The sequence below is a fragment of the Mucilaginibacter sp. RCC_168 genome, assembly GCF_041355315.1.
Lineage (GTDB): Bacteria > Bacteroidota > Bacteroidia > Sphingobacteriales > Sphingobacteriaceae > Mucilaginibacter.
The window spans coordinates 1-57,671 of sequence record NZ_JBFUPN010000020.1 but is presented as its reverse complement, the minus strand read 5'-3'; the positions used below and the strand labels follow the sequence as shown (position 1 = coordinate 57,671).

At 42.3% G+C, this 57,671-nt stretch carries 55 protein-coding genes; 24 read left to right on the top strand and 31 right to left on the bottom strand.

The window, feature by feature from the left end; all coding sequences use genetic code 11:
* Nucleotides 1–169: 169 nt before the first annotated feature.
* From AB6735_RS19340 to ubiE, 24 genes are all read right to left on the bottom strand, one after another.
* Nucleotides 170–790: an alpha-ketoglutarate-dependent dioxygenase AlkB gene (locus AB6735_RS19340; protein ID WP_370997603.1), complete on the bottom strand. Its 621-nt coding sequence runs from the start codon at nt 788–790 to the stop codon at nt 170–172.
* Nucleotides 791–1,181: 391 nt separating this feature from the next.
* Nucleotides 1,182–2,489: an ammonium transporter gene (locus tag AB6735_RS19335; RefSeq protein ID WP_370997602.1), complete on the bottom strand. Its 1,308-nt coding sequence runs from the start codon at nt 2,487–2,489 to the stop codon at nt 1,182–1,184.
* A 104-nt stretch (nt 2,490–2,593) separates the two neighbouring features.
* Nucleotides 2,594–4,093: an NADH-quinone oxidoreductase subunit N gene (locus tag AB6735_RS19330; protein WP_370997600.1), complete on the bottom strand. Its 1,500-nt coding sequence runs from the start codon at nt 4,091–4,093 to the stop codon at nt 2,594–2,596.
* A gap of 14 nt (nt 4,094–4,107) precedes the next feature.
* The gene (locus AB6735_RS19325) at nt 4,108–5,712 is read right to left on the bottom strand and encodes a NuoM family protein (protein ID WP_370997599.1); all 1,605 of its coding nucleotides are present in this window, start codon (nt 5,710–5,712) and stop codon (nt 4,108–4,110) included.
* 149 nt (nt 5,713–5,861) lie between these two features.
* On the bottom strand, nt 5,862–7,916 hold the full coding sequence (gene nuoL / locus AB6735_RS19320) for an NADH-quinone oxidoreductase subunit L (RefSeq protein ID WP_370997597.1): 2,055 nt from the start codon (nt 7,914–7,916) through the stop codon (nt 5,862–5,864).
* Between the two features lie 188 nt (nt 7,917–8,104).
* A complete protein-coding gene (gene nuoK, locus AB6735_RS19315; protein WP_370997596.1) occupies nt 8,105–8,410 on the bottom strand; it encodes an NADH-quinone oxidoreductase subunit NuoK in 306 nt (101 codons plus the stop codon).
* Nucleotides 8,407–8,955 carry an NADH-quinone oxidoreductase subunit J gene (locus AB6735_RS19310; RefSeq protein ID WP_370997595.1) on the bottom strand — a complete coding sequence of 183 codons (549 nt, stop codon included), beginning with the start codon at nt 8,953–8,955 and terminating at the stop codon, nt 8,407–8,409. The genes nuoK and AB6735_RS19310 overlap by 4 nt, the downstream gene beginning before the upstream one ends.
* A complete protein-coding gene (locus AB6735_RS19305) occupies nt 8,952–9,539 on the bottom strand; it encodes a 4Fe-4S dicluster domain-containing protein (protein ID WP_370997593.1) in 588 nt (195 codons plus the stop codon). Before AB6735_RS19305 ends, AB6735_RS19310 begins: the two co-directional genes overlap by 4 nt.
* 224 nt (nt 9,540–9,763) lie before the next feature.
* Nucleotides 9,764–10,834 carry an NADH-quinone oxidoreductase subunit H gene (locus AB6735_RS19300; RefSeq protein ID WP_370997592.1) on the bottom strand — a complete coding sequence of 357 codons (1,071 nt, stop codon included), beginning with the start codon at nt 10,832–10,834 and terminating at the stop codon, nt 9,764–9,766.
* A 301-nt stretch (nt 10,835–11,135) separates the two neighbouring features.
* A complete protein-coding gene (murI, locus tag AB6735_RS19295; RefSeq protein WP_370997591.1) occupies nt 11,136–11,975 on the bottom strand; it encodes a glutamate racemase in 840 nt (279 codons plus the stop codon).
* 176 nt (nt 11,976–12,151) lie between these two features.
* On the bottom strand, nt 12,152–12,664 hold the full coding sequence (locus AB6735_RS19290) for an OmpH family outer membrane protein (RefSeq protein WP_370997589.1): 513 nt from the start codon (nt 12,662–12,664) through the stop codon (nt 12,152–12,154).
* Nucleotides 12,665–12,711: 47 nt separating this feature from the next.
* Entirely contained in the window at nt 12,712–13,242 is a 531-nt protein-coding gene (locus AB6735_RS19285; RefSeq protein ID WP_370997587.1) for an OmpH family outer membrane protein, read from the bottom strand.
* A gap of 15 nt (nt 13,243–13,257) precedes the next feature.
* On the bottom strand, nt 13,258–15,810 hold the full coding sequence (gene bamA / locus AB6735_RS19280) for an outer membrane protein assembly factor BamA (protein WP_370997585.1): 2,553 nt from the start codon (nt 15,808–15,810) through the stop codon (nt 13,258–13,260).
* A 63-nt stretch (nt 15,811–15,873) separates the two neighbouring features.
* Nucleotides 15,874–16,614 carry an isoprenyl transferase gene (locus tag AB6735_RS19275; protein WP_370997724.1) on the bottom strand — a complete coding sequence of 247 codons (741 nt, stop codon included), beginning with the start codon at nt 16,612–16,614 and terminating at the stop codon, nt 15,874–15,876.
* A 391-nt stretch (nt 16,615–17,005) separates the two neighbouring features.
* Complete coding sequence (locus AB6735_RS19270; protein WP_370997583.1) at nt 17,006–17,524, bottom strand: ExbD/TolR family protein; 519 nt, start codon at nt 17,522–17,524, stop codon at nt 17,006–17,008.
* 131 nt (nt 17,525–17,655) lie between these two features.
* Nucleotides 17,656–18,435: a DUF6089 family protein gene (locus AB6735_RS19265; RefSeq protein ID WP_370997582.1), complete on the bottom strand. Its 780-nt coding sequence runs from the start codon at nt 18,433–18,435 to the stop codon at nt 17,656–17,658.
* A 9-nt stretch (nt 18,436–18,444) separates the two neighbouring features.
* Nucleotides 18,445–19,326, bottom strand: coding sequence for an NAD kinase (locus tag AB6735_RS19260; RefSeq protein ID WP_370997581.1), 882 nt, complete (start codon nt 19,324–19,326; stop codon nt 18,445–18,447).
* A 36-nt stretch (nt 19,327–19,362) separates the two neighbouring features.
* Nucleotides 19,363–19,743 carry a four helix bundle protein gene (locus tag AB6735_RS19255; RefSeq protein ID WP_370997580.1) on the bottom strand — a complete coding sequence of 127 codons (381 nt, stop codon included), beginning with the start codon at nt 19,741–19,743 and terminating at the stop codon, nt 19,363–19,365.
* 60 nt (nt 19,744–19,803) lie between these two features.
* Nucleotides 19,804–20,466 (bottom strand): CBS domain-containing protein, encoded by a 663-nt coding sequence (locus AB6735_RS19250; RefSeq protein ID WP_370997579.1) that lies wholly within the window; start codon nt 20,464–20,466, stop codon nt 19,804–19,806.
* A 4-nt stretch (nt 20,467–20,470) separates the two neighbouring features.
* Nucleotides 20,471–21,232 (bottom strand): alpha/beta fold hydrolase, encoded by a 762-nt coding sequence (locus AB6735_RS19245; RefSeq protein ID WP_370997578.1) that lies wholly within the window; start codon nt 21,230–21,232, stop codon nt 20,471–20,473.
* A 224-nt stretch (nt 21,233–21,456) separates the two neighbouring features.
* Nucleotides 21,457–21,906 carry a GatB/YqeY domain-containing protein gene (locus AB6735_RS19240; protein WP_166089923.1) on the bottom strand — a complete coding sequence of 150 codons (450 nt, stop codon included), beginning with the start codon at nt 21,904–21,906 and terminating at the stop codon, nt 21,457–21,459.
* A 106-nt stretch (nt 21,907–22,012) separates the two neighbouring features.
* Entirely contained in the window at nt 22,013–22,771 is a 759-nt protein-coding gene (locus AB6735_RS19235; RefSeq protein WP_370997577.1) for an SDR family oxidoreductase, read from the bottom strand.
* Between the two features lie 275 nt (nt 22,772–23,046).
* Nucleotides 23,047–23,790: an outer membrane beta-barrel protein gene (locus tag AB6735_RS19230; protein ID WP_370997576.1), complete on the bottom strand. Its 744-nt coding sequence runs from the start codon at nt 23,788–23,790 to the stop codon at nt 23,047–23,049.
* A gap of 2 nt (nt 23,791–23,792) precedes the next feature.
* Nucleotides 23,793–24,524 carry a bifunctional demethylmenaquinone methyltransferase/2-methoxy-6-polyprenyl-1,4-benzoquinol methylase UbiE gene (gene ubiE, locus AB6735_RS19225; RefSeq protein ID WP_370997575.1) on the bottom strand — a complete coding sequence of 244 codons (732 nt, stop codon included), beginning with the start codon at nt 24,522–24,524 and terminating at the stop codon, nt 23,793–23,795.
* Nucleotides 24,525–24,840: 316 nt separating this feature from the next.
* Between ubiE and AB6735_RS19220 the strand changes: the two genes are divergently transcribed.
* Complete coding sequence (locus AB6735_RS19220; RefSeq protein ID WP_370997574.1) at nt 24,841–26,211, top strand: Gfo/Idh/MocA family protein; 1,371 nt, start codon at nt 24,841–24,843, stop codon at nt 26,209–26,211.
* Nucleotides 26,212–26,323: 112 nt separating this feature from the next.
* A complete protein-coding gene (locus AB6735_RS19215; protein ID WP_370997572.1) occupies nt 26,324–27,058 on the top strand; it encodes a DUF1080 domain-containing protein in 735 nt (244 codons plus the stop codon).
* Nucleotides 27,059–27,181: 123 nt separating this feature from the next.
* Here AB6735_RS19215 and AB6735_RS19210 read toward each other — a convergent pair whose 3' ends face one another.
* Nucleotides 27,182–27,673: a VOC family protein gene (locus AB6735_RS19210; RefSeq protein WP_370997571.1), complete on the bottom strand. Its 492-nt coding sequence runs from the start codon at nt 27,671–27,673 to the stop codon at nt 27,182–27,184.
* A gap of 205 nt (nt 27,674–27,878) precedes the next feature.
* Between AB6735_RS19210 and yihA the strand changes: the two genes are divergently transcribed.
* From yihA to AB6735_RS19175, 7 genes are all read left to right on the top strand, one after another.
* The gene (gene yihA, locus AB6735_RS19205) at nt 27,879–28,511 is read left to right on the top strand and encodes a ribosome biogenesis GTP-binding protein YihA/YsxC (RefSeq protein WP_370997570.1); all 633 of its coding nucleotides are present in this window, start codon (nt 27,879–27,881) and stop codon (nt 28,509–28,511) included.
* Nucleotides 28,512–28,608: 97 nt separating this feature from the next.
* The gene (locus tag AB6735_RS19200; protein WP_370997568.1) at nt 28,609–29,463 is read left to right on the top strand and encodes a UbiA-like polyprenyltransferase; all 855 of its coding nucleotides are present in this window, start codon (nt 28,609–28,611) and stop codon (nt 29,461–29,463) included.
* The gene (locus AB6735_RS19195; RefSeq protein WP_370997566.1) at nt 29,451–30,056 is read left to right on the top strand and encodes a Crp/Fnr family transcriptional regulator; all 606 of its coding nucleotides are present in this window, start codon (nt 29,451–29,453) and stop codon (nt 30,054–30,056) included. The genes AB6735_RS19200 and AB6735_RS19195 overlap by 13 nt, the downstream gene beginning before the upstream one ends.
* 179 nt (nt 30,057–30,235) lie before the next feature.
* Entirely contained in the window at nt 30,236–31,168 is a 933-nt protein-coding gene (locus AB6735_RS19190) for an NAD-dependent epimerase/dehydratase family protein (RefSeq protein WP_370997564.1), read from the top strand.
* Between the two features lie 180 nt (nt 31,169–31,348).
* Nucleotides 31,349–31,999 (top strand): hypothetical protein, encoded by a 651-nt coding sequence (locus AB6735_RS19185; protein ID WP_370997562.1) that lies wholly within the window; start codon nt 31,349–31,351, stop codon nt 31,997–31,999.
* 103 nt (nt 32,000–32,102) lie between these two features.
* A complete protein-coding gene (locus AB6735_RS19180) occupies nt 32,103–32,924 on the top strand; it encodes a universal stress protein (RefSeq protein WP_370997561.1) in 822 nt (273 codons plus the stop codon).
* Between the two features lie 162 nt (nt 32,925–33,086).
* Entirely contained in the window at nt 33,087–34,787 is a 1,701-nt protein-coding gene (locus AB6735_RS19175) for a M3 family oligoendopeptidase (protein WP_370997559.1), read from the top strand.
* A 96-nt stretch (nt 34,788–34,883) separates the two neighbouring features.
* Here AB6735_RS19175 and AB6735_RS19170 read toward each other — a convergent pair whose 3' ends face one another.
* Entirely contained in the window at nt 34,884–35,408 is a 525-nt protein-coding gene (locus AB6735_RS19170; protein WP_370997557.1) for a hypothetical protein, read from the bottom strand.
* A 487-nt stretch (nt 35,409–35,895) separates the two neighbouring features.
* Here AB6735_RS19170 and AB6735_RS19165 point away from each other — a divergent pair, with 487 nt between their 5' ends.
* Nucleotides 35,896–36,558 (top strand): hypothetical protein, encoded by a 663-nt coding sequence (locus AB6735_RS19165; RefSeq protein WP_370997556.1) that lies wholly within the window; start codon nt 35,896–35,898, stop codon nt 36,556–36,558.
* A gap of 52 nt (nt 36,559–36,610) precedes the next feature.
* On the opposite strand, the gene AB6735_RS19160 is transcribed toward AB6735_RS19165, so the two are convergent.
* The gene (locus AB6735_RS19160) at nt 36,611–37,276 is read right to left on the bottom strand and encodes a phosphatase PAP2 family protein (protein ID WP_370997554.1); all 666 of its coding nucleotides are present in this window, start codon (nt 37,274–37,276) and stop codon (nt 36,611–36,613) included.
* Nucleotides 37,277–37,356: 80 nt separating this feature from the next.
* Here AB6735_RS19160 and AB6735_RS19155 point away from each other — a divergent pair, with 80 nt between their 5' ends.
* Nucleotides 37,357–39,288 carry an amino acid permease gene (locus AB6735_RS19155; protein WP_370997552.1) on the top strand — a complete coding sequence of 644 codons (1,932 nt, stop codon included), beginning with the start codon at nt 37,357–37,359 and terminating at the stop codon, nt 39,286–39,288.
* A gap of 94 nt (nt 39,289–39,382) precedes the next feature.
* Complete coding sequence (locus AB6735_RS19150) at nt 39,383–39,805, top strand: DUF5655 domain-containing protein (protein WP_370997550.1); 423 nt, start codon at nt 39,383–39,385, stop codon at nt 39,803–39,805.
* A 101-nt stretch (nt 39,806–39,906) separates the two neighbouring features.
* On the opposite strand, the gene AB6735_RS19145 is transcribed toward AB6735_RS19150, so the two are convergent.
* On the bottom strand, nt 39,907–41,856 hold the full coding sequence (locus AB6735_RS19145; RefSeq protein WP_370997549.1) for a KUP/HAK/KT family potassium transporter: 1,950 nt from the start codon (nt 41,854–41,856) through the stop codon (nt 39,907–39,909).
* Between the two features lie 193 nt (nt 41,857–42,049).
* On the opposite strand from AB6735_RS19145, the gene AB6735_RS19140 reads away from it, so the two are divergent.
* From AB6735_RS19140 to AB6735_RS19085, 12 genes are all read left to right on the top strand, one after another.
* Nucleotides 42,050–42,571 carry a T9SS type A sorting domain-containing protein gene (locus AB6735_RS19140; RefSeq protein WP_370997547.1) on the top strand — a complete coding sequence of 174 codons (522 nt, stop codon included), beginning with the start codon at nt 42,050–42,052 and terminating at the stop codon, nt 42,569–42,571.
* A gap of 193 nt (nt 42,572–42,764) precedes the next feature.
* On the top strand, nt 42,765–43,376 hold the full coding sequence (locus AB6735_RS19135) for a fumarylacetoacetate hydrolase family protein (protein ID WP_370997545.1): 612 nt from the start codon (nt 42,765–42,767) through the stop codon (nt 43,374–43,376).
* Between the two features lie 3 nt (nt 43,377–43,379).
* Nucleotides 43,380–45,092, top strand: coding sequence for a M23 family metallopeptidase (locus AB6735_RS19130; protein ID WP_370997544.1), 1,713 nt, complete (start codon nt 43,380–43,382; stop codon nt 45,090–45,092).
* A 141-nt stretch (nt 45,093–45,233) separates the two neighbouring features.
* On the top strand, nt 45,234–45,695 hold the full coding sequence (bcp, locus tag AB6735_RS19125; protein ID WP_370997543.1) for a thioredoxin-dependent thiol peroxidase: 462 nt from the start codon (nt 45,234–45,236) through the stop codon (nt 45,693–45,695).
* A 47-nt stretch (nt 45,696–45,742) separates the two neighbouring features.
* Nucleotides 45,743–46,588, top strand: coding sequence for a transketolase (locus AB6735_RS19120; RefSeq protein WP_370997541.1), 846 nt, complete (start codon nt 45,743–45,745; stop codon nt 46,586–46,588).
* Nucleotides 46,589–46,690: 102 nt separating this feature from the next.
* Nucleotides 46,691–47,665, top strand: a complete 975-nt coding sequence (locus AB6735_RS19115; RefSeq protein WP_370997539.1) for a transketolase family protein — start codon at nt 46,691–46,693, stop codon at nt 47,663–47,665.
* 16 nt (nt 47,666–47,681) lie between these two features.
* A complete protein-coding gene (locus tag AB6735_RS19110; protein ID WP_370997538.1) occupies nt 47,682–48,236 on the top strand; it encodes an RNA polymerase sigma factor in 555 nt (184 codons plus the stop codon).
* Nucleotides 48,237–48,297: 61 nt separating this feature from the next.
* The gene (locus AB6735_RS19105; RefSeq protein WP_370997536.1) at nt 48,298–49,245 is read left to right on the top strand and encodes a hypothetical protein; all 948 of its coding nucleotides are present in this window, start codon (nt 48,298–48,300) and stop codon (nt 49,243–49,245) included.
* A gap of 12 nt (nt 49,246–49,257) precedes the next feature.
* On the top strand, nt 49,258–49,746 hold the full coding sequence (locus tag AB6735_RS19100; RefSeq protein WP_370997535.1) for a hypothetical protein: 489 nt from the start codon (nt 49,258–49,260) through the stop codon (nt 49,744–49,746).
* Between the two features lie 157 nt (nt 49,747–49,903).
* On the top strand, nt 49,904–51,097 hold the full coding sequence (locus AB6735_RS19095) for an aspartate aminotransferase family protein (RefSeq protein WP_370997533.1): 1,194 nt from the start codon (nt 49,904–49,906) through the stop codon (nt 51,095–51,097).
* Nucleotides 51,098–51,474: 377 nt separating this feature from the next.
* Nucleotides 51,475–53,754 carry a glycosyltransferase gene (locus AB6735_RS19090; RefSeq protein ID WP_370997531.1) on the top strand — a complete coding sequence of 760 codons (2,280 nt, stop codon included), beginning with the start codon at nt 51,475–51,477 and terminating at the stop codon, nt 53,752–53,754.
* Nucleotides 53,755–54,027: 273 nt separating this feature from the next.
* Nucleotides 54,028–55,035 carry a glycosyltransferase family 4 protein gene (locus AB6735_RS19085; RefSeq protein WP_370997530.1) on the top strand — a complete coding sequence of 336 codons (1,008 nt, stop codon included), beginning with the start codon at nt 54,028–54,030 and terminating at the stop codon, nt 55,033–55,035.
* Nucleotides 55,036–55,055: 20 nt separating this feature from the next.
* Here AB6735_RS19085 and AB6735_RS19080 read toward each other — a convergent pair whose 3' ends face one another.
* From AB6735_RS19080 to AB6735_RS19070, 3 genes are all read right to left on the bottom strand, one after another.
* A complete protein-coding gene (locus tag AB6735_RS19080; RefSeq protein WP_370997529.1) occupies nt 55,056–55,658 on the bottom strand; it encodes a TetR/AcrR family transcriptional regulator in 603 nt (200 codons plus the stop codon).
* A gap of 270 nt (nt 55,659–55,928) precedes the next feature.
* Nucleotides 55,929–57,428 (bottom strand): glycoside hydrolase family 130 protein, encoded by a 1,500-nt coding sequence (locus AB6735_RS19075; protein WP_370997527.1) that lies wholly within the window; start codon nt 57,426–57,428, stop codon nt 55,929–55,931.
* A gap of 16 nt (nt 57,429–57,444) precedes the next feature.
* A partial coding sequence (locus tag AB6735_RS19070; protein WP_370997525.1) for a hypothetical protein occupies nt 57,445–57,671 on the bottom strand: 227 nt, incomplete at its 5' end.

Sequence of the window (57,671 nt, the reverse complement as noted above, 5' to 3'; positions counted from 1 at the left end):
AAGTATTAAAATATTGATTGTCAAATAACTAAAATACAAAAAAACTATTTTTTTGTCTCTTTCCTTTAACAAAACAGCCCGGTTTTCTCTTTTTTTAGAAAAAACCGGGCTGGTATTCACATAAAGATACGAAAATTAACGCTTAAATTCAACAGCCTTAAAAGCCCCGTTAATATTTAATATCCCTGAAAGTAATATTGATACGAGGGCCCGCCTCGCTGGTAGTTTTAGGGACCTGGTGCAGCCAGTAGTGCTGCGTTTCGCCCTGCATAATTAGCAGGCTGCCGTTGCTGAGCCCCATGGATACTTTGGCGTTTTTTTGCTGTTTGTGCTTAAACTGAAAAGTGCGTGTAGCCCCAAACGATGCCGACGCGATAACCGGGTTGCCACTCAACTCTTTTTCATTATCGCTGTGCCAGCCCATGCTATCCTCGCCGTTACGGTAAAAGTTGAGCAGGGCTGAATTAAACTGCTTATTGCATTGCTGCTCAGCGGCTTCTTTGATCTGAAGCAATAAGGGCGTAAATGGCAGGGGCGTATTCACCACGCCGGAGTAGGTGTAGGTTTTGTCGCCATCGGCGTACCAGGAAGTAAGTCGCGGAAAATTAACCGATTTCCCGTAGATCTTCATCTTATCCTGTTTCCACAGAATGGAATGTTTCAACTCATCAAACACATCATAAACGCCATCCTCCTGGTAAAAATTGGGATATAAGAATACCTCCCCATCAAACGGCAAAAGGTTATGACGGGCCGGGCTAAATATATTCAATTGATTATCGACGATCATTTTTTTAGAATCTTTCTTAAATAGAATCAAGAACTAAGAGTCAAGAATCAAGACAAAGCTCCAGGAGTTCCACATCTGCAAATTTAGACAAGGAATATGGATCACGGTTTAATATCATACACTATACTTATTGTTTCCTCGGCGCTGTTCGAAGTCTTTGACTTCGAACGATTATGCCGGTAGTTTGCAACTACCGATATCGCTTCATGTAGTCTAAAGACTACGAACATAGTCGTCCGAAGTCAGAGACTTCGGACAGCGCGTTTGTTATTTTTTGTTCTTTGCTCCAAAATCCTTGTTCCTTGTTCCAAAAGTCCTTGCTCCAAAATAAAAAAATCCGGCTTTGCAGCCGGACCTCTCATATTTATGTAATTGGTTTGAAATTCAATAATTATAGCTTTTCGCCGTGCTGGCTGATATCCAGGCCTAAAACTTCGTCTTCGGCCGAAACCCTTAGTGGCGATATCATATCGGTAATTTTAAGCAACAGTAAAGAGCCAAAGAACGAGAATATGGAAACACAAACTAAAGCCACTAACTGCACTAAAAACAAATGCGTTTCTCCAAAAAACAGGCCGTTACCGGTTGTATTGCCCGCGTTTACGTGCTGATTGGCAAAAACACCGGTAAGCAGCATACCTACCATACCGCCTACACCGTGGCAGGGGAATACATCCAGCGTATCATCAATAGAAGTACGTGTGCGCCATTCCACCACCAAATTACTTACTACAGCCGATATAATACCAATGGCCAGTGAATGCGGCACGGTAACAAACCCGGCGGCTGGTGTAATGGCTACCAGGCCCACTACAGCACCAATACAGGTACCCATAGCTGAAGGTTTGCGTCCGCGCAGCATATCAAAAAATATCCAGGTAATACCGCCCGCGGCCGATGCTGTGGTACTGGTTGCTAAAGCGGTAACGGCTAAAGCGTTGGCGCCAAATGCCGAGCCTGCGTTAAACCCAAACCAGCCGAACCATAAAAGCCCCGTACCGATCATCACATAGGTAATACGTGCAGGTGAGTGGTTAGCCTCGTTACGGCGTTTTAAATAGATGGCCGAAGCCAATGCAGCCCATCCGGCCGACATATGCACCACGGTACCGCCGGCAAAGTCCAACACACCAAATTTGGCCAGTATGCCATCGGGGTGCCAGGTACAGTGTGCCAATGGCGAAAATATAAATATCGAGAACAAGCAAAGGAAAATGATGTAGGAGTTGAAACGGATCCGCTCGGCAAAAGCACCGGTAATCAACGCGGGTGTAATGATAGCGAATTTCAGCTGGTACATAGCAAACAACAGCAGCGGTATGGTTGGCGCGGCTTTCCAGGTGGCGTTACCCAGCATACCCTTCATCATAAAATAGGTGGAGGGGTTACCGATGATACCATAAATGCTATCGCCAAAGGCCAAACTAAAACCAAATATGCCCCACAACACCGTAATGATCACCATACAAACAATGCTCTGTAACATGGTTGATATCACATTCTTTTTATTAACCATTCCCCCGTAAAAGAAAGCAAGACCCGGCGTCATGATCAAAACCAGGGCCGTTGACATCAGCATCCAGGCAATATCGCCGGTATTAAAATGAGGATCTCCGGATTTTTTGAATTCTACAGAAGGAAAAAGAAAAGTGAGAACTAAAATGACAAGAATTACTAAGAAAGGAAAATACCGCTTCATGGAAATATTAGAATTGCTTTGTAAAACGGCCTGAAAGTATGATTTTAATTATAAAAAAACGAAGAATATTAAGTTTTTGTTAAAAAATTACGAAAATTGAAAAATTAGAGGGATTGAAGTACCCAATGAGGAAAAATACCCAATAAAATAAGGATAAAACTTATGAATATTGATAAAACAAGCAAATTCACAGATTTTTTGTTGCTTATTTCGGCCATTTCCTTTCTTTTCAAAAATAAATTTAAAGGGATCTTGATGTAGTAAAACAGCGAAACAACCGTAGTTAAGGTCCCGGTAACCATCAGCAACATTAACCAAATGTTATGGGTTTGCTGATAAACACCATATACTGCCGAAAACACAAACAGCTTCCCGGTAAAACCGGCGGTTACCGGTAAACCGGTTAATGAAATCAGGATGATCACAAAGCAAACGGATGCTATTGGGTATTTAAGACCCAGCCCGCGATAGTCTTCCACATCTTCGGCACCGGTTTCGTTGGCAAAATAAGTAGCCAGCGCCAGGGCGCCAATATTAGCCAGCGCGTACACCAGTAAGTAATATGTTAATACCGATACACTTTGTAATGATAAAACAACAACCGCCATCAGCGCGAAACCGGTATGGCCAATGCTGGAGTAGGCCAGCATCCTTTTAATATTGGTTTGCAGCACCGCCGCGAAATTACCAGCTATCATGGTAATAATACCGATAACGGAAAACGCTATGCTCATATTAAAGCCGGTCCAAAGTCCCGTAAACATAAATGGCGAAAGGAAATTGATCAACAAGGCAAAGGCTGCTATTTTGGGTACGGTTGACAGGTATGCCGTAACCGGTGTGCTTGCGCCCTGGTACACATCGGGCACCCAAAAATGGATGGGCACAAAAGATAATTTAAACCCGATACCTATTAAAATCAGGATCATAGCAAAGGAGGTACTAATGGGATTAACACCCGACAACTGCTCAATGGTATGATGGAATATAATATCCAAAGAACCGCTAAAGCCATATAATAACGAGATACCATACAGCATCATAGCTGATGACGCCGCCCCGAACAATACATATTTTAAACCGGCCTCGGTACTGAAAGCATTTTCTGTACGATAAGCCACCATGAGGTACGAGGCTATAGAAACCATCTCGATAGCCAGGTAAATAGATAACAGATTTACCGCCATCACCATCAAATGCAAGCCGAACACGGATGCTATGGCTATAGAATACAGATCAGACAGACCCTTTTGATGACCGTTGAGCTTATTATCCCAGGTAAAATATAACAACAGGATAAACGACAGCAGATCAATGATCAGCTTAAAGAATATACCGCTGCGAATAAGCAGCAGCATATTACTGAATATCAAATGCCCGCCGTCAACCACCAGTGTAAACTGTTTCAGGTCAAGGTACATCACCAGTACTAAACCTGCGCAGGCTACTATCCGGCATAGTTTCAGGGAGTGCTTACCAAATATCAGGTCGGTTATCATCACCACAATAAACAGCGCTGCCAGGTAAACCTCGGGCATAAAAAAGGCTATGCTGCCAAAAACAGATGATAAAGACTCGGGTATATGGGGTAGCAGATCGTGCATTTTATTTTATTGAACTATTTAAGCTGTAAAAACTGAACGAAAGCCAATACCGAATCATTGATCTTATCAAAAACCAGCGAGGGCATAATACCTAAAGCCAGGGCTATCAGTGCCAGTGGGGCCAGTGTTAATTTCTCGCGCAGGTTCAGATCGGTCAGGGCTATTTTCCAAACTTGGCCCCCTTTTAATGATTCGGTACCGAAAAACATGCGCTGTAACGTCCATAAGAAATAGGCGGCGCTCAGCAATATACCTACCGAACCGCAAACGGCCATCCAGTAAGGCAGTAAACCATTTACCGAGGGCGATTTAAAGGCACCAGTTAAAGAGAATGCTTCGGCCACAAATGCCGAAAAGCCCGGTAAGCCCAAGGACGCGAAAAACGCGATCATCACAAAAGCAGTGTATTGCGGCATCAGCGTACCCAGTCCCCGGAAATGATTGATGCCACGGTCGTGCACCCTATTGTACAGTACGCCCACCAAAAAGAACAGCATGGTTGATAAAAACCCGTGGCTCACCATCTGCATTACAGCCCCGCTCACACCTTCGGCGGTTTGGGAGGCGATACCTAACAGTACAAAACCCATGTGCGATACGGATGAATAAGCGATCATGCGTTTCAGATCTTTCTGGGCCAGGGCATTGAAGGCTCCATATAAAATGGAGATCACACCGAGCAGTCCCAGCCAGAACGCGCCGGTAGTGGCTACTTCCGGGAAGATGCCTAAACAGATACGGATGATACCATACCCTCCTATTTTGAGTAGGATACCTGCCAGTATGATAGATACGGGCGTTGGGGCTTCCACGTGCGCGTCGGGTAGCCAGGTGTGTAAAGGCACCACAGGCACCTTAATGGCAAAAGCAATGAACAGTACCACAAAACCCACCGTTCGTGCCGGCATACCTAATATGGTTTGATGACCGGCTATAGAGAATATAGATTGCCCGCTGTAATTAGCCGGGTTCATCATTTGAATGATGTTAAACGTATGATTGCCTGTCGCGGGATCGGTAACCGAAAGGTACAAGCCCACCATCACCAGCAGCATAAATACCGAACCAAATAAGGTATACAGAAAAAACTTGATAGCCGCGTATTCCCTGCGCGCGCCGCCCCACATCCCGATGAGGAAGTACAGCGGTAACAGCATCAGCTCATAAAACAGGTAAAACAGGAAAAAATCTAAAGCGCAGAATACACCGATTACGGCCATGTCCAGCAGTAAAAACAACAGGAAAAACCCTTTGAGGTTACTCTTGATCTCCCATGACGACAGCGTAGCGATAACCAATACCAGTGAGGTCATCACCAGCAGACTGATGGACATGCCATCGATACCGACAAAATAATCGATCTGCATTTTGCCCATGCTGCCCAGGTTCAGGGAGATCCAGGGAAGTTTTTGTACAAACTGGAACTGATCTTCGTGATTAATACCGCCGTAAGCCGCACCCGTTTTAAAATACAGGTACATCCATATACTGATGCCTAATTGTATAAGCGTGGCCGTTAGCGTGAGGTACTTAAAGCTGCCCCGCACAGACGATGGCAGCACCATAATGATAAGGCCGAACAGTACAGGTACCAGTAATAGTAAGGTTAATATATTCATGCGAATTAAATATCAGAGTCAAGAATTAAGAATCAAGAGATAAGAGTCAAGAATCAAGAAAATAATAGTTGGTAATTATATTCCAATTTTAACCAGCCTCCCGGCTCTTGATTCTTGATTCTTATCTCTTGATCCTCTCTCTTCTTTCATCATATCAGTATTTTTAAAATAAACAATAGCAGTACAATTACCAGCATGCTAAACAGGTAATACTGTACTTTACCGCTTTGAAACTTACGTGCAAAATTGCCAATACTTTGCACTATAGCGGCTAATAAATGCAAAAATCCGTCGACGATATATTCGTCTGTCCAGGCGGCTAACCTGGCTACAGCACCGCTGATGCGCGCCAGAAGGTGTAAAAAACCATCCACAACGGTACGGTCGATCCAAAAACAGGCGCTGCCCAGGCGCAATACCGGGTTTACAATAATCCGTTTATATAAATTATCAATATACCATTGGTTATAGGATAAGCGGTAGAAATAGCCTCTTTGAGAGAAGGTAAAACCACTTTCCCGTACATATATCCGGTAAGCAGCAAACAATACCAGCAGGCTAATCACATTTACGCTGATGGGTACCAGTCTGTGATATATATCCTCACCAGTACTATGGGCTGATGATCTTAAACCTTCAAACAACCAGCTATGCTCATAGGAGAATGGATTAAAGGAAAACAGCGGAAATAAACAGCAAATAGCCAGTAATACCAAAGGCAAAGTAAACGGCCAGTTGCCATCGCTCAGGTGAAGTTTAACATCCGGATTATTTTTAAGCAGACGAAACTCGCCAAAGAAAACTTTGAATATCAACCGGCCTACATAGAATGCGGTAAGCCAGCTGGTCAACAGGGTCATCAGCGGGATGATTTTAAACCAGGCATTATGGCCGTCGCTCCATTCAAAGGCCTGGATCAGGATACCGTCTTTTGACAGATAGCCAGAAGTAAGCGGCAAACCCACCAGGGCCAATGCTCCTATAACAGCTGCTACAAAAGTAATCGGTAGTTTTTTACGCAAGCCACCCATGTTAGAGATATCCTGCGGATCGATATCCAGGTTGTTATCATCCTTAATGTGCTGCATCTGGTGGATCACAATACCAGCCACCAAAAACAGCAAACATTTAAAAAACGCGTGTGTAGCCAGGTGGAATAGCGATGAAGCATAAGCCCCTACCCCCATGGCCAATATCATAAAGCCTAACTGCGATATGGTAGAGTAAGCCAGGATGCGTTTGAGGTCGTTTTGTGTAAGCGCGATGGTTGCCGCCATAAACGCTGTGAAGCAACCGATACAGGCTAGTATGGTGAGCTCTGTCTGGGTGAACATGGGGTACACCCGGCCCAGCAAAAATACACCGGCGGCCACCATGGTTGCGGCATGGATGAGAGCTGATACCGAGGTAGGGCCTTCCATCGCATCGGGCAGCCAGGTATGCAGCGGGAATTGGGCCGATTTGGCTGCTATAGCTAAGAAGATGCCCACACATGCAATGTATTGCCAGAGGGCGGGTATCTGGCTAACCGGACCTGTCCATAAACCATTTTTTATAACGGATTGCGTGATTGATCCATTTTGACCGAATATGGTATCAACATCAAAAGTGTGAAACTGTGCAAACAGGACAATGATGGCGCTTAGCAAACCAATATCACCTACCCTGTTCATGATGAATGCTTTTTTATTGGCTTGTACGGCTTTGTCTTTAGTAAACCAGAAACCAATGAGCAGGTACGATGAAAAACCAACCAGCTCCCAAAAGGCATAGAACAAGATCAAACTATCCACCACCACTAAAGCCAGCATGCTGAAACAAAAGAAACTGAGGTAAGTAAAATAACGGCTGTACCTATCGTCGTGCTTCATGTAGGCGGTTGAATAGATATGTACCGGCAAGGCAATAACCGATACCAGCAACAACATCAGTACCGAAAGATTATTGAGCAGGATACCGGCATAAACCTGGGTTTGGCCAATGGTAAACCAGATGCGCTGGGCGTGTACCTGCGGATTATTCCATACCGTTGCAAACACCCGGGTTGATAATACACAGCTTAACAAAATGGCTATGGTTGAGATCCAGCCTGCGGCTTTGCTTTTTACGGGCATACAAAAATTTACCAAAGCAGCAAGCAGCGGCAATGCCACGGCAGCAACCGTATAGTTTAAACTTTGTATGGCGTGTAAAAAGTCTTCCAATTTATATTAGTATCAAGTAGTTAGTATCAAGTATCACGACTTTATCTGTCAATCTTTTGTTCATGTTTTTATATTTTTTAAATCATATATCTTTTTAAATACTTAAACTACTGCTTTCCAAATTTTTAATTCTTTAAAACCATGCATTTTCTGTCTTGATACTTGATACTAACAACTCGATACCAAACTCAGTCCCTCAATTTATTAATATCATTTGGATCGATGGTTTTGTACCGGCGGTATACGTTCAGGATAATAGCCAGTGCAACTGCTGTTGTAGCTGCCGCAAGTACAATGGCAAACAAGGCGAATATTTGTCCGCTGTTATTTACTTTATCATATTTACCAAAGGCAACCAGATTTAAAATAGCAGCGTTCAGAATCAGTTCAATACCTATCAATATTTGTATGGCATTGCGTTTAGAAACGGTCATGTACAAGCCTATGCAAAACAGGGCTGCGCTTACTACCAAAAAATCCGTTAGTGTGATCATGCTTTGCCCTCCTTACGTGATAAATGGGCCGCCCCTATCAAAGCTACCAGCAGCAAGATCGATATGGCTTCAAAGGGCAACAGGTAACGGGTCATTAAATTTACCCCGATATTATCAATCATGATATCTTTAGGAGTAATCTCGTTTTTAAGGCTGATCGCATCCCTAACCCATGGCAGATTATCCGCATCGGCCTTAAACAGCACATTAATCAATACAATAAAAAATACGGCTGCCAAAAGTATCGCGGGCAATTTCTTCATACTAAAAAACTTCCCTTCCTGTTTTTGCAATACGTTCAGGGTTTCTTTTCCAGAAAGCATAAAGGCAAACAAAATAAGCACCAGTATGCCTCCTACATAGATCACCACCTGGGTTACGGCCACAAAATCGGCCAGGGCCAGCACATATAAACCGGCCAGCGAAAACAGGGTAACAAAAAATACAAATATGCTGCGCACCAGATTTTTGCTGGAAGCCGCGTACAGTGCAGAAACTATAGCTATAAAACTCAGAAAATAAAAAAGTACGCGTACCAGGGTCATGCTTCGCCCTCCTTTTTTTGCATGGCGGCCAGTTTAGCTGCCTGCTTTTCGGCTTGCTGCTGATCAAACAAGGCTCGTTTTTCGGCAGCAACTTCCGGCGGCATGTCCGAGAACTGATAGGTGAGATCGCTCAGCTGAAATACCGTTTTATCATACTGGTTGGTCATCACGATGCACTCGGTAGGGCACACAATAGTACACAGGCCGCAGTACATGCATTTGGCCATATCGATATCAAACTTGGCGGCATACAAGCGTTTGGTGGTTCCATCAGATGTTTGGCCGATGGCTTCCGTAGCCTTGATCGATTCAATGTCGATACAATTAACCGGGCATACTTTGGCGCACAGATCGCAAACGATACAATCATCCATCTCCACATCCAACTGATAACGCCCTACTTCGGGAACGGGTAATTGTTGCTTGGGATATTGAATAGTGTTGGTACCTTCCAATTGTTTAAAGTAATTATCGTCGCTTACGGTCGTGATCTTTCTGGCCGCATTGGAGGCAAAAAGATGCTTCACGGTAAGGCTTAAACCTTTCCATGCCGTAGTAAAACCGTTAATTAATCTTTTAAACATCGACCGTTGATTTGTATGATTACGTTGATTTCGCTGATTTTTTGCCTTGATTTTGTCTGAACCTTGATTTTGAACTATTATTTATTTTTATTGGTGTTCAAGAGGGCTTCGCCGTTTATTAGATTCAGGGATTATCTTGAATTCTTTCTTTTTATTTGTTCTTTATTTTTTGTCCTTGTTCCAAAAGTCTTTATTCCTTGCTCCAAAAATCCTTACTCTCATAATCACATTAGCCACAAACGCCACACGCCCGATATCAGCATGCAGGCAAAAGCCAGTGGGGTGAGCACTTTCCAGCACAGGTTCATCAGTTGGTCGACCCGGAAACGGGGCAGTGTCCACCTGATCCACATTTGTACGGCTACCAGGCCAAGCGTTTTCAGGCTTACCCAGAATATTCCCCAGGCCATGCCTGTTGTCCACGTGGCCAGATGTGCTGGCCCTATGTTAGGGAATGGTGTATTCCAGGCACCCAGAAACAAGATAACCCCGATCATGGATACCAGGAACATCATTGAATACTCTGCTAAAAATACCAGGGCAAACCTGATGCCAGTAAATTCGGTATGGAAACCTGCCACCAGTTCCGATTCTGCTTCGGGAATATCAAAGGGTGCGCGATTACTTTCGGCCAGTGAAGCTATAAAATAGATTACAAAAGCAATGATCAGGTGCGGGGCACGAAATATGTTCCAGCTAAACAAGCCACCTATTTTCGAAACATCCCAAAAGCCAGCGAACTTTATTTTTTCGCCCGCCAGGATGCCTTGCTGCATGGCTACATCCTGCAGATTGAGCGTTTGCGCTATCATCACTACCGATATAATGGCAAAGCCTGCAGGTATCTCATACGAGATGATCTGCGCGGCAGAGCGCATAGCGCCCAAAATAGAATATTTGTTGTTTGATCCCCAACCCGCCATCAGGATGCCCAGTGTTTCGACAGAGATGATGGCAAAAATGTAATATATACCCAGATTTATTTTAGAGGGGATAAGACCCGGAGCCCAGGGCAGGGCGGCAAAACCCATATAAACAGCAATAAAAATCACTGCCGGCGCTAGCATAAACAACCACTTATCGGCAGCAGCCGGAATGATGAGTTCTTTCTGGATCATTTTTAATATATCGGCCAGCGTTTGGAGCGAGCCAAACTTACCGGTTTCCGTTGGCCCCAGCCTGTCTTGTATAAATGCCGAAATTTTACGCTCGGCGTAAACACCAAACAGCGCAAAAAAGGCCGAAAAACTAAACAACCCAATAGCTACAATAAAATATATGAGATAAGTATTCAAGAGGCCTGTTTTGCTTAAACCGCAAACTTACTAAATGTTATAATATTTTAGGCCGGTAAGTTATATTAAGTTGGTGGGGATTGTGGAGTAGTGGGTGGTGAATAGTAAGTAGTGAGAGGTGAGTAGTTAGTTTTTTTCTGAACCCTGGTTTATCACCTGTTGTTTGTTTTCAATTGTGTTCTAGAAGGCTCCGCCGTTCATAGGATTTTCACTAATTATTTTTGCGGTGTTTAAGAGGGCTCTGCCGTTAAGGGATTCTCAGGATTTTTGTCTAAATTGTTGGTCATTTTTCACTCACCACTCAGCATTTCACCAAATCATTGGCTGATATAAAAGTTGATTTTACAGGGGCCGAGAAAAATACGGAGGCATGATGATCAAAATCGACCGTATCATCTGTTGTGGTAAAAAACGCCTGAGTTTTATTCCGCGTTACCTTGCTTTCTATTTCGGGATGGCGCTGCAGGTAATCAACCAGGCTTTTAGCAACGATATCGCCCTGGGCCACTACTTTAACATGCGCAGGCAGGTTAGCCTCTATTTTTTGCTGGATAAGGGGGTAATGGGTACAAGCCAGTAAAATGGTATCAATTTGCGGTGATTGTGCCATGATCTGATCCAGGTACAATTTCACAAAATAATCAGCTCCGGGCTGATCATACTCGCCGTTCTCAATCAGCGGAACCCAAAGCGGGCAGGCCTGCTGATGAACTTTAATCTCTGGAAAAAAATGCTGGATCTCCAAAAGGTACGAACCCGATTGCACGGTTCCTTTAGTACCTAGTACGCCAATTTCTTTAGTGCTGCTGTAATTGCCTATAACCTCGGCTGTTGGGCGTATCACACCCAGTATTCTTTTGGCAGGATCAACTGTTTTAAGGTCTTGCTGCTGTATAGTGCGCAGGGCCTTAGCCGAAGCGGTATTACAGGCTACGATGATGAGTGGGCAGCCCTGTTCAAAAAGCCATTGTACACATTCCCAGGTATACTGGTGAATAGTGGTAAACGAGCGGTTACCATACGGAGCCCGGGCATTATCGCCCAGGTATATATAGTCATACTCCGGAAGCTGTTCAATAATTGATTTAAAAACAGTAAGGCCGCCAAAGCCCGAATCGAAAATACCTATAGGTTGACGCATCCAATTATTGAATTAGTGATTTATTTATCTGAATCAGAATTTACAGCATTTTAAAATGATCAGAATTATTTTTGGAAATTCTAAAATTCTGCAAATTTTGATCCAGACATACACAAAAATAAAAAAAGCGTCACGTAAATACGCGACGCTTTTTTTAAATGACTAATAATTGATATTTATTTTAATCCCAATTTCAATTTTACAGCGGCCAGCAGGTCGTCAGCATCCGGAGATACTAATAAACTTACTTGTGAAGAATCCAATACGTAAGCGTATCCTTTTTCTTTGGCAACAGCACTAATAGCAGTAGTGGCCTTATCAATTAATGGTTTAGTCAGTTCCTGTTGTTTTTGCTCAACTTTCTGACGGGCATCATTTTGATAATCCTGCATACGTTTTTGTATATCCTGTATTTCAGTTCCTTTTGCGCTACGCACCGCATCTGTCATAGTAGCTTGATTTTTTTGGAAATCATTGCCTTTTGTAGTCAATTCATTGTTCATGGTGGTTAACTGATCAATAAAAGTTTTTTGATAAGCCTCCATTGTGGTTTGTATAGTTTTAGTTTCAGGCATCATATCAATTAATTTATTAAAATTAATATGCCCGATCTTAGTCTGCGCATTGGCAAAGTTGCCCGCAAATAACATACCTACTGCAACTAAAGCAACTTTAAATAGTTTTTTCATTTTTCTTGTCCTGTGTTTAATAATAGTCTGTTTATTTAATCAAAAATTTATTTAGCAAATACTCCGGGTTTAAGCCCCAATTTGGTTATTACATCATCGCTCCTATTGTAGCGTGGGTTAGCATACAGCATAATTACTTCGCTGTTTTTATCAAATATCATATCCAGGTTGTCGCCTTCGGCAATTGCTTGTACAGCTTTAGACACCCGATCCTGGATTGGTTTAATCAAAGCGTTACTCTTTTGTGAAAGTTCCCCATCGGGTCCGAATTTTTGACGTTGAAAATCCTTAGCGGCTTTTTCTTTATCAACAATTTCGGCCTCACGGCGCTTTTTCATATCGGCCGTCATTAAAACCTGATCGGCCTGGTAGGCTTTGTACAGACGGTCAATTTCCTGAAAACGGCTGTCAACTTCTTTTTGCCATTGATCAGATAATGCTGCCAGCTGTTTTTGTGATGAGGCGTATTCGGGCATATGTTTTAATATATACTCCGAATCAACGTAAGCAAAACGTTGCGCATAAGCTCCCGTAATTGCTGTTAACGTTAAAAACGCTATTAAAATTATCTTCTTCATATATCGCTGTGCAAATTAATTAAATCCGCCGGATAAACTTTGAGAAATTGTAAAATGGAATTGGCCCCTGTTTGCATCAGGCTGCCCTGGTATTTTATCAAATCCGTAGCCATAATCTAATCCAAGCAAGCCAAATATAGGTAAAAATATCCTTGCTCCAACACCCACTGAACGCCTTACGTTAAACGGATTGAACTGACTAAAGCTATTCCAAACGTTACCACCTTCGGCAAAAGCCAGTAAGAATATGGTAGCTGATTGGCTGGCAATTACCGGGTGACGCAGCTCCATAGTGTATTTATTATAGATGGTGCTACCAGTGTTTGTTTGATCATTTTCGGTTGATCCCTCGGGAACTATCGAGAAGTTTTGATAACCTCTTAAGCCGATGATCTCGCTACCCTGTAAAAACTGGTAGCTTTGCATACCATCACCACCTAATTTAAAGCGCTCAAACGGCGAAGGGCCTACATCTTTATTATACATGCCCAGGAAGCCAAATCTTACCTGCGACATCAGTACGAATTTACCAACCAGTTTAGAGAACCACTGTGCATCATACTTAAATTTATAATATTCCACAAAATGGTAGCGCTCTTCTGGAGTTGCTATTTTGTAGTTGATATTATTAAACAATGAGTATGGCGGTGTTGCCTGTATGGTAAGCTTCATATTTGAACCCTGCGTTGGGAAAATAGGCACATCAATAGAGTTACGGCTTAATTCCTGGGTTAACTTAATGTTGTATGAGGTACCATTGGTAAATAAATAGCCGGTATAGTTATCCAGGTTGTAATGGTCAACATTTAACGAGTAGTTTAACTGGAAGTAGTTATCGGGCCATTTTAAACGTTTCCCCAATGTTACACCAATACCGTTAATACGCAGGTTGTTATACCTTGGATCTGTTTTAGCAAAATACTGCCCGGTTGAGCTACCTTGTGTATAAGCCGATAAGGCAAAATAAATAGGCTTTTTACCACCTAACCAAGGCTCAGAGAAGGTGAACGAGAAGTTTTGATAGGTACGACCGCTTGACTGCCCACGTAAGCTCAGTTTCTGACCATCGCCTTTTGGCAGCGGTTTGTATGCTTTGAGGTTGAAGATGTTTCTTAACGAGAAGTTATTGAATGTTAAGCCCAGCGTGCCCACCAGTTGGCCGCCACCGAAACCGCCCGATAACTCGATCTGATCTGAAGGTTTTTCAACTACATTGTAAACCAAATCAACCGTACCATCCTGCGGATTGATGTTAACCGGTTTCGGTTCTGTTTTTTGCTCATCAAAGTTACCCAGCTGACCAATTTCGCGTGAGCTGCGGATCAATAACTCTTTGTTGAATTTTTGACCTGGCTTGGTTTGTATCTCGCGCATAACCACTTTATCATTGGTTACATCGTTACCTTTTAAGCTTACACGGTTAATGGTGTATTGCGGGCCTTCATAAACCCGAATGTCCAGATCAACCGTATCATTATAAACTTTAACCTGCACCGGATCGGCAGTGTAGGTTAAGTAGCCATCATTAAGATACAATGACGAAACATCATCGTTGCTTGGGGTTGGGCCTACCAATCTTTTGTTCAGCTCATCTTCGCTAAATACATCACCTTTTTTAACGTGCAAAATCCTGTTCAATAACTCAGTAGAGTATTTGGCATTACCAGACCATTTCACATTACCAAAGTAATATTTAGGGCCTTCGTAAACTTTAATTTTTACGTTAACCGTAGTTGCATCATTACTCCATACAGAATCGCTCACGATCTCGGCGTCACGGTAACCTTTACCCTGCATTGATTCCACCAGGCTTTGCTTGTCTTCTTCGTATTTATCCTGCTTGAATTTTTTAGAACCAAACAGATTATACCATTTGCGCTCCCGTGTTTTTTTCAGAAAACCCTTCAGCTTTTTTGATGAAAATGCCTTGTTGCCTTCAAAAACAACCTGATTTATTTTCACTTTGGTTTTCTTATCAATAGCCACATCCAATATCACACTATTGGCATCTCCCGGATCCTTACGCTGGGTAAGTTTTACAGTTGTGTTCAGGAAACCTTTTTCGCCAAAATGTTTTTTGATGATGGCGGTTGTTGTATTTATTAAATTTTCGTTAACGATTTTCCCGGTACGATCATTCAGCTTTTTCTGTACATCTTCAATTTCACCTTTACGTATACCTGTAATATGCAGGCGCGATAAACGCGGACGCTCAGAAACAGCTATCTCCAGGTAAATGGTATCCTGGTTAATTTTAGTAATGTTTAACTGTACATCATCAAATAAGCCCTGAGAGTATAGTGTTTTTATAACCTCGGCATTACGTTCGCCCGGCAGGTTGATACGATCGCCTTTGGTTAATTTTGAAAGCTGTATCAAAATATCCTTATCCAGATATTTTGCCCCACTCACAGAAATACCTCCAATAATATAATCCCGGGGATTAAGATAACTTAAACTATCAGCCGGTATCGATTTTGTCAATGGTGCTCTCTGAGGATTGGAAACCTGGGCAAACGCGGAGGTAACAAAAACAGAGAAAAGAATAGCAAAAAGAAATTTATACATTCGAATATTTTAGTGGGCTAAAATTAATTTATACAGTTGTTAAAAAGTGTTAAAAGAAAAAATTTAGTTAACTTGCTCACTTGTCTTCCCAAAACGACGCTCCCGTTTCTGGTAATCAAGTATAGCTTCATACAAATCTTCCTTTCTAAAGTCGGGCCAAAACTTAGGTGTAAAATACAGCTCAGCGTAGGCAATTTGCCATAATAAATAATTACTTATGCGGTATTCGCCGCTTGTCCTGATCAATAATTCAGGGTCGGGCATGTCACCAGTAAAGAGGTTATCCTCAAAAACATCTTCATTGATATCAGCAATCTCCAATTCGCCGTTTTGCACCTTTACGGCTATATTTTTGGCTGCACGTACAATTTCGCGGCGCGAACTATAGCTTAGTGCCAGCGTAAGCACTACGCCTGTATTTCCCGCCGTTTTTTCCATTGCACTGTTAAGTTCCCTAATGCATTTTTCGGGTAACATATCCAGATCGCCTATGGCATTTAGTTTAATGTTATTTTTCATGAACCCGGCTATTTCTTTATGAATAGTACTTACCATTAATTCCATAATGGCCATAACCTCCAGCTTGGGCCGGTTCCAGTTTTCGGATGAAAATGTATAGAGCGTAATGTATTTTATACCTAATTTATCAGCGCCTTCAACAACATCCCTAACAGATGTTACACCATTATGATGGCCAAATACTCTTAATTTGCCTTTTTCTTTTGCCCAACGACCATTACCATCCATAATAATGGCAACATGCTTTGGTAGCCTTAACAAATCAATCTGATCCAAATATCCCATACTGTTCATTATCAAAAGCTACTCTGTGAATGTCTGCAAAAGACATACTGATGTTTCAATTTTATCAATACTGTGACTAACTAAATAGTTGTTTAACGCAAATACTCAAAAATAGCACCTGACCACACAATTGTAAAAATTCAAATTGCCGGTTTTTTCAGGGTACAAAGGTAAAACTTACTTTGTATTTTTTTAGTATGCAGCAGGAAAAGAAAATGTTATTATCAATAATGTACTAAAATGATACAAAAAGCACACAAATAACAGGTTAAGTGGGGATTTATTACACTTATTTAAACCTCAAATTTAAAAGCCGGGCATCAAAAATCGTCGGATGATCATGATGCCCGGCCTTTAAATCTGCTTATTTTAGGTCGTAAAACGGATGGTGCTAATAAATTCCTTTTTGTTTGAGCATGTCGGTGTCGTGCGGATCAATATCCACAATAGCATAGGTAAACACATTGGTTATAGTAAGCTCATCTAAAACATTAACCAGGTTATTATATACTGCATGATCGGATGGTTTTACCAGTACGATCATACCTTTACCTGTTTTGTCATATACTGATTTACCGGTTTCGAGCAGTACTTTACGGATACCCCTTTGATTAAAGCCCGTAACAGTTGGCGCAATGAGCGGACTTTTCAATTCGCCAAGGTAGTACATCAACTGATTGTTTTTTCCCAGGCATACGGTAAGGCTGCGGCTTGCCGGCACTGGATCACCTGAGCCCACGGGCATGGCTAAATCCATCGCTTTGGGCTTTGCCAGGGTGGTGGTCATGATAAAAAAGGTGATCAGCAGAAACGCCAGATCAACCATAGCGGTAAGGTCTACCCGAAGGTTCATTTTTTTTCGTTTGTGTGCCCCGCCTGCTTTTGGTGTTGAAGGATTTAACTCGGCCATGATCTTAAAGTTTAAGGTTAAACATAAATACCAACTATAATTAGTAGTTATAGATTAAACGTAAAATTTAATTCTAATATTACATATAAAACAAAATTTAATTTTGTTTTATATGTAATAAACCATAGAAGTTAATAGTAGCAGCGCTGCGTAACAAAGGTATAGGAGATGGTAAAGCCTAAAAAGAAATAAGTATCACGGGGTTTAAAATCTCCACGCTGGACGCCTATCGCGTTTTGAGGCTTGCCTACTTCACCCGAACGATCGGCCAGGGCCCTGGAGTAATCATTTGGCAATTGGCCCGGATTGGCGTACTTACCGCTTACGTCATCCAGATAATCGGTAAAAGTGTAGCGGTAACCCAAATCGCCGGCAACCGTCCATTTAGTATTAAAATTATATTTTATACCCACACCATACGGAATTACAATAGTGTTTTTACCGTATGTGGGTTCATTTTCTGTTCTTAATTGTCTTAACCCGTATGATTGTCCGTTATAATTAGCACGTGGGGCATAAGAGGTTATACCAACACCCGTGTATATATATGGTGTGTATTTATGCGGACCAGCATCGGGGATGTAATTCATAAAATTAAACTCGCCAACAAGACTAAGCTCTTTTAAAGGATCATTGAAACTCAAATTACGGTCACGGAACTGCTGACTGCTTGATTTGCTGTCATCGGCACTGATCTTACCGTAGGTAAAATTCAGTTTTGCCGAAAAATAGCCATCGAAATTGCGTGCTACAAATAAGCCGCCTGAGATACCGCTTATTTTAACCGGGTTGTTTGGGTTAAGATCGCCGATATACCCTGCACCGCCGAGAGTACCGCCAACTTCCCAGGTTTGAGCCTGCAATTGATAGGATATCAATAAAAAAAATAGAAGTGTTAAAAATTTGGGCATTAAGCAAATTTAGTAATTACGGGCGTCTAAGCCCCATAATAATTTGTTTCTTAACGTGGTTAAGTAACTTTCATTATTTAAACGTACCAAATTCAGCTGAAAATCAGCTTTTTGAACGTGGAATTTAACAGTTTGATCCAATGCAGCCACGCGCGAATCGCATGATACCAGGTAATTTGTACTGCGGCTCTCCACCTCAAAACACAATTTACTGCTATCGGGTATAATGATAGGCCTTACATTCAGGTTATGGGGCGATACCGGAGTTAATACAATACTGTTTGATTGCGGGAAGATAATAGGTCCGCCGCAACTTAATGAATAAGCGGTTGACCCGGTTGATGTTGATATAATAATACCATCGCCCCAATAGGAGTTTAAAAATTCGTCATTCAAAAACACGTGGGTAATGATCATAGCGGCATCATCGCGCTTATGGATAGTTACATCGTTGAGCGCGAAATTATCGTCGCCAAAAATTTTCATAGTTGAATCAATGGTCAGCAACTCGCGGCAATCCAGAGAAAATTCTTTGTTTACCACCGCGTGTATAGCCGCGGTGATATCATTTTTATTGATACTGGCCAGAAAACCGAGCCTGCCAAAATTGATGCCGATCACCGGAATACCAGAATCGCGGATAACCGTTACCATATCCAGCAGGGTACCATCTCCGCCAAGGGTTAAAAAAAGATCAATAAACCCTTTTATGGAATTGGTATTTTCGAGCACATTATATTTTACACTGCTTATTTTATCCTGCAGATATTCATGCAACTGGTGATGGACATATATGTCGACATTATGCTGTGCCAGGTTATCAAATACCTGCTGAATATATGGTATTACAGACGGATCATTAAACGGTCTGCCGTAAACTGCTATCTTCATTTGTTGGTTGGTTCATTTGCTGATTGGTTCATTAGTTCATTGGTCTTTTATGGTTGAGGCCTTACCAATAAATTTTAAATATGCGTTTAATTTGATATGGATTATTTGAAGTTTTTCAAATAACACATTGAACTGATCATCATTTATAAGTTTTCTGTTTAAAGATTTTTTTAACCATCCTTTTGTTTCTAAAATTGATCCCCGGCTAAAAAAACAAAAGTTTCTATTTTCCTTGTAATGATACCGGCCATAACCTTCAGCAATATTAGCACTTATTGAATCAGCTGCGCGTACGATTTGTTTCCCTATAGTATCTTTTGCAAAATAATCCCATTCACCTACTAATATCCAAATCTCATCGCTAAAACTTTCAGCTAACTGATATACTTCTAACTCCTCAAGGTTATAATAACTCATGGATATTTATTATTGAACTATTTACCAATGAACAAATAAACCATTGAACAAATGAACTAATTACAAATTAAGGTAATTCATGAGTGAGTCGTACCGGTCTTTCGCGTTATCGTTGTTATCGGTATTGTTAAAAGTAGCTTTTACATCGTACTCGTAACGCAAAAAGGTGGCTATTATAGCCGAAATATCCTGTTTGTTTACTTTCAGGGTCACTTCCATCTTGGTGGAATCGGGGAAAGTTTGCACGTATGAACTGAGTATCTGGGCATTGTCCGACTCCACAATTTGTGCCATGTGAGCCAGCGAGTTATTTTTATTACCAATCTCCAATACGATGATACCGCCTGGCTCAGCCACCGCTGTGATCTTTGCAAAATATTCGGTAATAGCATTAATGGATATCAACCCAAGATAGTTACGCTTAGCATCAAGCACCGGTATAACAGTAAGCTGGCGCTCATAAAACATGCGTATTACATCGTATATATGCTGATCTTCGAGCACATACGGGTTTACCTGCGATAAGGCCAGTGCCCCAACAGCAGTTTGGTAATCGCTTTCCCCTACCAGGTCATCCTCGGCTACCAGGCCCAAAAACTGCTCTTCATTCACAATAGGCAAATGCCTGATGCGGAACTCTACCATGCGGTCAAGTACTTTCTGTATCGTATCAGAAGTGTGTACCGGCGGAATCGTGTCTGCCATCAGTTCAATTGCTATCATGATATTAAACTTTTAGTTTTTCCAAAAATCCAGTTAACAACCTGTTAAACTCCTGCGGGCGCTCCATCATTGGCGCGTGTCCGCATTTATCTATCCAATGTAATTCGGCATTAGGCAAAAACTCATTAAACTCTAAAGCCACTTCGGGCGGCGTTATTTTATCATCCTTACCCCATATCAAACATACCGGAAGATCCATTTTATGCAGATCCTTTTTCATGTTATGACGGATAGCCGATTTTGCCATAGCCAGCAACCTTACCACACTGTGCCTGTCGTTAATTAACTTATATACGTCATTAACCAGCTCATCGGTTGCCACAACAGGGTCATAAAAAGTATATTGCACTTTTTCCCTTACAAAATCAATGCTCTCGCGCCTTGGGAACGAGCCCCCAAACGCGTTTTCGTATAAACCAGAACTACCGGTTAATACCATGGCCTTAATATTTTCAGGGTGAGCTAAAACATAAATCAAAGCCACGTGCCCGCCCAGCGAATTACCAAGTACCGTTATGTTGCTTAACTGTTTAAACTTTATAAATTTATGTACAAATTTTGAAAGACTCTTTACACCCGTGGTTATAAGAGGCATATCATAAATTGGCAGTATAGGTATAATAACACGATATTCTGACTTGAACTCTTTAACAACATCTTCCCAATTGCTCAGCGCCCCCATTAAACCATGTAACAACAACAATACCTCACCTTCGCCCTCATCTATATAACTAAACCCGTGTTCCTCTTTAAGCACGAAATCCATATAATGTTCTGATATTAATTTTTTAAATTTTCTATACCGAAATCAAATTCAGTATAAATTCTATTATTCCGGCATAAAATTAGTTTATTACGGATGAGTTACAACAATTATAGCAATAAATTTCTAAGTCTTGAGTCACAAGTTTTGAGTCTTGAGTTCTGCGTCTGAAGTTCTGAGCTTAAAAGCATGTTAGCGACTTAAAACTCAACACTCAGAACTTAAAACTAACCTAACAACTGCCTTACTACTTCTGATATGGTTTTGCCATCGGCTTTACCGGCAAGTTCTTTATTGGCAGCTCCCATTACTTTGCCCATATCGCTGGTTGATGTTGCACCCAGCCGGCTGATCAGTTCCTGCAGATAGCCTTCAATTTCAAAACGGGTCATCTGTTGCGGCAAATAAGGTTCAATCACCTTCATTTCTTCCATCTCAATCTCGTAAAGATCTTCGCGGTTTTGAGTTTTGTAGATATCCGCCGATTCTTTACGTTGTTTGATCAGCCTTTGAAGTACTTTGATCTCTGCTTCGGCAGTAAGTTCTTCAGCCGCCCCTTTTTCGGTTTTAGCTAACAGCAAAGCCGATTTTATTGCGCGAAGCCCCCTTAAACGATCGGCCTGCTTGGCCAGCATAGCCAGCTTAATATCCTGGTCTATTTGATTTATTAATGACATTTTTTAATTAGTGAATTATTGCGTTTTGAATTAGTGATTTGTGAAAATAGTATTATTATTTCATCATCTGCACATCTGAAATTTGCACATCTACACATTTAACCTCTTATTTTCTGAATATATTGCCCGCCGTGGCCTGCGCGGTTGGCATAATCACCATATCGTTAATATTCACATGTGCAGGGCGCGATGCTACAAACCATATAGTTTCGGCAATATCATCAGCGGCAAGCGGTTCGAAACCTTCGTATACTTTTTTAGCCCTGTCTTTATCTCCTTTGAAACGGACTTCTGAAAACTCGGTTTCTACCGCTCCCGGATGTACCGCTGTAACTTTTATACCATACGGCAACAGGTCAATACGCATCCCTTTATTTAAAGCATCAACCGCGTGTTTGGTTGCACAATATACATTACCATTGGCATACACTTCTTTACCAGCTATAGAACCCAGGTTAATGATATGGCCATAGCCGTTACTAATCATCCAGTTGGATACTACACGGCTTACATAAAGCAAACCTTTCACATTGGTATCAATCATGGTGTCCCAATCATCATAACTGCCATTTTGTATGGGATCAAGTCCCTGGCTCAATCCGGCGTTGTTGATCAATACATTCACTTTTTTCCATTCGGCAGGTAAGCCTTCCAGGTTTTCAACCACTTGTTCCCGGTTGCGCACATCAAATGACGATACCGCAACCTCCACATTATATTTATCATTTAAATGATGGGCAACCTTTTCCAGGCGGTCAAGCCGGCGGCCAGTCAATATCAAATTATAGCCTTCGCGGGCAAATACATGTGCGCAAGCCTCGCCAATACCGGCGGTAGCTCCTGTAATTAAAGCAATTTTAGTCATGGTACGTAAATAACTATTGCGGCGAAATTATGTTTTTTACTTTAAACTATTGTCGGGCAGGGGTAATGAAGTTGGGTTGGAAAATCGCTAACTTTCCTTTATGTCATTGCGAGGAGGGACGACGAAGCAATCTCGTAGCTATTCTTCTCGATAAGAATCCGAGGAGATTATTAATGTTGTTAATTGTTTTTTAGGTATTAATGAGCTCCCTATGGTCGGTTGTCCACGCTTCACTCGCAATGACATGATTTTTATATAAAGCGTGTGTGGGCTCACTATTCAAAAAACAGGCTGAACATAATGGTATGCAGCGATAATTTACTGATAGGTGCCGAGAATGGCTGATTTTCGGGGAGCAGCACATTACCAAAGGAATTGGATATCTTGATCTCTGGCGAAAGTTTAAAAAACTCAAAATAGATATCGCAACCTAAACCAGCTTCGTATGAACCATAACCACTCACATTTTTAACCAGCTTATCCATCAGGTCAAAGTTAGCGTCATTCTTTTTGGCTGCGATGGAGTGGGAGTATTTAACCCCTCCCAGCATATAGGCTCTGAAATTACCTAACCTGTCTGATTTTAGCTTAAACGACAAAGGCGCATCAACCGTGGTTGTTTGAACCTTCTTAGTGACATCCGGGTTTTGAGTGGGATCCTGATAGGTATAAGTCAGATCCCGGTCGGCAAAAACCAGTGATGGTGTAAAACGCACTTCCAAGTGGTCGGTTAAACTATAACGGGTAACAAAGCCAACCGCAAAACCGGGCGTACTTTTGGAGCTGATACTGTTTAAAGGACTGGTTAAATATTGGCCATTATCAGGATTGGTAAACGGAGTACGCCAGTTTGGCTTTTTAACGATCTTAAAATCGCTGCTTACGTAAGTAAAACTAAAACCAAAGCTAAAATCCTGCAGATCGGCCCCACCACCCCATGCAGGTACCCTATCCTGCGCAAACAATAAATTGCTGCCAAGCATCAGTATAAATACAATCAGGTACCGTTTTAAACTCATTTTTATTTAATGCCTGTATATATAGAACATATACCAAACAACAATGGCCGGTGTTTAGTATTTTTAAAACCAACTTTATCCATTAAACCAACAAAACTTTTTCCATCCGGAAAAGCCGCTACCGATTCCGGAAGGTAGGAATAAGCCCTTGCATCCTTACTGAACAGTTTACCAATTCCAGGCGTAATATAGTTGAAATAAAAATTATACAACTGTTTTACCGGGAACACGCGGGGTTTTGAAAACTCCAGCACCACTGCTTTACCTCCAGGTCTTAACACCCTTTGTATATCGGCCAGGCCTTTTTCAAGGTTCTCAAAATTACGCACACCATAAGCTACCGTAACCGCGTCAAACTCATCGGCCTCAAAAGGCAGCTTCTCCGAATCACCCAGTTTTACTTCAAACTTGTCGCTAAGGTTACGTTTCTGTATCTTCTGCTCGGCAATATCCAGCATTCCGCGCGAAATATCAACACCAATTATTTTTTCGGGATTAAGCGCTTTTAAAGCCTCAAAAGCGAAATCACCGGTACCGGTGGCTACATCCAGTATCAGTTTGGGTTTATCCTTTTTTAATTCGTTGATAGCCTTTTTACGCCAGATGATATCGATCCCCAATGACATGAAATGATTAAGGAAATCATAAGTTTTGGATATATTGTTGAACATATCGGCCACCTGTTCTTTTTTGGTGGCCTGCTGATCATGGTAGGGAGTTATAGTTTTGCTCATTTGTATAATGAGGGCAAAGATAATGATTGTATATTGATAGTTGATGGTTCATAGATCATAGTTCATGGTAGCTGCTAATTGGTTGATGATTACATTTTTCTTCTTCTTTTCTATGATCAATGAACCATCAACTACGGTCTATGAACTATTAACTATGATCCATGAACCACAAACTATGAACTATCAACTCAATTCATTAATTTTAAAAACCAATTATTACCAAAATAAGTGAACAGGTTTATTCTCCTTAAAAGATAACCGGGGTTCATTAGTGCTCTTTAAATTAATTATTGTTATAAAATTCATTTCCTGATCTATGAAAGAAAAACAAGAATCGTCGCGCCGCAGCTTTATTAAAAAGTTAGCCACTACCACAGCTGCCGTTGCCGCGGGTACCAGCGTGTTTGCTGCTGACCATCCGCTAAAACCTTTTTCCATACTGAAAAGGCCATTAGGGCACAGTTTAAACGACCAGATCAACATCGCGTTGATTGGCGCCGGCGGTATGGGTACACAAGATGCCATTGTGGCCCTGCAAATTCCGGGGGTAAAGCTGGTGGCCGTTTGCGACCTATATGACGGCCGGCTCAAAGATGCCAAAACCCGCTGGGGCGCCGATATTTTCACCACAAAAGTTTATAAAGAGATACTGAACCGCAAGGATATTGACGCGGTAATTATTGGTACGCCCGATCATTGGCACCAGCAAATATCTGTTGATGCCATGCACGCTGGCAAACACGTGTATTGCGAAAAACCTATGGTACATGGCATAAGCGAAGGTCCGGCCGTGATCAAGGCTCAAAAGGAAACCGGTAAAATTTTCCAGGTGGGCAGCCAGGGCGTATCATCATTAGGTAACGAGAAAGCACACGAACTATTAAAAAGTGGGGCCATTGGCGAGCTAAACTACGCCGAAGGTTTCTGGGCCCGCCGTGAGCCGCTGGAAGTTTGGCAATACCCAATCCCTGATGATGCTTCGGCGCAAACGGTTGATTGGGAAACTTACATCAGCAATACCAAGAAACGCGATTATGATTCCAAGCGCTTTTTCCGCTGGCGCAATTATACCGATTACGGCACAGGTATGGCCGGTGATCTGTTTGTACACCTGTTCTCCAGTCTTCATTTCATAACCGATTCTGTTGGCCCTAATAAGATCTATGCAGCAGGCGGGCTCCGTTTCTGGAACGACGGCCGCGAAGTTCCCGACGTATTGTTAGGTACTTTTGACTATGGTAAATCGGCAGCCCATCCAGCCTTTAACCTATCCTTACGTTGCAACTTTGTAGATGGTACCAGCGGCACCACTTACCTGAAACTGGTAGGCAGCGAAGGTTCCATGGATATTACCTGGGATAAAGTAACCCTAAAAAGGAACAAGACCTTTGGTTCCGATGATCCCTTTTACCTGGATAAGCTTAAAAAAGCCGGCAGCGGTTACGCCGAACGTAAAAAGATGGTACCACCCGAAGAAATAGTTTATGATGCCGAAAAGGGGTACAAGGGTGGCCCGTATGATCATATGAATAACTTTTTTAACGCCATCCGTAATAACGGCAAAGTAACCGAGGATGCCATTTTTGGCTACCGCGCGGCGGCTCCAGCCCTGTTGTGCAACGATAGTTATTACAACAACAGCCCTATGTTCTGGGATCCCGAAAAAATGCAATTGATTAAAAAGTAATTAGTTAATGGTTCATAGGTCATGGTTCATGGTAAAAATTCAAATCAACTATGTTCTATGAACTTTCAACTATGATCCATGAACCATCAACTATGAACAACACTTAAAAAACATGAAACAACAACTAAAAAAACTTGGATTGATACTGGCCGCGGCTGGCCTGGTTTGTGTGCAAACTTCGGGTATCCCGGTAAATGGCCCTGCACCCGTAAAAAAGGTTGCCTCCAAAGGTGGCTGGGTAAGTTTGTTCGACGGCAAAAGCCTCAAAGGCTGGCATGGCTTTAACAAAACAGGCCCTGTAAAAAACTGGACAATCGTAGATGGTTCGCTGGTTTGCCTGGGTGCTGCCCAGGGTGATACAGGCGGTGATATTGTTACCGATAAAAGCTACGCCAATTTTGAACTCTCCTGGCAATGGAAAATTGATAAAGGAAGTAACAGCGGTGTATTATACCATGTGGTAGAAGATCCAAAATACCCTGCCACCTATGAAACCGGCCCCGAATACCAGATCATTGACGATAACGGCTGGCCCGAAAAACTGGAAGACTGGCAAAAAACCGGCTGCGATTATGCCATGCACCTGCCCAACGATAAAAAGAAGATCATGCCCGTAGGCGAATGGAACACCAGCAAAATTGTTTTTAACAAGGGCCATGTAGAACATTGGCTCAACGGCGCTAAGATCTTAGAATTCACCGCCTGGGATGCCGACTGGCAAAAGAAAAAAGGCGAAGGTAAATGGAAAGACCATCCTGATTATGGCAACTCCAAAACCGGCCTGATAGCTTTGCAGGACCATGGCCACAAAGCTTATTTTAAGGATATTAAGATAAGGGAGCTATAACACGATTAAAGGATTAAACAGGATTTACACGATCCCAATTATGAAGAGACTGTTCCTATTTGGACCAGTCTCTTTTTTTATATCAATAAATTCTGACACGGCTAAAATCCTGTAAATCTCTAATCATCCTTTAATCGTGTTCAGTAACCCTTCAATATCCAACCTGCGGGTATACATGCCCAAATTACCGTTCTCATCCATGGGCCATTGTTCTTTTGGTCTGTCCCAATACAGTTCAACACCATTTTTATCGGGATCATCTAAATAAATAGCTTCTGATACGCCATGGTCTGATGCGCCGGTGATCTGGTATTTAGCGTCGATCAACCGCTGCAGGGCTACGGCCAGGTCTTTCCGCTCCGGGTACAAAATAGCGGTATGATATAAGCCTGGTGCATATTCGGGTGCAGGTGGCGCGCCTTTGCTTTGCCAGGTATTCAGGCCGATATGGTGATGATACCCGCCGGCAGAGATAAAGGCAGCTTGGTCGCCATAGGCAGCCATCTTTTCAAAACCCAGCAAACCGCAATAAAAATCAAGCGAACGCTGCAGGTCGCTTACCTTTAAATGCACATGGCCTATACGTGTTTGGGCAGGGATTTTATAATCGTTCATTTTTTTGCTATATGTTGTAAAGTTACAATGTTTTAATGTTGGTAATGTTGAATTGATGTAAAAGATGTTTAAACATCTAACTTACCTGTTAAACTTTTGTATTATTGCCAAAGGTTATAAGTACAGCTTCACAGATGTTACAACTTTATAACCTTCCAACATTACAACAACATTTAAACAAAACAAAAAGTCCTACCTTTGCAGCATGATTGTTAAATCGGCCGAATTTATTTGCAGCAATACCCAGATCTCCAAACTACCGCCACCGGTAAAGCCCGAGTATGCTTTTATCGGGCGCTCAAACGTGGGTAAGTCATCACTGATCAATATGCTTACCGCAAAAAAGGGACTGGCTAAAACATCACAAACACCCGGTAAAACCCAGCTTATTAACCATTTTTATATCAACGAGGGCTGGTATATTGTGGATCTGCCGGGCTATGGCTATGCAAGGGCTTCCAAAACCAATAAAGCTAACTGGAGCAAGTTTATTCATACCTATTTGGATAAACGCGAAAGCCTGCAATGCGTAATGGTGCTGATCGACAGTCGCCTGGAGCCGCAAAAGATCGACCTGGAGTTTTGCAACTGGCTTGGCGAAAAAGGCTTGTCATTTGTATTGATATTTACCAAGGCTGATAAGCAATCAAGCATCAAAACAGACCAGAACATCGCCAAATTTAAAAAAGCCATGTTAGCTACTTTTGAAGAAGCGCCACATTATTTTGTAACCTCATCAGAAACCCATTTGGGCCGCGAAGAAATTTTGGCTTTTATAGATACTATTAATAAGGATTTTGTAATACCGCATTACCAACTCCCACAAGATCGAGAGTAAGAAGCTGGCTCCCCTCTCAAGAGGGGAGCATTAAGTAAAAACATATTGTAGAACACACCTCTTACCCCTCTCAAGAGGAGGGAGCATTAAATAAAGCATGAAAAAGTACTTATCATTAGTAACATTTGCACATACCATTTTTGCTATGCCCTTTGCCTTTATCGGCTTTTTTTTGGCGGTTACTACCACACAACATCAGTTCGATTGGCGTAAACTGATTTTAATGGTACTCTGTATGATATTTGCCCGTAACTCGGCCATGGCCTTTAACCGCTACCTTGACAGAGATATCGACGCGCAAAACCCGCGAACCAAACAGCGCGATATTCCTGCGGGGCGTATCAGTGCTTCCGCGGCCTTAACTTTTACGTTAGTTAACTGCGCCTTATTCATCGCGGCTACCTGGTTCATTAACCCCTTGTGCTTTTATCTATCACCCGTGGCTTTGTTTGTGGTGATGGGTTACAGCGCCACCAAACGTTTTACCGCGCTTTGTCATTTAGTATTGGGTTTAGGTTTATCCCTGGCCCCTATCGGCGCTTACCTGGTAGTGACAGGGGCTTTCGCTTTAACACCTTTATTTTTCTCGCTTTCGGTTTTATGCTGGGTAAGCGGCTTTGATATTATTTATGCCCTGCAGGATGAAGATTTCGACCGTAATCTCAAACTGCATTCCATCCCGGCTTATCTGGGTAAAGTAAACGCATTAAGGTTATCTACCTTTTTACACGTGCTTTCGGCCACTTTTATTATTATGCCGGTATTTTTTACGCATGTAGGTTTTCTGTATTATATAGGTATCGCATTCTTTTGTGCCATGCTTATTTATCAGCACCTGCTGGTAAAGCCAAACGATTTGAGCCGGGTAAATTTTGCATTTATGACCACCAATGGCATTGCCAGCGTGGTATTTGCCGCATTGTTTTTGTTAGACAGGGTATGGATTCATTAACCGCGCTTAACCAATTCAGGGAGCATATCAGTGTGTTCGTTCCGCTAAATGATGCGGAGTGGCAGACTTTAATACCCTACCTGGAGCTAAGCATGCTTAAGAAAAAGAAGAACTTTGCCGAGCCCGGCAAAGTGTGCAACCATATTGGTCTGGTTGTAAAAGGATCGGTACGTTTTTTTCATATTAAAGATGGCGAGGAAATTACCGGCTACTTCAGCTTTGAAAATGAATTCGTCAGTTCCTACAAAAGTTTTTTAACCCGCCAACCCGCCCTCAGCTATATACAAACTTTAGAGGATACACAGATAGTAACCCTGAGCTATAATGCCATACAGCAAATTTATGATCATGAGCAGATCGGGAAGAAAATGGAACGTTTTGGCCGTTTAGTAGCCGAACATTACCTGATCTGTTATGAAGACCGCGTGGCATCCTTCGTTACCCAAACCCCCGAAGAACGTTATCATAAACTGCTGGAAACCGGCGGCGAGGTTTTACAACGCATCCCCCAACATTATATCGCCAACTTTTTAGGGATAACCCCAGTTTCGCTTTCCCGAATCCGCAGAAGGATCATGAAGATAAGCGCTTGATTAAGCTGAAAGCCAAAAGTCTAAAGCCGAAAGCCACTTTCTAAATCCGAAATCGAAATCCCCAATTCCGAAATCAAAATAACATCCCAATTCCGAATTCCTCTCAAATTCTTATCTTAAGTTAACGTTTTGATTTACAAAGGGCCACTACCTTTGTTATACACAAAACAAGAAAACATATGCACACTATATTAGGAGCCGGCGGCCCGTTAGCCAACGCCCTCACCCAGGAATTAATCAACAACAATGATACTGTACGTTTGGTAAGTCGTAAACCCGTACAAATAGAAGCGCCTAATGTAACCTGGCAAAAAGCCGACCTGTTAAATTACGACGAAATATTACAAGCCTCTTTAGGTTCAACAGTCATCTACCTGTGCGCAGGCTTAGTTTACGACAAAGAGATATGGAGGCAGCAATGGCCGGTAATTATTCAAAATGTGATCAATGTAGCTAAAACAACAAATGCACGTTTGATATTTTTTGATAACGTTTACAGCTATGGTCTGGTTAATGGCGCCATGACCGAAGACACCCCTTATCACCCCAGCAGTGTTAAAGGTGAAATTCGTGCCGGTGTTGCCAACACCTTAATGGCCGAAGTTAAAGCGGGTAACATCAGGGCCAGTATTGCCCGCGGAGCCGATTTTTATGGCACCAACTCCATGAATGCCTTTTTTGATATGATGGTGTTGGAGCGATTTTCAAAAAAACTGAGCGCGCAATGGATAGGCAAGGCCCAAACCCTGCACAGTTTCACCTATATCCCTGATGCCGGTAAAGCTATGTTCCTGTTGGGTCAACACCCCGAAAGTGATAACCAGATATGGCACATGCCTACCGCACCAGCCATAACCGGGCGGCAATTTATTGAGCTTGCCGCCAGCATTTACAAAGTGAAACCAAAATTCTTCGCGGTTAATAAATTTTTATTGTGGGCATATGGCCTCCTCAGCAAAACTGTAATGGGCACGGTCGAAATGTATTACCAATATGATCATGACTACATTTTTGATTCAAGCAAATTTGAAAAAGCCTTCAATTTTAAAACTACCAGTTATGAGGATGGCATCCGGGAGATGTCACAAACCTTGTATAAGGCCTCCGTTTAAATTAAATAAATATACAACTCAAGAGCCCTACAGTATTTAACTAGAAGCAAACAAGCTCATATTGATTGTATTGTAGGGCTTTGAAAAATCTTTAATGATATTATTGTAAATGCTATTCCATTCTGGATGGCCGCTGTAAATTATTATCTTTACTACGTTCGTCCTTAACTTTTACAATACATGAAAAATTATACATTTGAGTACACCAGACAGGGTCTTGCTTATCTCTTGTTTGGATTATCATTTGCAATTATAGTTTTAGGTATATTCCTTTTTAGAATTCTATTTAAAAACAGTATATCGCCAGGTATTGCGGTAATAGTAGTAATAGGATTAGCAGTAACATTTTTTTTCCTAAACAAGTATAGAATTAAAAGAACAGGAACAGCTACCCTCTCTGCGAACGATACGACAATAGAGTTGAATCAAACAATTCATATTTCCTTTAGTGATTTGAGGTACTATTATATTTACGATGGGAAAAATGGGATTGTATTTACCCTCGGATTTTTGGATGGTACAAAATTCAAAATAGGGGCCAATAACAATTTCTGTAACGTTGATTTACTAAAAGAATTTTTATCTGATTTTCAGTCAGCTGTAGAAAGCTATAAGGTTCAAAACAAAATCAACATCGTTCACTTAGAAACTATATTTGCGAGGAAGCAAACATTATATGTTTTAAGCATTATTACGGTTTTGGTGATTCTTGGCTTTTGCTTTACACGCATGCCACTTATGATATTGCCAATTGGTGTTAGTGCATCTGTTTTGGTAGGTTGGATTCAATATTTCCAGCAAAGAAGTAAGGGCAAACTTGTTGATTTCTAATATTCTCAGGGCCGTTATACTATATTCCGCAATATTTACCTTCTGATAACAATTGATGTAATAATTGCAGCTAATTTCAACCTTTATAAATTTCATCCTTATTATGAAAACCATATTAGCTGCAACCAATTATACCGATCTGGCCGAAAACGCTGTTAGCTGGGCCGCTGGCATTGCCCGTTTAAACCATCATAAATTAATTCTGCTGAATGATTTTACGATTTCTGTACACGTGGAGAACGCCCGTCTTTCGGCCACGCACGTGGAAGAAATGATAGAAGCCAATCGGCTGCTCCTCGAGTCAAAAGCATTATTACTGGCCGACGAATACGGCATTGAAACTGTAGCCAGAGCTACGTTCTCTTTTATAAATAATGCCATTAAGGAGGTAGTTGCCGAATATCAGCCGGAGTTTATTGTGATGGGAATGGAAGAAAAATCACTGGAGCAAGAACTTTTAGGAAACACAACCACTTCCATTATCAAAAAACTGCACGTTCCTGTGTTGGCAGTTCCTGCGAAAGCAAAATTCAGTGTTCCAAAAAAAGTACTTTTTGCTTGCGATGTATTGAATGGCGTTTCTGAAGAAATCCTTGCTCAGATTAAAGAGGTTGCTTTGGTTACCCAGGCAGAGATCGAAGTGCTTTTGATCAATCAAACCATAGAAGAATTGCAGGAAGCAGGTGGCGACGCTACCTCATTAAATCGCATTGATGATGGCCTTGAGGGTATTGATTATTACTATAAAAACGTTAAATCCGACTCTATTATTGACGGCATAGCCAACGAGATCAAAAAAATGGGTGCCGATCTTTTAATCATGGTTCCCGAAAAGCATGGCTTCTGGGGCTCTATGGTACACCGTAGTAAGACAAGGATCATGGCCTCGGGCTTAAATATTCCTTTGTTTTCAATTCCTGTTTAAAATTGGAAAAGTCCGAAAGTCAGGAAAGTCCGAAAGTCCGAAAGATAGGATAGCACAAAACTCTAAAGGGTTTCAGTCTTACGGACTTTACTGACTTTTCGGACTTTCGGACTTCCCGACTAATCTGCATATTTGCACATCTATAATTTGCACATCTAAAAAATGATCCACAAAAAAACAAGAACATATATCCCGGCTACACTTGAAATGAAGTGGGAGAATCTGGAACCTATTTATAAAGAACTGCTCGACCGTCCTATCAATTCCGTTCAGGAACTGGAAAAATGGCTGCATGACAAAAGCGAGCTGGAAGCCGCCCTGGAAGAAGATTTTGCATGGCGTTATATCCGCATGACCTGTGATACTGCCAGCGAAGAACTGTTACAGGCCTTTCAATACTTTGCTACCGAAATTGAACCTAAAGTTGCGCCTTACAGCAACGAGCTCAATAAAAAGCTGGTTGCCAGTGAATATGTTGACAAGCTCGATGGCGAAAAATATTTCATTTTTTTACGTGCCGTGAAAAAAGCCCTGGAACTATTCAGGGAAGAGAATATCCCGATACAAACCGAAATACAGGTTGAACAGCAAAAATACCAGTCGACCACCGGGGCCATGTCGGTTCATATCGATGATAAAGAATTTACTTTAGAGCAAGCCTCGGTATTTCTGAAGGGAACCGATCGTGTTAAGCGCCATGAGGTTTGGGAAAAGATAACCAAACGCCGCCTGCAGGATAAAGAACCACTGAATGAACTGTTTGATCACCTGCGTAAATTAAGGCATACCGTAGCTACCAATGCCGGTTTTGAAAATTTCAGGGATTATATGTTCCAGGCGCTGGGCCGTTTTGATTATACCCCGCAGGATTGTTATGCCTTCCACGCGGCCATTGAAACTGAAATTGTACCTATCCTGCGCGAACAGGCCACGAAACGTAAAGCCGCCCTTGACCTCCCGGAATTAAAGCCCTGGGATATGGATGTGGATATATCGGGCAAACCTGCTTTAAAGCCTTTTAGTAACGGCAATGAGCTAATCGAAAAATCGATCCAGTGTTTTACCAATATTAACCGCTATCTGGGTGAGCGCCTGGAGATCATGAAGGATAATAACCTGTTTGATGTTGAAAGCCGTAAAGGCAAAGCCCCGGGTGGTTACAATTATCCGCTGGCCGAAACCGGCGCACCTTTCATTTTCATGAACTCGGCCAATACCTTCCGTGATCTCACTACTATGGTACACGAAGGCGGGCACGCGGTACATACTTTTTTAACTGCCGACCTGGAGCTGAATGATTTTAAACATTGCCCATCGGAAGTGGCCGAATTGGCTTCCATGTCGATGGAGTTGATCTCCATGGATAACTGGAATGTATTTTTTGATAATGAAGAAGATCTGAAACGTGCCAAACGCGACCAGCTTGTTGATGTATTGAAGACATTACCATGGGTAGCTGTGATCGACCAGTTTCAACACTGGATCTACACCAACCCCAATCATACTGATACTGAGCGCACCGAAGCCTGGATCAAAATATATGAGTCATTTGGCGCCGGCTTTGTAGATTGGAGCGAACATTCTGATGCCGAAGCCAACCTGTGGCAAAAACAGCTGCATATTTTTGAAGTGCCATTTTATTACATTGAATATGGCATGGCCCAGTTAGGCGCTATAGCTGTATGGAAAAACTATAAAGAAAACCCTGAAAAAGGCTTACAACAATATTTGGATGCGCTGAAACTCGGTTATACTAAAACCATTAAAGAGATCTACGAAACCGCGGGGATCAAATTTGATTTCAGCGCGGCTTACGTAAAAGAACTGGCCGAATTTGTAAAAGCCGAAATGGAAAGATTATGATGAATGTGGAAGCTTGATACCCTTCCAAGCGAATGCAAGCAAAAGGCTGTATCTGATTTAGATACAGCCTTTTTACTAACCTGATGGTAAATATTTTTATTTGGAATAGCTTAAGCTGAATTTCCCATTCGTTATTAGTTTTTTAGGAAGGTCATCACTTCCGCCCAACGCAATACCTCCCTCTATCCGACCTTTAAATGTGCCCGTAATTTTACCGGAGCTTATCGAGGTTATAGTAACACTGGGCAGGTTGGCTGCATCATCATCATTGTTCAGAAAACTGTCGGCATCATTTCCTGGAGGTGTGAATAAAATTAAAGGTTTATCCTCGTCCTTCACTGCCGCATCACTATAAGTTTTTCCCACAATTGCGGTACCTGATAAGGTGATAGATAAGTTTGTTCCGTCCTTTGCTGTGCCAGTAATGATAGTGAAGGGGTGACCCTCAACACTGGTGACAGTAGCTGTTGCATTGGTATTAAAAGAGGTTGCCTTTCCGTCAATATCAGCAGTAACGTAATAAGAAACATTAGTATCCTCTTTTTTGCTCTTTACGCAAGAAGAAAAGGTTAATGTCCCGAAAGCTACGGTTAATACAATAAATAATTTAATAGTTCGCATGCTTGTTGTTGTAGTTGATAAAGTTTATGTTGCTAAAGATATATTATTAATCTCAGGATCAGCGAAGCATTTTAACCTCCACAGTAGATTTAACGATAAAAACAATACTTTGCTAAATACGCAACATATATTTGGATGCCCTGAAAGTGAGCTACCATAGCCCCCTTCCAAACGAAGGGGCTTTTTTTATTTACAAACAACCCAAAGTGTATTGTTTTTAATACAAAAAAGTCATTATACTATTTTCCCAGGTGTGGTGAAAGCTGTTTGCACCTATCCTACTCTGTAACAGCGTTATCCACCATCTATTTCCTGATCATACCTGCTTTAAAAGCCGCTATCAACTACTGCTGGCATAACTCTTGCATTAACCATACAGACAAAAAATAATTTATATCTAATTGATAATCAATTAGATAATTGTCATAATAAGTTCATTATTAACTATTTTTTTAAACTAACCACTCCTTTGGAGGTTAAATTAAGTATGAAAAAGACAATTTTAAGTATAACAATCATATGCTTGTTTGCAACACTGGGTTTTAGCCAGGCTTTAAAACCAGTACAGATAGATAGCCTGGTTTCGATATCGTTACCTGCTAATTTTGTAAAAAAAGACACACTGGGCCAGCAGATCTATTCTGCCAATGGGGCTTCGGGTTATATGGTAGTGATCAAAGCTAAAAATCCGGCCAATACCAAACCATTGGATAAAGAACGCGATTTGAACGAGGTACTTAAAAACACCGTGAATGATATCCAGAAACAATCACGTACCGGTCATATCATGAACCTGCGCGATACTACGGTGGGTTCATTAAAAGCTAAAGTGTTTACACTGCGCGTGGACAACAGTAATACTACCGGCGAATCGCCGCAGTTAAGGAACTTTATCCTGATATATACCCGGGATGCCGCTTATACCATTGAGTATCTGATCCCCGAACAACGCCAGGAGATAGCTAAAGCAGAGTTAAAAACATTTACCAGCTCAATAAAAATAGCCCCGGAGCTGCAGCGTCATGATCAATATATATCAAACGCCAAGGGAATATCCTTTGGTGCCAAAGTGGCCATATATGGCGGTATACCTATAGTATTGATCATTGTGTTGATGGTAGTGCGCAGGAGCCGAAGAATGACAGTCTAATTTTAAGCTATTGAACTAAAGTCAAAAGCCCGGTTTTGAAACTGGGCTTTTTTTATTTGCTAAGTGTATGTATCAACCCCTTATTCCATTTATCCGTATGGATAAAAGTCTTACTATCCAACCAGCTCAACCAAAATACGGTTACTAGTACACCGATAACTGACCCCATCATTACATCCTCAAAAAAATGCTGACTCAGGTACATCCTGGAGTAGCCTACCGAAACAGCTACCAAAAAAGCAGGTATTCCCCATAGTTTGTTTTTGCACAAATAAGTGATCACTACGGTAGCCGAAAATATGGAAACCGTATGCCCCGAAGGAAAGCTATGCGTGGCCAATATATATATATCCTTTACAAAGTGAATACGACCGAGCTGGCTTTCAAAATATATCCTGGGGCGGGGGGCATCGAAAATGTATTTTAAAATTTGGGCAACTAAGCTGGTAACGGCATAGCTTGTAGCCAATAATAGCCCTTTTCGATAGCTGAATAAGCCAACAATAAGGGAAAGTATCACCGCGGTGAGCCCCTCGCCAATATCGGTTACATAGGGGGCCAATGTATCTGCCCAGGGCCAGTTTAAACCATTTACGGTAAAATATATGATTTCGCGGCTATAAGCTAATTTGATAATTAAACAGGCGCACAGCAATAATAGGTATGGGATAAAAAACGGCCTTATCCGGTACAAAACATCTTTTATCCCTATCTTCATGGCGCAAAATAAGCATATACTTATTCAATGCAAAAAAATGATTATGTTTGAATTTGAGTTGAACTAATTAGCTGAATTAAATGTCGAAAAGTATATTTCGTAAGAAATCTGTAGAAAAAATATTACATGATGTGGAGTGTGGATTTAGTGATAGCGAGCATCCCGGGACACCAACATCGCAACTCAAAAAAGAACTTAATGTAAAAGACCTCACCCTCATGGGTATAGCCGCTGTTGTGGGTGCGGGTATCTTTTCAACCATAGGCGAGGCTTCCTTTCACGGCGGACCAGCAGTTTCCATCTTATTTGTAGTTACGGCCATTACCTGCGGTTTTTCGGCCCTTTGCTATGCCGAGTTTGCCTCGCGCATACCGGTTGCAGGCAGCGCTTACACTTATGCTTACGCTTCCTTTGGTGAACTTATTGCCTGGATCATAGGCTGGGACCTTTTAATGGAATATGCCATTGGTAATATCGCGGTGGCCATATCCTGGAGCGAGTATTTTGTAAATCTGCTCGAAGGCTTTAACATCCACCTGCCCAAGTATCTAACCATGGATTATGTATCAGCCCTGCGGGCGCATGAACAAGTGCAGGCGGCCGGGAGCCACCTGGCTGATATTGGCGATAGGGTAAAAATAGCCGCCCTGGCCTGGAATACCGCGCCCGGTATTGGCAATTTTAAACTGATAGCCAATCTACCTGCTTTAGGTATTGTAATAGTTATTACTTACCTGGTTTATGTGGGCATCCGCGAAACAAAAAAGGCAACCAATGCCATGGTTATCTTAAAAATAGTAATTGTTATAGCCGTTATCGTTATCGGCTTTTTTTATGTTACCCCGGCCAACTGGCACCCTTTTATGCCCAACGGCTTTAGCGGCGTAATGAAAGGTGTATCCGGCGTTTTCTTCGCTTACATTGGTTTTGACGCCATATCTACCACCGCCGAAGAATGCGAAAAACCACAGCGCGATCTGCCCCGGGGCATGATCTATTCGCTCATTATTTGTACTGTACTGTATATACTAATTGCCTTGGTACTTACCGGCATGGTGAGTTACAAGGAACTACAAGTTGGCGACCCGCTGGCATTTGTATTTGCCAAGGTTGGTCTGCACAATATCAGTTATGCCATATCTATCAGCGCGGTTATTGCTACAGCCAGTGTGCTATTGATATTTCAGCTGGGGCAGCCTCGTATATGGATGAGTATGAGCCGCGATGGTTTGCTGCCAAAAGCTTTCTCCCGTATCCACCCTAAGTTTCATACACCGGCTTTTGCAACAATAGTTACCGGCTTTGTGGTGGCTATACCAGCCCTGTTCATGAACCTGACCGAAGTTACCGACCTGACCAGCATCGGCACTCTGTTTGCTTTTGTACTGGTGTGCGGCGGCGTGCTGCTGTTGCCACGTGAATCTGCGCAGGCAGGTAAATTTCATTTACCTTATGTTAACGGTAAACTCATTATACCACTGATAACATTGGTTATTTTAGGCTCCTGTATTTATTTTAAACCTGCTCCCCAGATAGAGATGATGCAGTTTAAAAAGCTAAAAGACCGGTCAGCTATTATTGACAATCTGGACGCTACAGATAATGCGGCACTGCTTATCAGTTTCAACACGCTGTATGGTGATCAGCATATAACTCCCGCTAATGCCACAAAATATTTTAAAGATATTGAGGAGGATAAATTTAACACCGCGCTAAGAGTAACCCATATCAGCGATGCTAAAAAATATTACCTGGGTTTAGATGGTTTCCTTTATAACTTCCCGAATTACCTGTTTTTTATACTCATCATCATTATCAGTATTTATAGCTTTATCAAAAACTTTTCGCTGATACCGGTACTGGGCCTCATGAGCTGTTTTTATTTAATGACGGAACTTGGCTATACCAACTGGCTGCGTTTTTTAATATGGCTGGTGATAGGCTTGGTTATTTACTTCACCTACAGCTATAAAAACAGTGTACTGGGCCGGGTAGCGAGTTCTAAGTCTTAAGTTTGGAGTTCTGAGTGTTGACGACAAAACTATATCTTTATTTCAGTTATTTATTTTAGTACTTCGAACTTACGACTTAGCACTCATAACTCTGATGACCTGGACATGCCCCGTATGTGACCGTGAATTTTTGGCTGCCAATCAGGTACATTCCTGCCGTGAACGTAACCTGAGCGATTTTTTGCAAGGAAAATCGGAGTATACGGTAACGCTTTTTGATCATTTCATTACCGAATACCTGCAGATAGCGCCTATCAAAGTTTATCCTACCAAAAGCATGATCGCGATAGGCACCCATGTAAACTTTGCTTATGTTACCCAGTTAGGTAAAAATTTCATTGATGTGGTGTTTCCTTTTAAGGAAATGTATGAGGATAATCTGTGCTTTACTAAAATAAAAACGGTACCAGGTACCAATGACCATAACCATTATTTCCGGATGTATTTTAAAGAAGACCTGAATGATGAGGTCAGAAAATACATGAAAATGGCTTATGAAAAAAAGAGTAAGGATTAATGGAGCAAAGAATAAGGATTACCTGGTAAAGGAATAGAGGGAGTGCTTTTTTCTTTGATCCAAAAGTCCTTACTCCAATAATCCTTACTCTCAAAAAATTCCTAATTTACCCGGTGTATCTCTATCGCTTCAGGTATCGACAGCATCAATGGTACCTTCTCTACCGTAACAAAACTCAGGTCGAGACCAAAGCCCCGTTCTTCAGACAAACTCACCTTTTTAAGCTGTACGTAGAAATCCATGATAAACCGCTCGTAGAACGACAAGCTGTGTGAGCGCGACAATACTTTCTCGATCACCACAAATCTGAAATCACCAACGATCTTATGTTTGTTTAATGATTTATAATGACTGGTGATATCCACTTCACCTTTTTTAACCAGGTCTTCTACCACTTTGCGGAACAGCAGGTTTATTTGTTGCTCTACCCGGAAACCCAGTTTAAAGTCGATCCTGATGAGTTTATTGGGCACCAGGAACTCTACTTCATATTCGCGTTTGTAAGGCTCATCAACTACATCAACGTGCACCAGCCAATAAACATCGGCCCGTTTGGGCTGCTTTTGTAAAATGGAGTAAACTATTTTCGATTCAATTTCGGAGTTGAAATTGGCGCTGGTTAAATACACCAGCTGCGACGCGTATTTAGGCACGGTTTCATCCGCGCTCAGTTCTTTAAGAATATCAAAGTAATCATCGATGCTCACAAATTTCACATAACGGTTCCTGATCTTACGGGCGGTATGCCAGGTCCACATTACGGTGAACAACACAAAACCTATAGATAAGGTAAACCAACCACCATCCAGGAACTTGTGCAAGTTACCCGCCAGGAAAGTGCCTTCGATAGACACATAAACCACCAAAAATATAGTAATAATATAGTTGGGTACCTTTTTACGTTTCAGGAATTTGGATACGAGTATGGTAGTCATGAGCATGGCTACGGTTATACTTAAACCGTAGGCAGCTTCCATCCTGTCCGAATGGCGGAATATAAGTACCACTCCCAAACAGCCTGCCCAAAGTATCCAGTTTACGCTGGGCACATACAGCTGGCCTTTTTGTTCTGAAGGATAATTGATACGCACCTTAGGCCACAAATTAAGTCGTACTGCCTCGGCAATGAGCGTAAATGAACCTGATATAAGCGCCTGACTGGCAATAATAGCCGCTACAGTAGCTATACCAATACCATATAGCAGAAACCACACCGGCATTATCTTATAAAACGGATTATTAATATTAAGATCCATCGTAGTACCATTGCGTTGCAACAGCCAAACTGCCTGCCCCAGGTAATTTAATATCAAACAGGTTTTAACATATATCCAGCTGATACGGATATTGGCTTTACCGCAGTGCCCAAGGTCGGAGTATAAAGCCTCGGCCCCGGTAGTACATAAAAACACCGCGCCCAATACAATAAACGCGTTGCCGCTGGTGCTGGAACTTAGTAATTTATAAGCGTAGTACGGGTTTAAAGCCCTTATGATGATAGGATCATGCACAATATAAGTTATACCCAATACCCCCATCATGGTAAACCAAATAAACATGATAGGCCCAAAAGCTTTACCCACCAATGATGTACCGAATTGCTGTATTATAAAAAGCACCGTGATGATAGCCATTACAATTTCAACCGTTGGCAAATTTGGATAATAGGTTTGCAAACCCTCAATAGCCGATGATATGGTAATAGGAGGCGTAATGATGCCGTCGGCAAGCAGGGCGCAACCACCTACCACAGCAGGCACAATAAGCCATTTGGCTTTACGGCGAACCAGCGAAAACAGTGAGAAAATCCCACCTTCGCCCTTGTTATCGGCCCGTAGCGTGATCACTACATATTTTAGCGTAGTTTGCAGGGTAAGCGTCCAGAAGATGAGGGATACACCTCCGAGTATTAACGTTTCGGAAATTTGTTGCTGACCAACTATAGCCTTAAATACGTATAATGGGGAGGTACCAATATCACCGTAAATTATTCCTAAACTGATGAGCAGGCCCGCGGCCGTCAGTTTTTGCAGATCTTTATGGTTCGACACTATTATATTTTAAAGCTGCAAAAATATTAATTTTTTCGGTTAAACTTAAATAAACATTAAACGTATAAATGAAAGGGGAGTCTAAACTGTAAAACGGACATATTTTGTTAAAAATTGTTAAAAAATTTGATAAAAGCATCATTTTTTTAATTGATGAAGGCTTTATTTATACTTTTGTAAGCGAAGACTTAAAATGAGGCGAAAAATAACTTATACTTTTATTTATACCTATACCAGGTTCATACTAATTGCTATGGCAGTTTTTATGAACATGGCTTTTGTCTCCGATGCCCGGCCTGCCCATGCCAAAAAAGACACAACTTATCTGCGTGTTTCAAAAGAGAAGGCAGGCAAACTATCCTATTTTAAAAATGGCCTGCACCTGGTACTGCCTCCAACAAAGCCGGCAATAACATCAAGTGTAAAAGTAAGCGTTTCACGGCCCTACGAGAAATTATTGAATGATGTGCAGGTATACCCTAATCCGGTTACCGATCAAATCAATTTAAAATATACCCTATCCCGCAATACTATTATCACCATTAAAATAATGGATGTTTTGGGTAACGATATTACCACCATGTTTTCGTCAAGGGTTGATTCCGGCGATCATAACATCAACTACCCCATAGCCAACAAACTTTCCCGCGGCTTTTACTTTGTACGCGTTGTAGCCGGTACAGAATCGGTTATCAAACGGATCTCGGTATTGTAATAAATTTGGATTTCGGATGTTCGATTTTTCACTTTTTTTGTATTCAATGGTGTTCAAGAGGGCTTCGCCGTTTCAGATTTAATTTTTATTCCGGATTTATTTTAGAATTTTTGGCTTTCAGATTTATATCATCTGTATCTATAATTAATTAACAAAATCCGAAATCGAACATCCGAAATCCGAAATAAAATAAATGAAGATAATTGCCATTGGCCGCAACTATGCCGAACATGCCAAAGAATTAAATAACCCGGTACCTGCCGTTCCGGTTATTTTTATGAAACCCGAAACTGCCATTATCAAGGATAACAAACCTTTTTACCACCCCGATTTTTCTGACGATGTACATCATGAGATCGAGATCGTTTTAAAAGTAAGCAAGGAAGGCAAGCATATCAGCGAGAAGTTCGCAGCCAATTATTATGAGGAGATTGCTCTCGGCGTTGATTTTACCGCCCGCGATATCCAGAGCAAGCATAAAGAAAAGGGCCTGCCCTGGGAACTGGCCAAGGCATTTGACGGATCGGCGCCCATCAGCGCTTTTGTGCCTAAAAGCAAATTCGCCCAGATCTATGAGCTAAATTTTAAACTGGATGTAAACGGCGAAACCCGGCAGCAGGGTAATACCCGCGATCTGCTTTTCCCGTTCGAAAACATTATCGCCTTTGTTTCACGATACATCACCCTTAAAAAAGGCGACCTTATATTTACCGGTACCCCACAGGGCGTATCAAAAGTAAAAGTTGGCGACAGGCTGGAAGGATATTTAGAGGACGAAAAATTGCTTGACTTTTACGTTAAATAAAACATGATCAAAAAACAGCTGATTATTACCGTGCTATGCCTTATTTTTTATTCGGGCATACAGGCACAAACATCTATACAAAGCAGGCAATACCCGCAAAATTATTTCCGCTACCCGCTTGATCTGCCTCCAACAACGGCCGGATCATTCGGCGAGCTACGGCCAGCCCACTTTCATTCGGGGCTCGATTTTAAAACCAACCAGCGGACCGGCTACCCAGTACATGCCGCGGCCGATGGTTATGTTTCACGAGTAAGGGTGCAGTTTGGCGGTTTTGGCCGCGCGGTTTACATCACTCATCCTAATGGTTATACTACCGTTTATGGTCACCTCGAAGCTTTTTCGCCCGCTATTGCGGCCATCGTAAAAGCCTACCAATATGACCATCAAACCTATGAGGCCGATTTTAATCTCGATCCTAAACAGGTACCGCTTCAAAAAGGTGATGTATTTGCCATGTCTGGTAATGCCGGGGCATCAGCCGGACCGCACGTGCATTTCGAGATCAGGGACACCCAAACCGAGCAAACTATTAACCCGCAATTGTTTGGTTTAACTATTCCGGATCGCGTTCCGCCTTCCATTACTTCTATAGGCATCTATCACCTCAATGGTAATCCATTCAGCGAAAAAACGCCCAAAGAATTCTTAGCGGTAACCGGCGCTGCCGGCAACTATCATTTATTAAAACCGCAGGTATTGCACCTGAGCGGGTATGTCGGTTTCGGTATCAATACCACCGATATGAACAGTACCTCGGCCAATCATAATGGCATTTACTCACTGGAGCTAAAACTCGACGGCCAAACAGTTTACACTTTTACGGTAGAACGCTTTGCCTTTGACCAAACCCATGCCATCAATGCTTATATTGATTATCCGGCTTTTGAATCATCGCGCCGCTGGATGCAGAAGTGCTTTATATTACCGGGCAGCCACATATCCTTGTATCCGCAATCCATTAACCGGGGTATCATCACTTTTGATGACAACGCCCTGCATGATGTAGAGTATGTGGTAAAAGATGTGGCAGGCAATACATCCACCTTAAAATTAAAAGTACAATCCGAAAAATTCACACCTCCTGTTTATAAAGTAGCCGGCACCTTATTCCATTTTGATGAAAAAAGCGAGTTTAGTACCGACAAGGTGAAAGTGAGTATCATGCCGGGCAATTTATATGACGATCTGGACTTTATTTATTCCGTATCACCCAAACCAGCCTCCGGCTTTTCGCAGGTACACCATATCCACAACCGCCTTACGCCTATCCATGACAGTTATGACCTTTGGATAAAACCTGATGCCGACCTGGGTAAATACGCCGATAAAGCGGTGATTGTAAGTACAACCAATGGTTGCCAGGGAGGATATTTTCAGGATGGCTATATAAAATCAAAAGTGACAGCCTTTGGCGATTATTTTATTAAAATAGACACTATTCCACCGATTATACGCCCGCTCAATATTATCAACGGTAAAAACATGGCGGCGGCCAAAAGTATCAACTTCAGAATGAGCGATAACCTGTCAGGTATTAAAAGCTATGCAGGCACTATAGATAATAAATGGGTTTTAATGGAGTGGGATTATAAAAGTAAAATACTAAGTTATACCTTTAGCGGCGAAATTGCTCCTGGTAAGCACGTATTTAAGCTCACCGTTGGCGACAATAAGAATAATTTTTCGGAATTTACAGCCGATTTTTATAAGTAATATCGAGAGTGAGTGGGAAGAGCGAGTGTCAGAATCACGGTTGGCAGGTAAAGGTGGTTATCCCAGGCATCTTTCTTCCCAATCCCGATAGCTGAGTCTGGCTCCGGAAACTCAATTCTCGCTCCTAAAAAAACAAAACCTATGGCAACATTAAAAGAAGGCGATAAAGCCCCTGATTTTACGGCAAAGGACCAGAATGGTAAAACCATTTCGCTTGCTGATTACAAAGGAAAAAATGTGATCCTTTATTTTTATCCAAAAGATGACACCCCGGGCTGTACTGCCGAGTCATGCAACTTTAGGGATAACTATCAGTATTTATCAAAAATTGGCTTCGAAGTAATTGGCGTAAGCACCGACGATGAAAAATCACACAAAAAATTTGAAACCAAATACAGCCTGCCTTTTACCCTGATAGCCGATAACGAAAAACAGATTGTAGAGGCTTACGGTGTTTGGGTAGAGAAAAACATGTACGGCAAACAATATATGGGTACCGCACGCACTACTTTCCTCATCGGTGCCGATGGTATCATCAGTAAAATAATTCACAAGGTTGATACGCAAAATGCTTCACAGCAAATACTCGACCTGATAGCATAAACTTAAAAACCATATCAAAGCTATTTTAGCTCTTCCCGAACTTATTAATGAAACCTACTATTCAAGAATTAGAAAAAACCGCGTCGCAGATCCGCCGCGACATTGTACGTATGGTACACGCCTGCCAATCCGGTCACCCGGGTGGTTCATTAGGTTGTACAGACTATTTTACCGCCCTTTACTTCTCGGTAATGAACCACGATCCGAAGTTCAATATGGATGCTGTTGGCGAGGATATTTTCTTTTTATCAAACGGGCACATTTCGCCTGTATTTTACAGCACACTGGCCCATGCCGGTTATTTTGAAAAAGCAGAATTAGCCACCTTCCGTAAACTGAACACTCGTTTACAAGGTCACCCTACAACACATGAACATTTACCTGGGATACGCATCGCTTCGGGTTCATTGGGTCAGGGCTTATCGGTAGCTATTGGCGCCGCTCTTACTAAAAAACTAAACGGTGATAAATCATTAGTGTTCACTTTGCATGGTGATGGTGAATTACAGGAAGGACAAATATGGGAAGCAGCCATGTTTGCACCGCACAACAAGGTGGATAACCTGATATCAACCATCGACGTAAATGGTCAGCAAATTGATGGACCAACCAACCTGGTGCTTTCATTAGGCGATCTGCATGCCAAATGGAAAGCCTTTGGCTGGGATGTTTTGGAAATGAAAGGTAATGACATGGCTGATGTGGTGAAAACACTGGAGCTGGCCAAAAGCCGCACAGGTCAGGGTAAACCTATTATGATACTGATGCATACCGAAATGGGCTATGGAGTTGATTTTATGGTGGGCAGTCACAAATGGCATGGTGTAGCTCCAAACGACGAGCAGCTGCAACTGGCCCTCGGTCAACTGGAAGAAACACTGGGCGATTATTAGCCAACTCTTAGAAGCAAGAGACAAGAATCAAGACACAAGAATTTATCATAAAAATATTTCCCAAAAGCCCCTCTCCTTTGGAGAGGGGTTGGGGTGAGGCTCATGAAAAAATACACTTACACAGATAAAAAAGATACCCGCTCGGGCTTTGGCGCCGGGCTGCTGGAAGCCGGCAGAAAAAACGACCAGGTAGTGGCCCTTTGCGCCGACCTGATTGGCTCGTTAAAAATGAATGATTTCATCAAGGAATTTCCTGAACGCTTTGTACAGGTTGGTATTGCCGAAGCTAACATGATGGGCATTGCTGCCGGTATGACCATTGGCGGCAAAATTCCGTTCACAGGCACTTTCGCCAACTTTTCAACCGGCAGGGTTTATGACCAGATCCGCCAGTCGATAGCATACTCTAACAAAAACGTAAAAATTTGTGCCTCACACGCGGGTTTAACCTTAGGCGAGGATGGCGCCACCCACCAGATCCTGGAAGACATCGGCCTCATGAAAATGTTGCCGGGTATGACCGTGATCAACACCTGCGATTATAACCAAACCAAAGCCGCTACCCTGGCCATTGCCGAATATGAGGGTCCGGTTTACCTGCGTTTTGGTCGCCCGGTGGTGCCTATTTTTACCGATCCTGACCAAAAATTTGAGATTGGCAAGGCATGGATGGTGAATGAAGGCGCAGATGTAAGTATATTTGCCACCGGTCACCTGGTATGGCAGGCAATATTAGCCGGCGAAATACTGGCAGAGGAAGGTATTGATGCCGAGATCATTAACATACACACCATAAAACCTTTAGATGCAGAAGCCGTATTAAAGTCGGTAGCCAAAACAGGTTGTGTGGTTACTGCCGAAGAGCATAACCGCCTGGGTGGTTTGGGCGACAGCATTGCACAGGTGCTGGCTGTACATAACCCAACACCGCAGGAATATGTGGCCGTTAATGACAGCTTTGGCGAAAGCGGTACACCAGAACAGCTGATGACCAAGTATGGCCTTGATGCCGAGCATATTGTACTGGCAGCAAAAAAGGTAATGAAAAGAAAACAAAATGCGGTAATTAGCATTTAACTATAAAATTTAAAAAATGTCGTTGCAGGTTGAAGATTCAGAGATTTTAAGTAAGTTCCAGGACGAAAAAACACGTAACGAAGCGTTTAACCTGTTATTGAAAAAATACCAGCAAAAAATTTACTGGCACATCAGACGTATGGTTGTTGACCATGACGATGCGGATGATCTGGTGCAGGATGTTTTTATAAAGGTTTGGAAAAACCTGCTGGGTTTTAGAAACGACGCCCAGCTATACACCTGGATGTACAGGATAGCATCCAACGAGTGCATTACTTTTTTGAACAAGAAAAAGCAAAAAAATAATATCCCGTTGGATGATGTAGCTTATGAACTGGCCGATTCGCTGGCCGATTCGAGCTATTTTAACGGCGACCAGGCACAGCGCAAATTGCAGGAAGCATTACTGACCCTGCCCGAAAAACAACGACTGGTTTTCAACATGAAATACTATGATGATATGAAGTATGAAGAAATATCAGACGTTTTGGGCACGAGTGTGGGTGCTTTAAAGGCATCTTTTCACCTGGCTGTCAAGAAGATAGAGGCTTTTTTACTGTCGAGAGATTAAATTCAAAATTAATACAGAATTACGTTAAACCTTTTAGCAATAAATTCATCTATAGTACTGTATGAAAAGCGATATGGACAATAGGGAGTGGCTGGATGATTATGAATCACTAAAGCGGATTGATGCCAGGAATCCGTTTGTGGTTCCAGCTGGCTATTTCGATGAATTAGCGCAGCATATAACATCACGCATAAGGCTAGATGAGTTAAAAAACTCATCTACAGGGTTTTCTGTGCCTGAAAACTACTTTGATCAATTAAGCAGTAACATACAAAGCCGCATACGTGTTGAGGACGCTGTGAACACACAGGACTCCGGTTTTACCGTACCTGAAAATTATTTTGACGAACTTGGCAGCAACATTCAAAGCAGGATAACTGTTGAGGAGGCATTAAACCCGGAGCACCAGGGCTTTAGTGTGCCCGAAAATTATTTTGACGAACTGAGCAGTAACATCCAAAGCAGGATAGCTATCGACGAATTGGTAAACAATGAAGCCGAAAGTTTTACCGTGCCTGAAAATTACTTCGAAACACTGAGCAGTAATATTCAAAGCCGGATAGTTGTTGAGCAGCATATCAACAGCGAAGCCGAAGGCTTTACCGTGCCCGAGAACTATTTTGAGCTGTTAAGCCAGAATATTTTAAATAAAACCATTAACGAGGATGAGGTGGTTACTGCTAAAGTAATTACCTTGCCCGCTGCCGTTAAAAAGAAAGGCATCGTACGCAGAATGTTCGTGTCGCCTACCTTTAGGTATGCTACGGCCGCCTGCTTTGCCCTGATACTGGGTATTGGTGTGGTGGTCAGAAACAGCGATTCGCCAGTAAATCATGATCATTCTTTTTTACATGAGCAGCTATCAACAGTGCCGGTTGATGAAATTAAGAACTACCTGCAATTACACGCGGATGCAAATGATACCCGTACCCTGATGGAAGGCGGACAGCAAATTAATACTGCAAATTTGGATGAAGATTTGTCGGACTATTTGGATTCTACTAATTAACAAAACTTTTTAATGCGCATACTGATCAGGCATATTCTTATTTTATTTTTTGTAATAGCAGCGGGTTACCAATCCTTTGCACAGGTAAACAACAGCCTGGTGCAAAAGCAAAAGATAACCCCTGCCCCATTACGTGATAAAAAAAATACACGCCAAAAGCTTGATGCAGCTCATGACAGGTTTATTACCAAACAGCTTAACCTTACAGATGAAGAAGCGGCCAAATTTTGGCCCGTATACCGTCAATATCAACAGGAGCTTACTGCCGTTAATGTACTTAAGCGCTTAAACAATTCCAGTGCGGCCGCCAATGGTACCGAACAAATAGATAAAGAAATTTATTACGAAAGCCAGCAGGTAGCCATACGCAAGCGTTATAAAGACGCATTCCTGAAAATACTCCCCCCAGAAAAAGTGAGCGAACTTTACAAAAGCGAACGCGAATTCCGCGACGAACTCATCAAACAACTCAGCGAACGCAGCGAAAGAGCAGGAAACTAATTAATTAGTGAATTATTGATTTAGTGAATTAGTGATTGTTTTCAATTGTTGAATTACTGAATTATTGATTTTATAATTATATAAGTATTGATCAGAATGTTGATTTTTGCATTCTCAATTCACTAATTCACTAATTCAATAAATCAATAATTGCTCCATGCCTACTCTTCGTCAGCTCTTTTTAGCCAATAACGCGCAAACCACTAATTTTCCGCTATTATTGGAGTTTGAACGGGCCGAAGGGGTGTACATGTATGATACCGCGGGCAAAGCCCATACCGACCTCATATCCGGCATTGGCGTAAGCAGCCTGGGCCATGGCAATCCAAAAGTGATAGCAGCCATTAAACACCAGGTTGATCAATACATGCACCTGATGGTTTATGGCGAATATGTGCAAACCCCTCAAGTGCGCTTTGCCGAAAAGCTGGTATCTGTGCTGCCTCAAAATATGGAGTCGGTATATTTTACCAATTCCGGCGCCGAGGCTGTTGAGGGAGCTTTAAAATTAGCCAAGCGCTATACTGGTCGCCAGCAGATCATCGCTTGCCATAACTCCTATCATGGCAGTACCCAGGGCGCGCTAAGCGTAATGGGTAACGAAGAATTTAAACAGGCTTATCGACCCTTATTACCCGGTATAAGCTTTATCCGTTTTAATGAGGCAGACGATCTGCAACTGATCACTAATCAAACCGCCTGTGTCATTATCGAAACTGTACAAGGTGAAGCCGGTATCCGCGTACCTGATGCCGCATATATGCAAGCACTGCGCAAACGCTGCGATGAAACCGATACCCTGTTAATACTGGACGAAATACAGGCAGCTTTTGGTCGCACCGGTAAACTTTTCGCTTTTGAACATTTTGGCATTGTGCCCGATATTTTGCTGCTGGCCAAAGCGCTGGGCGGCGGCATGCCTGTAGGCGCTTTTATCTCCTCCAACACTATTATGGGCGCGCTCAAGGAAAATCCCATCCTGGGCCATATCACCACCTTCGGCGGGCATCCTGTATGTTGCGCCGCCGGATTGGCAGCGCTCGAAGTATTATTAGACGAAAACCTGGTATCCGGCGTGGCCGAAAAAGAAGCCCTGTTCCGCAAACTATTGGTACATCCAGCTATTAAACAAGTGCGTGGCAAGGGACTGATGCTGGCCGTTGAACTGGAAAGCTTCGACTTAAACAAAAAAATAATCGACCGCTGTATTGAACACGGTATTATTACTGATTGGTTTCTGCATTGCAGCAACTCCATGCGCATTGCCCCTCCCCTTATTATTACTTCCGCCCAAATTGAACACGCCTGTAGTGTGATATTGGAGGCTATTGAGTATTATACGGCAGGTTAACGATTAGACTTACATAATAAATAAACGCGTCATTGCGAGGTACGAAGCAATCTCTATGCTGTACAGAGCGAACATACACAGTTAACCTGCCTGTGTAGAGATTGCTTCGTACCTCAATGACGCGTGGAGAAAAATGCTCCCTCCTCCCCAGAGTAACTTTCAAGTTATTTTATTGAATAATATATTATTTTTTATAGTTTGAATTAAATTGGTATGGTTTATGCATTTATGGTATACGCTATATAAAAGCGGCAGAAAAAATGTGTTTTGAGCTAAAATAAAGCATATAGTGCACTTTTTTATAGTCACAGTTTAAACAATTAATTAAAAAGAATTGTTTAATCAATAACCCTACGGTCTTAACATTTATACCTAATATGAAAATAGCATATATATCAACCTACCCTCCCCGCGAATGTGGTTTGGCTACCTTCAACCAAAACCTCATGCGCGCTATTAACGCTAACTTCCCCGAAAGGCAATCACTGGCACAAGGCGGTTTTGTGGTCGCGCTAAATGATTCTGAAAATTTGCAGCATTATGAGTACCCGGAGGAGGTGAAATATGTTATTCGCCAGGACCATCAGAAAGATTATATCCGTGCAGCCAACTATATCAACACCAGCAACGCTGATGTATGCATCATGGAGCATGAATTTGGCATATACGGGGGCGAAAGCGGCATCTATATTTTACCACTGATCAATCGGCTCGAAAAACCGCTGATCTCCATACTGCATACTGTATTAAAAGATCCCAGCTATGTGCAGCGCATCATCATCCGCGAAATAGCCGAGCAATCATCAAAATTAATAGTGATGAGCCAGCGGGCCCTGGAGTTTTTAACCTCCATTTATGATATTCCGGCCGAAAAGATCCTGATCATTGAACACGGCGTACCGGATGTGGAGGCACCGGCCAATAACCCGGTTAAAAACCTTTCATCATTCAAAAACCACCGGGTATTGTTAACCTTCGGTTTGCTGAGCCGCAACAAAGGCCTGGAAACGGTGGTAAAAGCCCTGCCCCGAATTGTAGCCAAACACCCCGACGTAATGTATGTGGTATTAGGCAATACCCACCCTGGTGTCCTCAAAAGCTCGGGCGAGGAATACCGGGATCACCTCAAGACCCTCGCCGCACAGCTTGGCGTATCGGCTAACCTGGCTTTCATTAATAAATTTGTTTCGGAGGAGGAGCTGGTGAATTATCTCACCGCCTGCGAAATTTATGTTACACCTTATCTGAACGAGGCACAGATCACCAGCGGTACGCTTTCCTATGCCGTTGGTGCCGGTGCTGCTATAGTATCAACCCCATACTGGCATGCAACCGAACTGCTGGCCGATAAGCGCGGCAGGTTGTTTGATTTTAAAAACTCCGATGCCCTGGCCGATATCATTATTGAGCTGCTTGACCAGGACCGCGTGCTGAAAGAATTAAAAGAAAAGGCCTACCAGTATGGTCTGCATTTACGCTGGCCGGTTGTAGGTGCCGAATTTATTAAAGTGGCCCAGGAAGCCAGTGTGAAGTTCGATTTTAGCGACAAGATCCTCAAAAACAGCATTGTTGACCCAGAGATATTGCCCAAATTTAGTTTGGCGCATGTCCTTAGATTAACCGATGATACCGGCATAGTACAACATGCTAAATACGGCATACCTAATTTAAAAGAAGGCTATTGTTTGGATGATAACGCCCGTGCCCTTATTATGGCCCTGATGGCTTACCAGCGAAACAAAAGCCGCGAAGCTTTTGAACTGCTGCCCATCTACCTCAGCTACATTCACTATATGCAAACAGATGACGGCAATTTCCGCAATTTCCTGAGCTTCGACCGCCGCTATCTGGACGAGGTAGGCTCTGAGGATTCCTTCGGTCGTACTATTTGGGCGCTGGGCCATCTGATTGGCTGCGCGGCCAGCAATTCGTACCGGGAATTTGCACTGGAAATATTTCATAAATCGGCACCGCATTTTGAAAAATTGCAGCACTTAAGGGGCATGGCCAATACCATTATCGGTATCAGTTTGTACCTGCATGTGTACCCAACCGATGAGGGTATGATAAAAATACTGAACCGGCTTACCCAGCCCTTGATCGATGCCTATGAAAATACTCAATCGCACGATTGGCAATGGTTTGAAGAAAAAATGACCTATGATAATGCCATATTGCCGCTGGCCCTGTTACACTCCTGCGAAATAACCGGCAACGAAGATGCCAAACGGATAGCCCTGGCAACGATGGCCTTCCTGGATAAGCTTACCCTGTCGAACGGTTATTTAAGTCCCGTAGGGAACGATGGCTGGTATTATCGCGGTGGTAGTTTCCCAACGTTTGATCAGCAGGCTATTGAAACCATGGCCATGGTGCTGATGCATTTTCAGGCGTACCAGATATTCAGGGTACCACAATATGTAGAGAAAATGTTCCTGAGCTATAAATGGTTCCTGGGCGAAAACACGCTGCGGGCACCCTTGTATGACCACGAAACCAAGGGCTGCTGCGATGGACTGCTGCCAACCGGCATCAACCGCAACCAGGGCGCCGAAAGCACACTGGCCTACCTGATATCGCACTTAACCGTGCTGAAAGCCTTTGAGCTGGAATACGAATACAACAGATATGGTAATCAGAAAATGGAGATCTGTTAGTGAGTAGTGAATGGTGAGTAGTGAATGGAGGGTAGGCAATATCAATTCACCATTCACCCGCGCTGTCCGAAGTCTCCGACTTCGGACAATTATGCCTGTAGTCTTTAGACTACAGAGATAAAAATAAACAAACAGCCTTATAGGTAGTTGCAAGCTACCAACATAGTCATCCGAAGTCAGAGACTTCGAATAGCGCTGGTAAACAATATCAATTCACCATTCACCTTTCACTACTCACTAATTCGCTAACTCAATAATTCACTAATTAAAAAGATGAAGGTCGCCGTATTAGCGCCCGTTGCCTGGCGCACACCGCCCAGGCATTATGGCCCCTGGGAACAAATAGCATCAAACATAGCCGAAGGCTTGGTAAAGCTCGATATCGATGTTACCCTTTTTGCTACCGGCGATTCCATAACCTCGGGCAAGTTGGAATCGGTTTGCGCCATGGGTTATGAAGAAGACCGCGGCCAGGATGCCAAAGTGCTGGAATGCCTGCACATCAGCAACCTGATGGAGCAGGCCGGGCGGTTTGATATCATCCATAACAATTTTGATTTTTTGCCACTTACCTACTCGGGCCTCATCAAAACACCCATGATCACTTCCATACATGGTTTTTCATCGCCCCGCATTATCCCGGTGTATAAAAAATACAACCACAATAATCATTATGTGAGTATCAGCAATGCCGATCGCAGTGCGGAGCTGAAATATCTGGCCACGGTTTATAATGGGCTTGATATCGCCGATTTTGAGTTTTATGAGAAGCCCGATGAATACCTGCTGTACTTTGGTCGCATCCACCCGGATAAAGGCACGGCGGAAGCTATTGCCATTGCCAGAAAAAGTAAGCGCAGATTGCTGATAGCGGGCATCATTCAGGATGAAAACTATTATCGCGAAAAAGTGGAACCTCATTTATCTGGCGATATCAGCTACATAGGCCATGCCGGACCAGAAAAGCGGAAACAGCTTTTGGGTAATGCCTATGCCCTGCTGCATCCCATTAGTTTTAACGAACCTTTTGGCATGAGTGTGGCTGAGGCCATGCTTTGCGGTACCCCGGTGATAGCTTTTAACCACGGGTCGATGCCTGAACTGATCAGGGATACCGAAACCGGTTTTTTAGTGGATAATATTGATGAAGCCGTGGAAGCTGTAAATCAGACCAATACCATCGACCGGGTGGCTTGCCATACCTGGGCCGCCTCTCGGTTTTCGAAAGATAAAATGGTGGCTGATTATTTAGGGTTATATCAACAGATATTGAGCCCCTAACCCCTAAAGGGAATTTTACATCATGAGACCTCAATCGTGTTAATGATTCCACCGATGGCTTTCTTTAATACCATATTGTTCATGGCAGGGTCGATATCTTTATAATAGCGGTTTAGGGCTACCAGGCCGTGCACAAAAGACATACAGATAAGATAATTACACCAGAAAGTTTTTTCTGTAAGCTTGTTTCCTTTTACCAGGGGTTTCATTTCTTCCCGGAACAGGTTGATAAAGGTCGACAGCGCCGGGAAGGCTTTCCCCACATCCTCAACACTGGTACCTACCGTATACATCAATTGGTAAAGCTCGTTTTCGTTGGTGGCAAAATACAAAACGGCTCTCAGTACAGTCTCCATTCTTTCTTTCGGGTCGGTCACGGATACCAACCGCTGTTGGATACAATTGATGAGCATGGTAAAACCCCGTTTGGACAGTTCGATCAAAACGGCTTCCTTATTCAGAAAATAGGAATATACAATAGTGGGACTGTATTCTATAGTATCGGCAATTTTCCTGATGCTTACGGCCTGGCATCCTTCATTTTTAACGATACCCATTGCCGCATCAATAATAAGCTGATGGACCTCTGCTTTTAAACGTTCAACGCGTTCTTTGCTACCCATATGTTTTACTAATTGGTGAAGGTAAAGTTAAGGCTTTTTATGATTGCCTGTGCCCTACAGACAACCGGTATGGGCTTCGGAAACTGACCATTTGGCATTTAGTTATTTGACAATTATTCAATACTTTTTAAAGTTTCTAAAACCACTCAAAATCGCGTTAAAATTTGTTAAAAAGTGTTAAAATGAGGGTTTTCAAAGCAACTTTTGAACGATTTTCACCATGGTTTGATCCGAAAAGTGTTAAAATAAAGGGCTTAAAAAGTTTTTGAATCAGGTTTTATGCTTATTGGTTTTAGCCTCATGTTCCACCGCGCCTTCCTTTAATTTCTTGAGCAATTCGTCCAAACAAACTTCGGCAAAGGCGGTTGATGAGTCCGACACACCATACGGAATAATGAGCTTGTCGTTATGCACAATGGTTCCGCAGGAGTACAGTACATTGGGTACATATCCTTCACGCTCGTCGCTGTTCGGGATTAGCAGGGGTTCGCGCAGACGGCCTATTTCAATGGTTGGATCATCCAGCTTTAAGAGGCTGGCGCCCAGCACATAACGCCGCATAGGACCTACACCATGAGTAATCACGATCCAGCCCTCCTCAGTTTCAATCGGCGATCCGCAGTTACCTATCTGGATAAACTCCCAGGTAAATTTAGGCTGCTGCAGCAATATGGGCTTTTCCCAGATGTTGATCTTGTCTGAGTACATGATATAGTTATTGCAACCATCAATACGCGATATCATCACAAACTTGCCATTCACCTTGCGCGGAAAAAGCGCCAGATTCTTGTTCTGGGCACCTGCACCATAAAGGGGCATAATCTTAAAATTATAAAAATCAGTAGTTTGTAACAATTTGGGCATAATCAGCGAACCATCATAGGCCGTATAGGTGGCATAGTATACATAGGTACCATCGTCATTAATAAATTTCACAAAGCGGGCATCCTCAATACCTTTGCGCTCATACTCAGATATCGGGAATATGACCCTGTCGGATATATCAGTATCCAGCGAAAACACGATCTCATAGTAGGAATCGGCCAGCCAGAGCACCTTATCATACTCCAGCCGCTTTATATCACTTTCCTGCAGTTTCTGCGAGTCGAGGATGATACGGCGCAGGTTGGCATATTCAAAATGATGGTCGAGTTTTGATTCGAGCTCGTTGATCACGTCGATACTGATCTGGGTAATGGCGGCTTTTTCAAAGAAAAGTTTTTTGTTATAAACCGCGTTTCTGATTATCTCAGCCTCGTCAATATAACTGCCTGAGGGCTGAATGGAAATGTCGTTATGTTTATCGATCAGGGCCCTTCTGAAAGTGATGGAGGAGATATGGCCTTCGCCCACTGCCCTAAAACTGATGATCACCCGTTTTTGGCCATCTTCCAGTTCGGTTTGGTCAGGATCTTCTACGATTGATGGGTTAAAGAACGCTGCAGATTCGATAGAATACTCATGCGTAAAGTAGGATCCGATCAGCAGTTTACGGTAAACGGTGAGCGTATCAAAATCAATATTCAGTTCACTAAATAATGGCTTTAGCTTATTGCAATGCCTGTTTAGTACCCTGGTAATGTTGCGGTGCCGCTTGGAATACTCCTGCAACAATGGCGAAATGATGCCAAAAGCTTCTTCCTCGCTGATATCCATAACCCGTTTTATCACTTCTTTGGCACGATCGTTCCCATTGAAAAAAAATCTGGCTATAACGCGTTTAGGATCGGGATTAACTCTTATGGGTTTTCGTTCGATGGAAAGTCTCATATATAGAAGGTAGTATTTATTCTTTAACAGCATTAAACTGAATTTGATTTCGATAATTTACATTCATTTCGAAATTCGGATTTGAAATTTCGGATTCGCAAACAAAAAGAGGTACGGAATGTGAGAAATCAGTTTTTAAAATAAAAATCCGAAATTGAACATCCGAAATCAGGGCTGACGCATAAGAAAGGATAAAAATGCGTGGTGTTATCAACAAAATGTTAATAAAGAAGGAGTAAGTTT

What these genes read in the sequence shown, in the direction of transcription:
- AB6735_RS19255 (WP_370997580.1), bottom strand. Translation starts at nt 19,743, where the DNA reads ATGAGTTATTATAACCTTGAGGAGTTAGAAGTATATCAGTTAGCTGAA.
- AB6735_RS19200 (WP_370997568.1), top strand. Translation starts at nt 28,609, where the DNA reads ATGAAAAAGTACTTATCATTAGTAACATTTGCACATACCATTTTTGCT.
- AB6735_RS19335 (WP_370997602.1), bottom strand. Translation starts at nt 2,489, where the DNA reads ATGAAGCGGTATTTTCCTTTCTTAGTAATTCTTGTCATTTTAGTTCTC.
- nuoK (WP_370997596.1), bottom strand. Translation starts at nt 8,410, where the DNA reads ATGATCACACTAACGGATTTTTTGGTAGTAAGCGCAGCCCTGTTTTGC.
- AB6735_RS19270 (WP_370997583.1), bottom strand. Translation starts at nt 17,524, where the DNA reads ATGGCCGAGTTAAATCCTTCAACACCAAAAGCAGGCGGGGCACACAAA.
- AB6735_RS19110 (WP_370997538.1), top strand. Translation starts at nt 47,682, where the DNA reads ATGTCGTTGCAGGTTGAAGATTCAGAGATTTTAAGTAAGTTCCAGGAC.
- AB6735_RS19215 (WP_370997572.1), top strand. Translation starts at nt 26,324, where the DNA reads ATGAAACAACAACTAAAAAAACTTGGATTGATACTGGCCGCGGCTGGC.
- AB6735_RS19290 (WP_370997589.1), bottom strand. Translation starts at nt 12,664, where the DNA reads ATGAAAAAACTATTTAAAGTTGCTTTAGTTGCAGTAGGTATGTTATTT.
- AB6735_RS19265 (WP_370997582.1), bottom strand. Translation starts at nt 18,435, where the DNA reads ATGCCCAAATTTTTAACACTTCTATTTTTTTTATTGATATCCTATCAA.
- AB6735_RS19230 (WP_370997576.1), bottom strand. Translation starts at nt 23,790, where the DNA reads ATGAGTTTAAAACGGTACCTGATTGTATTTATACTGATGCTTGGCAGC.
- AB6735_RS19325 (WP_370997599.1), bottom strand. Translation starts at nt 5,712, where the DNA reads ATGAATATATTAACCTTACTATTACTGGTACCTGTACTGTTCGGCCTT.
- AB6735_RS19160 (WP_370997554.1), bottom strand. Translation starts at nt 37,276, where the DNA reads ATGAAGATAGGGATAAAAGATGTTTTGTACCGGATAAGGCCGTTTTTT.
- murI (WP_370997591.1), bottom strand. Translation starts at nt 11,975, where the DNA reads ATGCGTCAACCTATAGGTATTTTCGATTCGGGCTTTGGCGGCCTTACT.
- AB6735_RS19135 (WP_370997545.1), top strand. Translation starts at nt 42,765, where the DNA reads ATGAAGATAATTGCCATTGGCCGCAACTATGCCGAACATGCCAAAGAA.
- AB6735_RS19190 (WP_370997564.1), top strand. Translation starts at nt 30,236, where the DNA reads ATGCACACTATATTAGGAGCCGGCGGCCCGTTAGCCAACGCCCTCACC.
- bcp (WP_370997543.1), top strand. Translation starts at nt 45,234, where the DNA reads ATGGCAACATTAAAAGAAGGCGATAAAGCCCCTGATTTTACGGCAAAG.
- AB6735_RS19170 (WP_370997557.1), bottom strand. Translation starts at nt 35,408, where the DNA reads ATGCGAACTATTAAATTATTTATTGTATTAACCGTAGCTTTCGGGACA.
- AB6735_RS19100 (WP_370997535.1), top strand. Translation starts at nt 49,258, where the DNA reads ATGCGCATACTGATCAGGCATATTCTTATTTTATTTTTTGTAATAGCA.
- bamA (WP_370997585.1), bottom strand. Translation starts at nt 15,810, where the DNA reads ATGTATAAATTTCTTTTTGCTATTCTTTTCTCTGTTTTTGTTACCTCC.
- AB6735_RS19120 (WP_370997541.1), top strand. Translation starts at nt 45,743, where the DNA reads ATGAAACCTACTATTCAAGAATTAGAAAAAACCGCGTCGCAGATCCGC.
- AB6735_RS19090 (WP_370997531.1), top strand. Translation starts at nt 51,475, where the DNA reads ATGAAAATAGCATATATATCAACCTACCCTCCCCGCGAATGTGGTTTG.
- AB6735_RS19240 (WP_166089923.1), bottom strand. Translation starts at nt 21,906, where the DNA reads ATGTCATTAATAAATCAAATAGACCAGGATATTAAGCTGGCTATGCTG.
- AB6735_RS19275 (WP_370997724.1), bottom strand. Translation starts at nt 16,614, where the DNA reads ATGGGATATTTGGATCAGATTGATTTGTTAAGGCTACCAAAGCATGTT.
- ubiE (WP_370997575.1), bottom strand. Translation starts at nt 24,524, where the DNA reads ATGAGCAAAACTATAACTCCCTACCATGATCAGCAGGCCACCAAAAAA.
- AB6735_RS19095 (WP_370997533.1), top strand. Translation starts at nt 49,904, where the DNA reads ATGCCTACTCTTCGTCAGCTCTTTTTAGCCAATAACGCGCAAACCACT.
- yihA (WP_370997570.1), top strand. Translation starts at nt 27,879, where the DNA reads ATGATTGTTAAATCGGCCGAATTTATTTGCAGCAATACCCAGATCTCC.
- AB6735_RS19180 (WP_370997561.1), top strand. Translation starts at nt 32,103, where the DNA reads ATGAAAACCATATTAGCTGCAACCAATTATACCGATCTGGCCGAAAAC.
- AB6735_RS19175 (WP_370997559.1), top strand. Translation starts at nt 33,087, where the DNA reads ATGATCCACAAAAAAACAAGAACATATATCCCGGCTACACTTGAAATG.
- AB6735_RS19115 (WP_370997539.1), top strand. Translation starts at nt 46,691, where the DNA reads ATGAAAAAATACACTTACACAGATAAAAAAGATACCCGCTCGGGCTTT.
- AB6735_RS19340 (WP_370997603.1), bottom strand. Translation starts at nt 790, where the DNA reads ATGATCGTCGATAATCAATTGAATATATTTAGCCCGGCCCGTCATAAC.
- AB6735_RS19080 (WP_370997529.1), bottom strand. Translation starts at nt 55,658, where the DNA reads ATGGGTAGCAAAGAACGCGTTGAACGTTTAAAAGCAGAGGTCCATCAG.
- AB6735_RS19185 (WP_370997562.1), top strand. Translation starts at nt 31,349, where the DNA reads ATGAAAAATTATACATTTGAGTACACCAGACAGGGTCTTGCTTATCTC.
- AB6735_RS19150 (WP_370997550.1), top strand. Translation starts at nt 39,383, where the DNA reads ATGACCTGGACATGCCCCGTATGTGACCGTGAATTTTTGGCTGCCAAT.
- AB6735_RS19305 (WP_370997593.1), bottom strand. Translation starts at nt 9,539, where the DNA reads ATGTTTAAAAGATTAATTAACGGTTTTACTACGGCATGGAAAGGTTTA.
- AB6735_RS19210 (WP_370997571.1), bottom strand. Translation starts at nt 27,673, where the DNA reads ATGAACGATTATAAAATCCCTGCCCAAACACGTATAGGCCATGTGCAT.
- AB6735_RS19130 (WP_370997544.1), top strand. Translation starts at nt 43,380, where the DNA reads ATGATCAAAAAACAGCTGATTATTACCGTGCTATGCCTTATTTTTTAT.
- AB6735_RS19235 (WP_370997577.1), bottom strand. Translation starts at nt 22,771, where the DNA reads ATGACTAAAATTGCTTTAATTACAGGAGCTACCGCCGGTATTGGCGAG.
- AB6735_RS19250 (WP_370997579.1), bottom strand. Translation starts at nt 20,466, where the DNA reads ATGATAGCAATTGAACTGATGGCAGACACGATTCCGCCGGTACACACT.
- AB6735_RS19195 (WP_370997566.1), top strand. Translation starts at nt 29,451, where the DNA reads ATGGATTCATTAACCGCGCTTAACCAATTCAGGGAGCATATCAGTGTG.
- AB6735_RS19220 (WP_370997574.1), top strand. Translation starts at nt 24,841, where the DNA reads ATGAAAGAAAAACAAGAATCGTCGCGCCGCAGCTTTATTAAAAAGTTA.
- AB6735_RS19285 (WP_370997587.1), bottom strand. Translation starts at nt 13,242, where the DNA reads ATGAAGAAGATAATTTTAATAGCGTTTTTAACGTTAACAGCAATTACG.
- AB6735_RS19310 (WP_370997595.1), bottom strand. Translation starts at nt 8,955, where the DNA reads ATGACCCTGGTACGCGTACTTTTTTATTTTCTGAGTTTTATAGCTATA.
- AB6735_RS19075 (WP_370997527.1), bottom strand. Translation starts at nt 57,428, where the DNA reads ATGAGACTTTCCATCGAACGAAAACCCATAAGAGTTAATCCCGATCCT.
- AB6735_RS19105 (WP_370997536.1), top strand. Translation starts at nt 48,298, where the DNA reads ATGAAAAGCGATATGGACAATAGGGAGTGGCTGGATGATTATGAATCA.
- AB6735_RS19165 (WP_370997556.1), top strand. Translation starts at nt 35,896, where the DNA reads ATGAAAAAGACAATTTTAAGTATAACAATCATATGCTTGTTTGCAACA.
- AB6735_RS19245 (WP_370997578.1), bottom strand. Translation starts at nt 21,232, where the DNA reads ATGGATTTCGTGCTTAAAGAGGAACACGGGTTTAGTTATATAGATGAG.
- AB6735_RS19155 (WP_370997552.1), top strand. Translation starts at nt 37,357, where the DNA reads ATGTCGAAAAGTATATTTCGTAAGAAATCTGTAGAAAAAATATTACAT.
- AB6735_RS19085 (WP_370997530.1), top strand. Translation starts at nt 54,028, where the DNA reads ATGAAGGTCGCCGTATTAGCGCCCGTTGCCTGGCGCACACCGCCCAGG.
- AB6735_RS19140 (WP_370997547.1), top strand. Translation starts at nt 42,050, where the DNA reads ATGAGGCGAAAAATAACTTATACTTTTATTTATACCTATACCAGGTTC.
- AB6735_RS19330 (WP_370997600.1), bottom strand. Translation starts at nt 4,093, where the DNA reads ATGCACGATCTGCTACCCCATATACCCGAGTCTTTATCATCTGTTTTT.
- AB6735_RS19260 (WP_370997581.1), bottom strand. Translation starts at nt 19,326, where the DNA reads ATGAAGATAGCAGTTTACGGCAGACCGTTTAATGATCCGTCTGTAATA.